General features: G+C 46.6%; 48 protein-coding genes and 1 other RNA gene (2 of these 49 running past the window's edge). 28 read left to right on the top strand and 21 right to left on the bottom strand.

Features of this window, described 5'->3' with window-relative positions:
- The 4 genes from IPG31_04750 to IPG31_04735 all read left to right on the top strand — a co-directional run.
- Positions 1-146: the end of a cytochrome c oxidase subunit 3 gene (locus tag IPG31_04750; GenBank protein ID MBK6617695.1), read on the top strand. Its footprint begins 718 nt before the window's first position; only the last 146 of its 864 coding nucleotides appear in the window; its start codon lies off the left edge, out of view; the stop codon is at positions 144-146.
- Positions 147-329: 183 nt separating this feature from the next.
- Positions 330-983, top strand: a complete 654-nt coding sequence (locus IPG31_04745) for an SURF1 family protein (GenBank protein ID MBK6617694.1) — start codon at positions 330-332, stop codon at positions 981-983.
- Positions 955-1536 carry a hypothetical protein gene (locus tag IPG31_04740; GenBank protein ID MBK6617693.1) on the top strand — a complete coding sequence of 194 codons (582 nt, stop codon included), beginning with the start codon at positions 955-957 and terminating at the stop codon, positions 1534-1536. Before IPG31_04745 ends, IPG31_04740 begins: the two co-directional genes overlap by 29 nt.
- Positions 1537-1615: 79 nt before the next feature.
- Complete coding sequence (locus IPG31_04735) at positions 1616-2512, top strand: protoheme IX farnesyltransferase (GenBank protein MBK6617692.1); 897 nt, start codon at positions 1616-1618, stop codon at positions 2510-2512.
- 86 nt (positions 2513-2598) lie between these two features.
- On the opposite strand, the gene IPG31_04730 is transcribed toward IPG31_04735, so the two are convergent.
- Complete coding sequence (locus tag IPG31_04730) at positions 2599-3972, bottom strand: FAD-binding protein (protein MBK6617691.1); 1374 nt, start codon at positions 3970-3972, stop codon at positions 2599-2601.
- Positions 3973-3984: 12 nt separating this feature from the next.
- On the bottom strand, positions 3985-4500 hold the full coding sequence (locus tag IPG31_04725) for a BON domain-containing protein (protein ID MBK6617690.1): 516 nt from the start codon (positions 4498-4500) through the stop codon (positions 3985-3987).
- A 426-nt stretch (positions 4501-4926) separates the two neighbouring features.
- Between IPG31_04725 and IPG31_04720 the strand changes: the two genes are divergently transcribed.
- From IPG31_04720 to IPG31_04700, 5 genes are read left to right on the top strand one after another with little or no spacing between them, the layout of a single operon-like run.
- Positions 4927-10869, top strand: a complete 5943-nt coding sequence (locus tag IPG31_04720; GenBank protein MBK6617689.1) for a tetratricopeptide repeat protein — start codon at positions 4927-4929, stop codon at positions 10867-10869.
- 4 nt (positions 10870-10873) lie between these two features.
- The gene (locus IPG31_04715; GenBank protein MBK6617688.1) at positions 10874-12088 is read left to right on the top strand and encodes an ankyrin repeat domain-containing protein; all 1215 of its coding nucleotides are present in this window, start codon (positions 10874-10876) and stop codon (positions 12086-12088) included.
- A 26-nt stretch (positions 12089-12114) separates the two neighbouring features.
- Positions 12115-12528, top strand: a complete 414-nt coding sequence (locus IPG31_04710; protein ID MBK6617687.1) for a WxcM-like domain-containing protein — start codon at positions 12115-12117, stop codon at positions 12526-12528.
- A gap of 12 nt (positions 12529-12540) precedes the next feature.
- Positions 12541-13638: a DegT/DnrJ/EryC1/StrS family aminotransferase gene (locus tag IPG31_04705; GenBank protein MBK6617686.1), complete on the top strand. Its 1098-nt coding sequence runs from the start codon at positions 12541-12543 to the stop codon at positions 13636-13638.
- A gap of 19 nt (positions 13639-13657) precedes the next feature.
- On the top strand, positions 13658-15352 hold the full coding sequence (locus tag IPG31_04700) for a glycosyltransferase (protein MBK6617685.1): 1695 nt from the start codon (positions 13658-13660) through the stop codon (positions 15350-15352).
- 31 nt (positions 15353-15383) lie between these two features.
- On the opposite strand, the gene glnE is transcribed toward IPG31_04700, so the two are convergent.
- Positions 15384-18167, bottom strand: a complete 2784-nt coding sequence (gene glnE, locus IPG31_04695; GenBank protein ID MBK6617684.1) for a bifunctional [glutamate--ammonia ligase]-adenylyl-L-tyrosine phosphorylase/[glutamate--ammonia-ligase] adenylyltransferase — start codon at positions 18165-18167, stop codon at positions 15384-15386.
- Between the two features lie 313 nt (positions 18168-18480).
- On the opposite strand from glnE, the gene IPG31_04690 reads away from it, so the two are divergent.
- The 13 genes from IPG31_04690 to IPG31_04630 all read left to right on the top strand — a co-directional run bounded on the left by IPG31_04690 (position 18481) and on the right by IPG31_04630 (position 34207).
- Positions 18481-22419: a DUF3971 domain-containing protein gene (locus tag IPG31_04690; GenBank protein ID MBK6617683.1), complete on the top strand. Its 3939-nt coding sequence runs from the start codon at positions 18481-18483 to the stop codon at positions 22417-22419.
- 112 nt (positions 22420-22531) lie between these two features.
- Positions 22532-23392 carry a carbon-nitrogen hydrolase family protein gene (locus tag IPG31_04685; GenBank protein ID MBK6617682.1) on the top strand — a complete coding sequence of 287 codons (861 nt, stop codon included), beginning with the start codon at positions 22532-22534 and terminating at the stop codon, positions 23390-23392.
- Between the two features lie 84 nt (positions 23393-23476).
- On the top strand, positions 23477-24925 hold the full coding sequence (gene tldD, locus IPG31_04680; GenBank protein MBK6617681.1) for a metalloprotease TldD: 1449 nt from the start codon (positions 23477-23479) through the stop codon (positions 24923-24925).
- A gap of 207 nt (positions 24926-25132) precedes the next feature.
- On the top strand, positions 25133-26836 hold the full coding sequence (locus tag IPG31_04675; GenBank protein ID MBK6617680.1) for an acetolactate synthase 3 catalytic subunit: 1704 nt from the start codon (positions 25133-25135) through the stop codon (positions 26834-26836).
- Between the two features lie 4 nt (positions 26837-26840).
- Positions 26841-27332, top strand: coding sequence for an acetolactate synthase small subunit (gene ilvN, locus IPG31_04670; GenBank protein MBK6617679.1), 492 nt, complete (start codon positions 26841-26843; stop codon positions 27330-27332).
- Positions 27333-27408: 76 nt separating this feature from the next.
- Positions 27409-28425, top strand: coding sequence for a ketol-acid reductoisomerase (gene ilvC / locus IPG31_04665; protein ID MBK6617678.1), 1017 nt, complete (start codon positions 27409-27411; stop codon positions 28423-28425).
- A 200-nt stretch (positions 28426-28625) separates the two neighbouring features.
- Positions 28626-29276, top strand: a complete 651-nt coding sequence (locus IPG31_04660; protein ID MBK6617677.1) for a phosphatidylserine decarboxylase — start codon at positions 28626-28628, stop codon at positions 29274-29276.
- 13 nt (positions 29277-29289) lie between these two features.
- On the top strand, positions 29290-30078 hold the full coding sequence (gene pssA, locus IPG31_04655) for a CDP-diacylglycerol--serine O-phosphatidyltransferase (protein ID MBK6617676.1): 789 nt from the start codon (positions 29290-29292) through the stop codon (positions 30076-30078).
- A 223-nt stretch (positions 30079-30301) separates the two neighbouring features.
- Entirely contained in the window at positions 30302-31834 is a 1533-nt protein-coding gene (locus IPG31_04650; protein MBK6617675.1) for a 2-isopropylmalate synthase, read from the top strand.
- Between the two features lie 2 nt (positions 31835-31836).
- Positions 31837-32292 (top strand): TlpA family protein disulfide reductase, encoded by a 456-nt coding sequence (locus tag IPG31_04645; GenBank protein ID MBK6617674.1) that lies wholly within the window; start codon positions 31837-31839, stop codon positions 32290-32292.
- Positions 32293-32294: 2 nt separating this feature from the next.
- Positions 32295-32966: a tRNA (adenosine(37)-N6)-threonylcarbamoyltransferase complex dimerization subunit type 1 TsaB gene (gene tsaB, locus IPG31_04640; protein ID MBK6617673.1), complete on the top strand. Its 672-nt coding sequence runs from the start codon at positions 32295-32297 to the stop codon at positions 32964-32966.
- The gene (gene rimI / locus IPG31_04635; GenBank protein MBK6617672.1) at positions 32963-33427 is read left to right on the top strand and encodes a ribosomal protein S18-alanine N-acetyltransferase; all 465 of its coding nucleotides are present in this window, start codon (positions 32963-32965) and stop codon (positions 33425-33427) included. The genes tsaB and rimI overlap by 4 nt, the downstream gene beginning before the upstream one ends.
- Before the next feature lie 27 nt (positions 33428-33454).
- On the top strand, positions 33455-34207 hold the full coding sequence (locus tag IPG31_04630; GenBank protein MBK6617671.1) for a uracil-DNA glycosylase: 753 nt from the start codon (positions 33455-33457) through the stop codon (positions 34205-34207).
- Here IPG31_04630 and lplT read toward each other — a convergent pair.
- From lplT to trxA, 3 genes are all read right to left on the bottom strand, one after another.
- On the bottom strand, positions 34169-35434 hold the full coding sequence (lplT, locus tag IPG31_04625) for a lysophospholipid transporter LplT (protein ID MBK6617670.1): 1266 nt from the start codon (positions 35432-35434) through the stop codon (positions 34169-34171). The genes IPG31_04630 and lplT overlap by 39 nt on opposite strands.
- 158 nt (positions 35435-35592) lie before the next feature.
- Positions 35593-36852 carry a transcription termination factor Rho gene (gene rho / locus IPG31_04620; GenBank protein ID MBK6617669.1) on the bottom strand — a complete coding sequence of 420 codons (1260 nt, stop codon included), beginning with the start codon at positions 36850-36852 and terminating at the stop codon, positions 35593-35595.
- Between the two features lie 137 nt (positions 36853-36989).
- Positions 36990-37316 (bottom strand): thioredoxin TrxA, encoded by a 327-nt coding sequence (gene trxA / locus IPG31_04615; protein MBK6617668.1) that lies wholly within the window; start codon positions 37314-37316, stop codon positions 36990-36992.
- 376 nt (positions 37317-37692) lie between these two features.
- Here trxA and mltB point away from each other — a divergent pair, with 376 nt between their 5' ends.
- Entirely contained in the window at positions 37693-38811 is a 1119-nt protein-coding gene (gene mltB / locus IPG31_04610) for a lytic murein transglycosylase B (GenBank protein MBK6617667.1), read from the top strand.
- Here the strand turns inward: mltB and IPG31_04605 are convergent.
- From IPG31_04605 to IPG31_04595, 3 genes are all read right to left on the bottom strand, one after another.
- Positions 38808-39911: an ABC transporter ATP-binding protein gene (locus tag IPG31_04605; protein ID MBK6617666.1), complete on the bottom strand. Its 1104-nt coding sequence runs from the start codon at positions 39909-39911 to the stop codon at positions 38808-38810. The genes mltB and IPG31_04605 overlap by 4 nt on opposite strands.
- Positions 39912-39915: 4 nt before the next feature.
- Positions 39916-41487 (bottom strand): iron ABC transporter permease, encoded by a 1572-nt coding sequence (locus IPG31_04600; GenBank protein MBK6617665.1) that lies wholly within the window; start codon positions 41485-41487, stop codon positions 39916-39918.
- Between the two features lie 101 nt (positions 41488-41588).
- Positions 41589-42611: an extracellular solute-binding protein gene (locus tag IPG31_04595; protein ID MBK6617664.1), complete on the bottom strand. Its 1023-nt coding sequence runs from the start codon at positions 42609-42611 to the stop codon at positions 41589-41591.
- A gap of 197 nt (positions 42612-42808) precedes the next feature.
- Here IPG31_04595 and IPG31_04590 point away from each other — a divergent pair, with 197 nt between their 5' ends.
- Both IPG31_04590 and IPG31_04585 read left to right on the top strand, forming a co-directional pair.
- Positions 42809-44323, top strand: coding sequence for a peroxidase (locus IPG31_04590; GenBank protein ID MBK6617663.1), 1515 nt, complete (start codon positions 42809-42811; stop codon positions 44321-44323).
- 327 nt (positions 44324-44650) lie between these two features.
- Positions 44651-45274, top strand: coding sequence for an aquaporin (locus IPG31_04585; GenBank protein MBK6617662.1), 624 nt, complete (start codon positions 44651-44653; stop codon positions 45272-45274).
- Between the two features lie 96 nt (positions 45275-45370).
- Here IPG31_04585 and efp read toward each other — a convergent pair whose 3' ends face one another.
- The 12 genes from efp to nadB all read right to left on the bottom strand — a co-directional run bounded on the left by efp (position 45371) and on the right by nadB (position 55998).
- Positions 45371-45931 carry an elongation factor P gene (gene efp / locus IPG31_04580; GenBank protein ID MBK6617661.1) on the bottom strand — a complete coding sequence of 187 codons (561 nt, stop codon included), beginning with the start codon at positions 45929-45931 and terminating at the stop codon, positions 45371-45373.
- Between the two features lie 151 nt (positions 45932-46082).
- Positions 46083-47234 carry an elongation factor P maturation arginine rhamnosyltransferase EarP gene (earP, locus tag IPG31_04575; GenBank protein ID MBK6617660.1) on the bottom strand — a complete coding sequence of 384 codons (1152 nt, stop codon included), beginning with the start codon at positions 47232-47234 and terminating at the stop codon, positions 46083-46085.
- A 21-nt stretch (positions 47235-47255) separates the two neighbouring features.
- Positions 47256-47933 carry an orotate phosphoribosyltransferase gene (gene pyrE / locus IPG31_04570; GenBank protein MBK6617659.1) on the bottom strand — a complete coding sequence of 226 codons (678 nt, stop codon included), beginning with the start codon at positions 47931-47933 and terminating at the stop codon, positions 47256-47258.
- 48 nt (positions 47934-47981) lie between these two features.
- Entirely contained in the window at positions 47982-50240 is a 2259-nt protein-coding gene (clpA, locus tag IPG31_04565) for an ATP-dependent Clp protease ATP-binding subunit ClpA (GenBank protein ID MBK6617658.1), read from the bottom strand.
- A gap of 1 nt (position 50241) precedes the next feature.
- Positions 50242-50556 (bottom strand): ATP-dependent Clp protease adapter ClpS, encoded by a 315-nt coding sequence (gene clpS / locus IPG31_04560; GenBank protein MBK6617657.1) that lies wholly within the window; start codon positions 50554-50556, stop codon positions 50242-50244.
- A 407-nt stretch (positions 50557-50963) separates the two neighbouring features.
- A complete protein-coding gene (locus IPG31_04555) occupies positions 50964-52265 on the bottom strand; it encodes a DUF3422 domain-containing protein (protein MBK6617656.1) in 1302 nt (433 codons plus the stop codon).
- A 35-nt stretch (positions 52266-52300) separates the two neighbouring features.
- A complete protein-coding gene (locus IPG31_04550) occupies positions 52301-53101 on the bottom strand; it encodes a sulfite exporter TauE/SafE family protein (protein ID MBK6617655.1) in 801 nt (266 codons plus the stop codon).
- Positions 53102-53155: 54 nt separating this feature from the next.
- Positions 53156-53611, bottom strand: coding sequence for an EVE domain-containing protein (locus IPG31_04545; protein MBK6617654.1), 456 nt, complete (start codon positions 53609-53611; stop codon positions 53156-53158).
- A 32-nt stretch (positions 53612-53643) separates the two neighbouring features.
- Positions 53644-53825, bottom strand: a non-coding RNA gene (gene ssrS / locus IPG31_04540) — 6S RNA.
- 31 nt (positions 53826-53856) lie between these two features.
- Positions 53857-54165, bottom strand: a complete 309-nt coding sequence (locus IPG31_04535; GenBank protein MBK6617653.1) for a cell division protein ZapA — start codon at positions 54163-54165, stop codon at positions 53857-53859.
- A 3-nt stretch (positions 54166-54168) separates the two neighbouring features.
- A complete protein-coding gene (locus IPG31_04530) occupies positions 54169-54345 on the bottom strand; it encodes a hypothetical protein (GenBank protein MBK6617652.1) in 177 nt (58 codons plus the stop codon).
- A gap of 39 nt (positions 54346-54384) precedes the next feature.
- Positions 54385-55998 (bottom strand): L-aspartate oxidase, encoded by a 1614-nt coding sequence (gene nadB, locus IPG31_04525; GenBank protein MBK6617651.1) that lies wholly within the window; start codon positions 55996-55998, stop codon positions 54385-54387.
- Positions 55999-56238: 240 nt separating this feature from the next.
- On the opposite strand from nadB, the gene IPG31_04520 reads away from it, so the two are divergent.
- The 3 genes in view from IPG31_04520 to IPG31_04510 are tightly spaced (at most 39 nt apart) and all read left to right on the top strand, a layout consistent with a single transcriptional unit that may run on beyond the window.
- Positions 56239-57159 (top strand): branched-chain amino acid transaminase, encoded by a 921-nt coding sequence (locus IPG31_04520; protein MBK6617650.1) that lies wholly within the window; start codon positions 56239-56241, stop codon positions 57157-57159.
- Positions 57160-57180: 21 nt separating this feature from the next.
- A complete protein-coding gene (locus IPG31_04515; GenBank protein ID MBK6617649.1) occupies positions 57181-57387 on the top strand; it encodes a zinc-finger domain-containing protein in 207 nt (68 codons plus the stop codon).
- 39 nt (positions 57388-57426) lie between these two features.
- Positions 57427-57671, top strand: the start of a protein-coding gene (locus IPG31_04510) for a phosphomannomutase/phosphoglucomutase (GenBank protein MBK6617648.1). The gene runs 1132 nt beyond the window's last position; the window shows 245 of its 1377 coding nt (coding positions 1-245); the start codon lies at positions 57427-57429; the stop codon falls past the right edge of the window.

Here is a 57671-nt window from a genome sequence, read left to right as displayed (position 1 = left end):
CGATCATGTTGATTGTAATTTACTTCAGAAGTGCGGCTGGACATTTTAAACCCGAACATCATTTTGGTTTTGAAGGTGTGGCATGGTATTGGCACTTTGTGGATGTGGTGTGGTTGGGTTTATTTATATTTGTGTATCTAGTTTGATTTAATTAATAAATCAAAGTAAGCATTACAGAATAACCCGGTATGGCTTGAAAAAGTATATAAGTCGTATCGGGTTAGAAGTCTAACGTTAGGTTTGGCAGGTAACAAGTGAGAATTCGGAATTATCAATTTAAACCTAACTTATGGTTGCTGTTCATCGCGATACTTGCATTTGCTCTGTTTATGCGACTGGGTTATTGGCAGCTATCACGAGCAGAGGAAAAAGAAACCCGATTCTCAAAGCTAGAAGCATTTGCAAAACAGCCTGCGATAACAATCCCGTCAGTATTGATTGATTTTGAGAGCATACAATATCGTCGAGCTGAGGTGCGCGGTTATTTCGTGCCGGAGCTAACGGCATTGCTGGATAATAAAGTCTACAACGGCGTGGCTGGCTATCATGTTTTGACTCCATTACGAATTGAGAACAGTGATATGCATGTGTTAGTTAATCGTGGTTGGATTGCAGCAAATGCAAATCGGGTAGATTTTCCTGAAATAAACACTTCAGTCGAGAACATTGATATTGTTGGTACAGTGGTTTCTCCAAATATTAAGGCCATTGCGCTCTCACAGGATCAGGTGAGTGGCAAGGTTTGGCAGAATTTTGAATTAGCACGCTATCAAGAAATTACCGGCATAGTTCTTCAGCCAGCTTTACTGCTTCAAGAGGAAAATCATGATTGGGTAATGGATCACCTGATTAGAAAATGGGAACGACCTGATTCTGGTGCAGCCAAGAATCTTGGCTATGCTCTTCAGTGGTTTTCTTTGGCGGCAGCAACACTTCTTATCTATATAGTACTCAATGTCAAACGAAAAGACCCGCAGGGGTAGATTACAGTTAATTCTGCTGATGCTGCTGATATTATCACCAGTGATCGCTTCTTACATATTTCATACTTACAATCTTCGTCCGGAAGGTACGGTTAATTATGGTGAATTATTAGAACTGAAACGGATAGAAGGTGATGCGACAAATCTTGAAGACAATACGATTTTTAGAGTAAAGCAGTTAAAAGGAATGTGGACGTTATTAGTAATTGATTCCGGGAATTGTGATCAACCTTGTCAGGATAAACTCTATTTAATGCGTCAGCTTCGTTTAGCAACCCATGTCGATAAGGATCGTGTGGAACGAGTTTGGTTGATTAATGATGATGTTATTCCAGATTCCCTTCTCGTTGATCAATACGAAGGAACTCAACTTGTATTGGCTAAGCAAAAAGATTTGTTATCAGAATTTCCTTATGTGGAAAGTCAGCAGGATCATATTTATGTGATAGATCCGATGGGACATTTGATGATGCGATATTCCAAAAATCCAGATCCAAAGAAGATGATTGATGATTTAAAACGGTTGTTAAAACTGTCTCATATGGAACACTAGGCTAGTAATGTTGCTTTGAGATTTATAAAAAATACAGTAACTCAGTTAAGTTAAACAGCAATTGCTAAAGGAGGGAGATATGACTACAAATTCATTAACATGGGAAGATGCCTCTGCGAGGGTGGTGCAGTTCTATCGGCTAACCAAGCCGAGGGTCGTGTCACTGATTGTCTTTACAGCAGTTATTGGTATGCTTTTGTCCGTTCCCGGAGCTGTCCCACTTGATATCCTGATTTTTGGTACGGTTGGTATTTCTCTCGTGGCTGGTGCGGCAGCAGCTTTGAATTGCTTGGTGGAGCATAAATTTGATGCGATTATGGCACGCACCAAAGGTAGACCATTACCACAAGGTAAAGTCAGTGTACCTGAAACATTATTTTTTCTGACACTGGTTGGTGGTTCTGGATTGCTAATACTTTACCAATGGGTTAATCCATTGACTATGTGGTTAACGTTAGGTACTTTTGTTGGTTATGCGATTATCTACACATTAATACTTAAACCATTAACTCCACAAAATATCGTGATTGGTGGAGCATCAGGTGCAATGCCACCCGTATTGGGATGGACAGCGGTAACGGGTGAAATTTCCGCTGACGCATTATTACTGTTTTTGATTATCTTTGCTTGGACCCCCCCTCATTTCTGGGCACTGGCACTTTATCGTAAGTCTGACTATGCCAAAATTGGTATGCCCATGTTGCCGGTAACGCATGGCGATGCTTTTACGCGCTTACATGTGCTGCTGTATACAATCATATTATGCATCGTAACGCTTCTGCCTTATCTGACTCAAATGAGTGGTTTAATCTATTTGATGAGTGTATTGGTACTGGATGCTGTCTTCCTGTATTACGCAGTTAAGATTTATCTGAATTATACGGATCAGATTGCCAGAGAGGCTTTTCGATTTTCGATACTTTATCTAACAATTTTGTTTGCAGCTTTATTGGTAGATCATTATTTTTACTTCTAGATAAAGTTGGTAGCTTGATGCAATCGTTTCCAATTTTAGCGCTGAGAATAAAGTATTTTCAGCGCTAATTTTTTGTCTGATTGCAATCATAATTGTGGGAATATTTTTCCAGGATTCAGGATGTTATCTGGATCAAAAGCCTGCTTTACCCGCTGCATCAATGTGATTGTTGCGTTACTTAATTCTTTGTTAATGTACGCTCGTTTCTCTGATCCTACGCCATGCTCACCTGATAGTGTGCCTTGTAACTGAATAACGAGATCAAAAATCTTATCTAAACAAGTATGTGCTCTCTCAAGTTCACGAGAATCATCCGGATCTATCAATAGGTTGACATGAATGTTACCGTTTCCAATATGCCCAAAATTGATATTCTTGAGTTCGTAATGACTGCAGAGTTGTGATAGACCTGTCAACAAATCAGGTATTTTGCTGATGGGTACAACAATATCTTCATTAATCTTTTTGGGCGCGATGTCACGCAACAGTGGCGACAATATTTTCCTTGCTTTCCATAACTGATCCGTGCTGGTGCAAGCAGAGGCTATTAATAAACCATCATTTTGACATGCTTGAAGCAGTTGTTCAGTAACGCTCTTAATCTCCCTTGTGGTTCCGTCAATCTCAATCATCAGCATAGCATTTGAAGCAGACGGCGCTATCTCGGGATCTCTTGACCGAATCAGTGAGAGTGAGCCTGCATCGAGAAACTCGAGTGCGCTCGGTCCTTGTGCCTGCCGCATGATGTTTACGACGGCCTGTGCGCAGCTCATATTGTCACGGTAGTGAGCGGTAAGCCCACCTTTTGCGACAGGTAGGGGAGTCAATTTGAGAGTTGCTTCGGTGATAATGGCAAGTGTACCTTCAGAGCCGATCAACAAACGAGTAAGGTCGTAACCCACCACTCCTTTTGTTGTATAACAACCCGTTTGGATAATTTCTCCTGTTCCTGTGACTGCGGTCAGGCCGAGAACATGATCGCGCGTAGTTCCATATTTTACGGCATGAGGTCCGCCGGCACTTGTCGCAAGATTGCCTCCGATAGTGGAATAAGCTGCACTTGAAGGATCTGGTGGCCAGAAAAGTTCGTGTGGTCTGGCAGCTAGCTGTATGCTTTCATTAAGCGCACCAGGTTCAGTAACTAACATACGGTTAGTTGCATCGACCCTAATAATCCGTGTCATCCGCTCCATAGACAAGGTAACACCGCCCCGTTCCGGCAGGCTACCTCCAGCGGTGCCTGTTCCGCGACCACGCGCCGTCACAGGGATTTGATAAAGACGACATAAATTAATTAATTGAGAAACTTCTGCGGTTGTCTGCGGAAAAATAACGCACTCAGGTGGAAAAATCTTTCTGCTGTTATCGTATGCATAGGCATAGCAATCTACCGGATCAAGATAATATCGATCAGAAGGGATGGATTCCTCCAGTGCGATAATAAAGTCAGGCGCTAGCATTGGGGGTCAAATCTAATCGAGATACTCAAAAACTTTTATAACTTTAATCACATCAGGCGTTCCGCTAGCCAATTCGACTGCTTTTTCTCCTTCAGCACGTTTGACAATCCCTGTTAGATAAACCATATTGCGCTCAGTAACCACTTTAACGTGATTGGTTTGAAAGGAATCGTTATTCAAAAATACTGACTTGATTTTTGACGTTATCAGGGCATCGTTACTTCTGGTAGTCAAAGAGCTCTGAGGTGCGATTACGACTTCATTAAAGATATTACGAACATTTTTCACATTTGCTGCTAGTTTGAATATCTCATTTCTGGTTGTTTCGGTTAACGCTTCTCCTGTCAGCAATACATTGCGGTTAAAGCTGGTTACGTTTATGTGCACATCATCACCGAATTTCTCTTGAATCCTGCGGGCTGTTACAAGCCTGATTTGTTCGTCTTCAATGAAAACTCCGCTGCTACGGCGATCTTCCAACATTAGAGTGCCAGTGCTTGCACTGATGCCTATACCGGTAACGGTCATAGGAACGCAACCTGAGACAGGAATCAGGAGTAAGAATGGAAAGTGAAGCATCAATCTATTTTTTTGCATCATATTGAAATTCCACGTAGTAACTAACTTTGACTGATACAAATTTGATCTGTAATGGAGTAATGTGGCGCGGATTCAGTTTTCAAGTGTAACACCTGATGGTATTTTGGCATACGCGCCGTCTTCCTCGTAGCCTGCCAGCGCTTAGTGAAGGCGAAGGACAAACTTTAACAAGGTGGCTTTCTCAAATACACCATAAGCCTGTTCAATAAACGTTTCTGAATGGACGGACCAGACTGGCTAATCAAATTAGACGTGCTTTATCCCTTTTATTAAGCAGTACTTGAGATCCAATTTTTTTAATAATGGCAAGGCGCGATACGGCCTGCATTGATTGAATAACAAATAGGGATTGGCATGATTACCACAGAACAGGAACACTTGGTTCGGCAAGAAAAAAACTGTCCGACAAAATTGCATGCCAAAAAAATAGTACAAGCGAACAAAAAAAATAACAACCCTACTGCTGTAGAGATCAGCCGACTTATTAATGACTTCAATCAGGGGTTATTGGTAGAGGCAAAAATGCGGGCAATCAAGCTCACGCAAATTTTTCCCAATCATGGTATGGCCTGGAAAGTGCTGGGTGTTATTCACCATCACGAGCAGAGCATGGAAAAAGCAGGTGAGGCGCTTAAAACAGCGGCAGCACTCATGCCCAAAGATGCTGAAGTGCACTACAACCTGGCTAATTTTTATTGTGATTCCAATCAGCTGGAAGCAGCGAAAGCTGGCTACCAAAAAGCAATTAAATTAGCCCCGGGTTTAGCCAAGGCGCATTTCAATCTGGCACATGTGTTGAAAGATCTTAAGCAGTTTACGTCAGCAGAAACGAGCTACAGAAAAGGGCTAAAACTGGAACCACAGCAAGCAAAGATGCATTTTTATTTAGGACTCTGTCTTTATGCGCAAGAACGATTTAAAGATGCGCTGAAGTCGTTCCAAAAATCTCTGAAATTGAGCGAAAACGATGTAGATGTGTACTTACATTTGGGCATATGCCATAGAGCACTGGGAAATCTGACACAGGCTGAGGAATATTGCCGTAAGGCATTGAGGATTGATTCGCAAGATGCTGATATCTATAACCAGTTGGCAATCATATTAAATGAGCAAGGTCGCCAACAGGAAGCAGAAACTGCCTATCTGAAAGCCATAGAACTCGATACAAACCACGTGGTGGCTCATCAGAACCTGGGACTGTTTTATAGAGATCGGGATAAGCCAAAAGAAGCAGAAGCCTGCCTCAGGAAGGCGCTGAGTATTCGGGAACCCACTGCGGAAGCCTTGAACAACATGGTAGCGATTTTAACTGGTCAGAATCGTTATGTAGAAGCAGAAATCTATTGCAGACAGGCATTGGCGTTAACCTCCACAATCAGTGACATCTGGAACAATTTCGGGGTTATTTTACTTGCCAGAATGAAAATTGGAGAGGCGCAGGAAGCCTTTGAGCAGGCTTTGGCAATACAACCAAATAATGTCAGAACTTTATCAAACTACAGTGAGACATTAAGATTGGCCGGAAAGCCAAGTCAGACCGAGGTGTATTCAAAAAAAGCGATTGAACTGGATAACAGTCATGTCGATGCTTACCTGAGTTTAGGCAATGCGTATCATGATCAAGGACTGATTGAGAATGCCATTGAAATACTGAAACAGTCTCTGGTTTTGGCACCAGAACAGCTTTCCATATATAGCAATTTCTTATATTCGACCACGTGCTCTGAAAAATTCGCTCCAGAATCCCACCTGGCACTTGCGCGTGAGTACGGGCGCATTGTCTCGAAAAAAGCGGAGCAAAAATTTGATACCTGGCTCGTTAATCCGCAAGATCAATATTTGCGTGTTGGCGTGGTTTCTGGTGATTTACGCCAGCATCCAGTTGCCTATTTCCTCAAAAATGTGATTCAACATATCGATTCCTCAAAGATTGCTCTCGTTGCTTACTTGACGGATGGGCGTGTAGATAGCGTCAGTGCGGAATTGAAACCATATTTTACGCAATGGAAATCACTGGTCGGACATGATCATCGTTCTGCTGCGGAGATGATCCATGCTGACGGCATTCATGTTCTGCTGGATCTGTCTGGCCATACCGCTGGCAACAAACTGCCCATTTTTGCATGGCGGCCGGCACCCGTACAGGCCACCTGGCTCGGATACTGGTCGACCACTGGCGTGGCGGAAATCGATTATTGCCTGACGGATGAAGTCAGTCTCCCATCGTCATGCCAGATTCAGTTTTCTGAAAAGATTAAGTATCTGCCAGATACGCGCTTATGCTTCAGCGAGCCTGAGATCGCAATGGAAATCGCGCAATTGCCCGTAATCAAAAATGGATATGTAACGTTAGGTTGCTATCAACAGCTTGCCAAGGTGGGGAATGCAGTAATGGAGTTGTGGGGTAAAGTGATGCAGGCGATCCCCAGTGCACGATTACGCTGGCAATGTAAATCATTCACCGATGAAGCCATTATTGCCGAAGTAAAACAGCGCTTGCAAAGGAGTGGCGTTGATATCGAGCGTATCAGCCTGCTGGGGCAAGTATCGAGAGAGGCATACTTTGCTTCCTATGCAGAAGTCGACATGAACCTGGATACTTTTCCGTTTACCGGTGGCACGACGACGTGCGATGCATTGTGGATGGGCGTGCCAACGCTGACTTTGATTGGTAACACCATGATTGCAAGACAGGGAGCAAGCCTGATGACGGCGGCTGGTCTGTCAGACTGGGTTGCCGTGAATCAGACGGAATATATTGAAAAAGTAATTGCATTCAGTGCCAATTTGACTGGACTTGCCACATTGAGGTCAGGTTTGAGAGCACGCCTGAAAACATCACCTTTATTCGATGGCGCAAGATTTGCTGGTCATTTTGAGACTGCTTTACAAGAATTATGGCAAGAAAAATGCGCCATTCTGGCAAAAAAATTTATCAACACTGCTCAATCCAGCCCAGATGAGCAAAATCCAACTCAAAACCGGAGCCAGCAAGATGTCGCAGTGATCATTGAAATCGTAAGCGCTACCCGCATGAATGAACAGGATTTTTGGCAACATTCAGCCTTGGGGCAATCCCTGGTAACACAGCTTATACAAAACCCAAACTTAAGTGTCAACGTGACGTTCGAAAATACGCGTGGCTTGTCCGAAGTGTTCAATGCCGCCATAGCACAGGCCGATGACGAGGCTATTTTGGTTTTTATCCACGACGATGTGTGGATAGATGATGCACAGTTTACGCAGGCCGTGCTGGCTGGGCTGAATCAATTTGACATCATCGGCGTGGCTGGTAATAAGCGTCGATTACCTAAACAGCCGGCATGGGCATTTATAGACACCCAGTTTACCTGGGATACGCAAGAGAACTTAAGTGGCAAGGTTGCGCATGGAGAAACCGCTCAAGGAAAAATTTCTGATTATGGTGATGTGCCGACTGAGTGCGAATTATTGGATGGTGTGTTTTTGGCGGTCAGGAAGCGAACCCTGACGACCAGGCAAGTTGCCTTTGATCCACGGTTCAATTTCCATTTTTATGATTTAGATTTCTGTAGAAGCGCAAGAACAGCCGACTTAACGCTGGGAACGTGGCCGATTCAACTCACGCATCAAAGCGGTGGCGCATTTGGCACACCTGCTTGGCAACGTAATTATCAGCAATACCTTAACAAGTGGGAGAATGAAGTATTAATTTTTGAGTTGGCTACTGTCGACGAGGTAGTGAACACGTTTCAAGCAAAATCCTTACTACCAGCCATCGAATGCAACTCGCCAGCCGTGCCGATTTTTGGAAATGCCTCGCCCAATCCATTGGTCACGCAGGAGCATAGCCTCAAGCATCCACCGGTGTACATGGCGGAGGTCATAGACTTTAAAGTCATTGGCACGGCTGCGTTTCCGATTATTCAAAACAAAAGTATCGTGCACCAACATTTTTCACCTGACTACTGGGAGACGCAAGAGCAGGGCTTGGGCTTTTGCAGTATGCAGCGAGAGAAAGGTTTGATTGGTTATGGCAATGTACGTGGCCAGTTTGAACACGCGCACAAGGTCATCAATTTAATCGGCAATGGCTCTAACAACTATGCGCATTGGCTGACCGAGTATCTGCCACAATTGGTATTGTTAAAAAACGCTGGCGTCGATTTGGCGGAATATCGCATTTTATTGGATGCGCTGTCTTACCCTAGCATGCTAGAGGCGCTATATTTGTTGGGAATAGACCCAGCACAAATCATCAAGATAGATGCGCTGACCGTCAACCGTTTTCCATCGGCATTATGGGTGAGTCCGGTGGCCAATGTGGCGTTTCAGCGGCCCAAAGCATTGCATGGCGAAGGTAAAGACTTATTGTCGGAACCAACACACGTGATTTTTCATCCACTGGCATTGCAAGCAGTACGCGAGGCATTTTTAGCCCATGTAGATCCCGCACTTAACGACGAATTACCCTCAAAAATCTTTATTAAACGCACGCCGGGCCGCAATACCAATGTGCGCGTGATGGTCAACGAGCAAGAAATCGAAGCCTTGTTAGTCGCCAATGGCTTTACCAGCATCGACCCCAGTAAGCTCACCTTTATACAACAAGTGACGTTATTTAGTCGCGCACACTACATTGTGTCAGCCTCTGGCGCGGCTTTGGTGAATATGCTGTGGGCACCCAAAGGCGCACAGGTGTTGGTGTTGATGAACGACACTAAGTACGCCAACTATTGGTACTTTAGCCATATCGCCACGGCTAATGGCCAACGTTTAGCGTATGTGCTGGGTAAAACACTGCCGTCAGCGGCGTGTTCGGACTTGCATCATGCCAACTTTGAAATTGCCGTGCCAGCCTTGTTGCAAGCCTTGGAGCAAGCTGGCTTAAGCGACTTAATCAACACCCAGCAGGCATTGTTAGACGCGATGAACGATGTGATGCAATTGGCGCAAGAAAGCCTGCAAGCGGGCGATTGGACGATGGCCGAAGCGTTGTTGCGCGAAGTACTGAAAGTGCAACCCAATCACGCCGAAGCCAACCACCAGTTGGGGGTATTGTTGGCGCAACAGTCTAAGCTAGACGACGCCTTGATGCAGTTAGAGTGGGCGGTGCAACAAGCACCCCAGCAAGAACAATATTGGGTCAGCTACATTGATGCCTTGATGCTGCTTGGCGAATATGCGCAAGCAGATAGCGCGATTGGTTTGGGCGAGGAGTTTGGCTTGACGGCAGAAACCGCGCAAATGCTTAGAGTGGAGCTTGCTCCTCAGCTAGAGGCACAGCCACAAGCTAGCATCAAAACAAAAGCGCACTCCGACAAGCCAGTGGCGACGATTTGCACCTTAATCCCAGCTTACAAACCCAACTATATCGAGCAACTGCTGTTAAGTTTGGCCACGCAAACCTATCCGCACTTTAAAGTGGTGATTTCGGACGACAACCCGAACGATGAAGTCACGGCATTAGTGCAGCGCCTAGCCCAATTGGATATTTACAAAAAACTCGATATTTCCGTCGTGCCTGGTCCAAAAAAGGGCGGCTTTGTAAATATTTATCATGTGGCAAGAAGCTATGCGCAAGAGGCCGAGTTTTTCCACATCCTGATGGATGACGACTTAATTTACCCAACCTTTTATGAAACGCACATGCGTGAGCATGCCAAACAAGAGGCACTGATATCCGTCAGTGCACGCTGGAACGCGCTTGAAACCGGTCAGCCTTTCGGCATGTTGATTGATCACGCCACCAGCCAGGTATTTAGTCAACACTTTGATGCGGCCACCATGGCAAACGCGCTGATTCCTGGTTGCAGCAATAAGTTAGGTGAGTTTAGCCATGCGGTGTTTCGTCGCGAGGCCGCCGAGGTGATTCTTAACCCGTCCATGCAGGGCATCAGTTATTTTGGTTTGGACGACATTGGTAGTTTTATTCAAGCCGCACAGCATAAGCCCGCGATTTGGATACCAACGCCATTAGGCATTTTTAGAAACAATCCAGAACAAAATACGGGCAAACTGAATAACAACACCATCAAGTGCGGCCATTACGCGTGGATTGCATTAGCCATAATTGCGGTAGAAAACCGTTGGATATCGGCAGATGAAGCGTGGGCCAGTATCAGTATGATGCGTAATGCGGTACGTGTTCGCTACCAACAAGACGCGCTAGGGCAACAAATGCTAGCGGTGTTGGATGCGCACGAAGTGTATTCCGAAGCCTTAAAACAAAGCTTTTTAGCAGTGTGGAACACCTACTTAACGCAATTGAACATCGAAAAAATAGTCGCAGGAGATTTGTCGATACAAATCCTTTAACACCATGGACAAAGAGTTTAAAACAGCCTTACCCACCATCTGCATCGCAGGGCAAAATGCCATTGCGGTGCATGGATTGGCGTATGCGGTCAATGCGTTTCCCAACCACCCGATTTGTTATTTACCCGTCAAGGCCGATACGGGTGTGGATGGCTGGCAACCCTCGTTAATTAAACAAGCGAAAGTACTGGGTGTACCCCGTGTGACCTTGGAGTCATTGTACGCGATGGACGATTTGGTGTTTATCTCATTGCAGTTTGATGAAATCATCAACACCAAGCGTTTTAAGACCACGCAACTGTATAACATCCATTTTTCTAAACTGCCCAAATACAAAGGCGTATGCCCAGCCATTCACGCGATTTTAAATGGCGAAACTGAAACCGGCGTGACCTTGCATTGCATCGAAGATGGCATCGACACTGGTGATATCATTGGCCAAGCCACCGTGGCCATCACGCGCGATGACACGGCGAGAAGCCTCTATTTAAAGCAAATGCAGCATGCGCAAGACTTGTTTGAAGCATACTTAACGGCGTTAGTGACCCAAAAATTTGAAGCCTATCCACAACCTGCCATTGGCGCCTCGTATTACAGCAAAAAAGCCATCGACTTTGCCAACGTGACCATCGATTGGCGTAAAACGGCCTACGAAGTGCACAACCAATTGCGCGCCTTTCATTTTAGAGAATACCAAATGCCATGCTACCAAAATTGGCAAATAGTAAGTACTCACATTCAGCTGGTTAAAAGCACAGCCAAGCCGGGTACGCTGATAACTGAAACGGAATCGTACTTTGAACTGGCTACCATTGATTACAACATATACCTCATCAAAGATTATTTGCCTGTGCTGTGGATGGCGTGTGAGGTCGGCGATTTAGCAGCCGTGCATCAGGCTTGCAAGTGGATTCAACATTTAGACACACGCAATAAACACGGCTGGAATGCTTTAATCATCGCCGCCTATCACGGGCATTTACCTATTGTGAAAGCGTTACTGGCGCTTGGCTTGGATGTGAACAGCACCAACTACAAAGGCACTACCGCGTTGATGTATGCCTTAAGTCACTATGAGGCGCATCAAAATGACGATGTGTTTCAGTATTTGTTAAACGTGGGTGCAGATATCCACATGCGTGATACGTATGGCAAAACGGTCATGGATTATCTCCATAAAAAAGGCCTTCACCATTTATTGAATGCAGAAATTGCTTAAATATAAGCAAATGTAAGGAGTCAACTATGCCATTAGAAGATTGCAGAATTATCGAGCTACCCAAAATTCATAACCCGCAAGGCAATTTGACATTTATCGAGAGCAGCTCGCAAATCCCGTTTGATATCCAGCGGGTTTACCATGTGTACGATGTGCCCGGTGGGGCAGAACGTGGTGGGCATGCACACAAAGGCTTGCATCAGTTTATCGTGGCGATGTCTGGTAGTTTTGACATTACCCTGGATGATGGCAAGAACAAGCACAAGTTTCATTTGGCGCGTTCGTATTACGGACTATATGTTTGTCCGATGATCTGGCGCGAAATAGATAATTTTTCTTCAGGCTCCGTATTGATGTGTCTGGCCTCCAATAAATATAGTGAAGAAGATTATTATCGCAAGTATGAAGATTTCATGCGCGCACGTTGGGCGGCGGCCTAGGCAGATCAGCTCTTGATTCCATTTCTAGATCTGAAGGCAGCCTATCATGCACTGGCCAGTGAGCTGGACGAAGCGGTGTTGCGCGCCAGTCGATCCGGTCAATATATTGGCGGTACAGAGGTTAAGGATTTTGAAGCGCTCTTTGCAAGCTATGTCGGGGCAGGAAATTGTATTGGTGGGGGCAATGGCCTTGATGCGTTAACCTTAATCCTGCGGGCTTTAAACATTGGACCAGGCGATGAAGTAATTGTACCTTCACATACCTTTATTGCTACCTGGTTAGCAGTCAGTGCGGTTGGTGCGGAGCCGTTGCCAGTCGAGCCCGCTTCAGGGCAATATGTGCTCAATGCCTCTGATATTGCGCCATATATTACAAACCATACCAGGGCTATTATCCCCGTCCACTTATACGGAATACCTGCCGATATCGAAGCGATCTGTTTACTTGCCAAGCAACATAATTTATATGTGATTGAAGATGCGGCGCAGGCACATGGCGCAACGGTCAATGGCCGAAAGATCGGTTCACACGGTGACGCCGTTGCATGGAGTTTTTACCCCGGAAAAAACCTGGGCGCTTTGGGTGATGGTGGTGCCGTCACTACGAATGATGATGGTTTGGCACAACGCATACGTATGCTGGCCAATTATGGCTCCAAGGTGAAATACCATAATCAGGAGAGAGGCATCAACAGCCGTCTCGATCCTATGCAGGCCGCTGTGTTGTCGATAAAGTTGAAGTATCTGGATCGATGGAACAAACGACGTCAGGAAATCGCGCAGCGGTATCACACTGCTTTTGCAGAGTTGCCCCTGAGTTTGATCGATATGCCTCGGCATCAGTCTTCCGTCTGGCATCTGTACGTTGTAAGAACTCCGGAACGCGATGCCTTACAGGCTGCATTGAAACAAGCAGGTATTGAAACACTGATCCATTACCCGGTTCCTCCCCATTTGCAGCAGGCCTACGCCGATTTAAATATTCGTACTGCTTTACCGATAGCAACACGTTATGCAAAAGAAGTTCTCAGCTTGCCCATGGGTCCGCAACTGGCGGCGGAAGATGTTGAAAAGATCATAACCGCAGTACGTCGATATTTTGGTGGCTAAGGTTTTGCAGAACGTCATGATGATTGACTTGCCTGCGGATCAGCAAGTGGAAACCCTCATCCAGTTATTTATGTCGGGGCAATACCACGAACTTGAAGTGCGATTACACACCCTGCTGAACCATTTTCCGGATTGGCTCATTGGCTGGAAGATATTAAGCGATACCTACCTGGTGCAGAAAAAGGACGCCCGGGAAGTGGCGTATCGGGCTTTGGCGCTAAATATGCAGGATCCAGAGGAGCATTGTTACTATGGCCTTGTGCTCAAAGCACAGAATGATTTGCATGGTGCTGCACAGGCATTCGAACAGGCTATCCGGTTAAAGCCAGATTACGTTGCTGCCATCAATAATCTGGGGATCATCAGAAAAGATCTTGGTGATGTACAGCAAGGCGTCGCCTGTTTTGCGCGCGCACTCCAGCTCGACCCCTCCTATGCGAGCTGCTTCAGTAATTTGTTGTTTTGTTTAAGCCAGGATGACACGGCCAACGATGAAACCTTGTGGGATATGCACCGCAGGTTCGCCGGGTTTTATGAGACTCCAGGCAAAATATGCTGGAAGAACCACACCAATTTACGAGAACCAGAGCGAATATTGAATATAGGTTTTGTTTCCGCAGCTTTCAGAGAGCATTCACTGAGTAACTTCTTTGAGCCGGTACTTTCCTTCCTCGCGCAATCAGCAGAGCTCAGGTTACATGCCTATGCCGCATCAGCAATAGAGGATGGCACCACGGTAAGATTGAAAACCCATTTTAGGAGCTGGCGGACAGTCGATCGGTTGAACGATCTGGATCTGGCAGATATCATTCGGCAGGATCAAATTGATATTCTGGTGGATCTGGATGGGCATACCTCTGGCAATCGACTCACCATGTTCTCGCTAAAGCCTGCTCCCATCCAGGCAAGCTGGCTGGGGTATCTGGCCACTACCGGTTTGACTGCCATGGATTATTACATTGGCGATACCCATCTGAATCCGCCTGGTTCTTTGGATAAACAGTTTAGCGAAAAACTGATACGACTTCCGGTGAATGCCCCATTTCTGCCGGAAGTTACGGCACCAGATGTGAATGCGCTGCCTGCACTCAGCAATGGATACATAACCTTTGCCTGCTTTAATCGCATCAATAAAATAACACAAAGCACGGTGCGCCTGTGGAGTGTCATACTGAGGCAGATATCTACGGCAAAGCTGTTGCTGATTGGTGACTTGCAAAGCAACAATCACCGCATAATATTTGACTGGTTCAAAGAGCAGGACATCGGTACAGATCGCTTCATTATGATGCCTAAAAGTTCCTTGCAAGACTACATGGCATTGCATCATCGAGTGGATATCTGTCTGGATACCATGCCGGCCAGCGGTGTGACGACCACTTGTCATGCAGCATGGATGGGAGTGCCGACATTGTGTATTGCAGGCGATCGCATGATTAGCCGGGGAGCAGCAGCAATCATGCGACATCTGGAGTTGGAAGATTTCGTGGTGGACAATACCGAGTCCTGTATCAGGCAAGCATGTTACTTTGCAAACGCTTTGAATTTGCTGAATGATACAAGGCAGCAACTCAGGCCACGTTTCAAAGCTTCATTACTGGCGCAGCCGGCACAAAGTGCCAGTGCTCTGGAATCTGCATTCAGAATGATATGGAGGCGCTGGTGTACGGGTAAACAGACCCAGTCCATCATGATCAGTCATTACCTGCGTTGATGACCAGTTACAGGATGACACCCGGTTACGATCAAGTTCCGAATACCTCCGCGCACAAATCCAAAACTGCTTGGCGCGCATCAGCCAAATTATTGGCGGGTACGCGGGCGTATTCCTGGGAAATGCTTTTTGCAGGTGCACCACCGGCTGACTGGGGTGCGCCATTTAATCTCAGCTGGTGTTGCAGGCGGCGAAATTCTCGGTAGGTGGTAAGCACGGTGTTAGCCATGTCAATCGGAATCAGGCCAAGCTCTCCCGCCAGTTTCAGTAACGCGATATTGCCGATGTTGCCGGTTAATTGTGGATGCTGATGGGCGTAGCCCAATACCAGAAATTGTACGATGAATTCCACATCGATGATGCCACCACGGTCGTGCTTGATATCGAACAGGTTAGTGGTGTTTGGATGGGCATCCAGCATCTTGCGGCGCATCATGGTGATATCCTGTTTGAGTTGCGTCAGTTCGCGCGGTTGGCAGAGAATTTTCCTGCGTAACTGTTCAAATTTCTCACCCACCAACTGATCACCGACAACAAATCGTGCGCGGGTCAGGGCCTGATGTTCCCATACCCAGGCGAGTTCATGCTGATAGTTGGCAAATGCTTCCATAGAGTTGGCAAGTGCCCCGGTGACGCCGCTGGGACGCAGGCGCAGATCGGTCTCATACAGTACACCTGCGGAGGTGTGTGTGGTCAGCCAGTGGTTAATACTCTGCGCCAGTTTGGTGTAAACAGCCAGCGCATCCGGGTGGCTGTCTTCATATAGAAACACGATATCCAAGTCTGAAGCATATCCCAACTCTTTACCGCCAAGTTTGCCGTATCCAATGATGGCAAAGACGGGATTGGAGCGATGTTTTTTCTTGAGATCCTGCCAGGCAAGCTGGAGCAGGTTATTGAGAATGAGATCCGCCAGTTCGGTGAGATGATCACTGAGTTCTTCCAGTAGCAGATTACCCTCCAGATCAACCGCCAGCAGGCGGAAGGTCTGGGCATGCTGAAAGTGACGCAATACATCCATTTGCCATTCGGTTAGTTGCGCCTTTGGTATGTTGGCGTGATAAAGCTGGTGGACGAGCTCAGCTTTGAGTGCAGGCCAGTCTGGCAGAGTATGTACTCCGAGCGGTGTGAGTAGTTCATCGAGTAGAATGGGGTGTCGGCCAAGATAATCGCTGACCCACTGGCTGGCGCTGACAAGTTTGGTAACGCGTGGCAGGGTTTGTGGTTGTTCCTGCAATAATGCAAGATAACCTGGGTGGGGACTGATTTTCTCAAGTAGCTGCAGCATCCGCTCAAGAGTAATGTCAATCGGTGGAAAATGTACGATGACTTCAATCAGACTGGACATCAGACTCAGTATTTTTTCCTGGCTGGCAGAAGGCAGTTTCCGGAACAATTCACTGTCATAAAATCGTTGTACCCGTTCGGAAATTTTGTCGGGATCTGTGTAACCCAAAGTTTTAAGTTGCTGATTTAAAGCTTGGAGGGCCTGGAGTGCGGCATTTCCACCGGATTCTTCAGGTTGCAGGCTGGTTAGCGAATGGTATATATCTGATCTGCGCCGTTCCGCAAAAACAAGTTCGAAATGTCGTGAAACCATCTTGCGGAGACGGTTCAGCTGTTGCAGGAATGCTGTGTAATCCCTGAAATTCATTGTCTTGGCGATCAATATCTGGTCATCAGCATTCTGTGGTAAATCTTGAGTTTGTTGATCATCCAGATATTGCAGGCGATGTTCCAGTTTGCGTAAAAACTGATACGCTTCGATTAATTCCTCAAAAGTCTGTGCAGGTAAGGGTTGCTTTTGCCTAAGGCGCTTTAGTGTCGCGAGAGTAGGGCGGATGCACAGGTCGGCATCAAATCCGCCACGAATCAACTGGAAAAGCTGAGCAATAAACTCAATTTCGCGAATACCGCCAGGTCCGAGCTTAATGTTGTCGTGTAGTTCACGTCGATAAACCTCCTTACGCAATTGGGCATGCAAGCGCCGCATGGCCTCGTAGGCTTCAAAATCAAGATATTTACGGAATACAAATGGACGCACGACCCGCTCCATCAGGGTGGTCTCTGCAACAGAAGAACCAGCGATAACCCGGCTTTTTATCCAGGCATGCCGTTCCCATTCACGGCCATGCGTGACAAGATAGTCTTCAAGAGTAGCGAGACTGACTGCCAGAGGGCTATTTTCCCCATGCGGGCGTAATCGCATATCAACCCGGAATACATAGCCGTCCACGGTATAATCATTGAGGCTCGCAATCAATTTGCGCCCCAGCTTGGTAAAAAATTCGTGATTGGCGATGGAATGGGCGCCGGTAGTTTCGCCTTCTTCAGGGTAGATAAAAATCAGGTCTATATCGGAGGAAACATTCAGTTCCTTGCCGCCCAATTTACCCATTGCGACAACCAATAGTTGCTGATCAGCACCCGTTTTTTCGCCTATTGGCGCACCATAACGGACCGGATCGGTCAGCCAGGCATGGTGAAGTTCAAGTGAAAAATGAATCGTGGTTTCTGCCAGGGCGGTCATGGTCAACATGACTTCATTCAAATCCGCCAGCCCGGTAAGATCGCGTGAGAGAAGGCGCAGCATGACCCGCTTGCGAAGTTGTCTGAGCAATCGATGCAGCTCTGCTTCATTGGTTACCATCGGGGTTCTCAGGAATTCAAGCATTTCCTGTTCGCTGAAGGCTTGCTGCATATGTTGCACGAGGACATCTTCCAGCGCGGGTTCGCTTGCCAGAGTCCTTTGCATATACCGGCTATAAGGCAGAATGCTGTCTAGCAGTAAAGTGTTGTCAGGTGATAAGGTCATATCTGGTCTGGAAACGGTCTGAATTGAAAGCTATTGATGAAATTGAATAGAGGGCATCTCTAAAAATCCATATTTCGTTACAATACATCGTTATTCACAAAAAATACCTCCCTATATATCAATTATATGCTGCGTCAATATTTTTTGTTCTTGCCTCGTCTTATTTAGAACTCTGAATTTTTAGAGACGCTCTGGAATGATTTCCGGTTTGTTTCCAAGGCTCGTGTTTTGCTGCCATACATAAAAATAATGCTGCGGCTTGTCAATTATAGATTGCTCCGGTATTTATCATTCTGACCTAAGCGCTGGGTTGATGCTGCTACTGAATAAAGAAGTCGTTTACACGAGAAAAGTTTTTATGCTGAATCGTTTTATGTCGCACTATCTGGTAAACCTGGCTGGCTGGGTCGGGTTATGCCTGATATTGCTCGCAAGTACGGTGTTATTAAGTTTGCGTTACTGGATACTGCCTAATATTGATGATTACCGTGAGGAAATTGCGACATTAATTTCACGCACTGCGCAGCAGATCATCAGGATAGACGGCATCGAGGCGAATTGGGATGGATTGCGCCCGCATTTGCTGATGCACGGCGTGAGGGTATTTGATGCGGAGCACAATCCGGTCTTGATGCTCTCCGAGATCGAGGGGACGGTTTCCTGGCGCTCGGTTCTGCGTGGAGAGATCAATTTTCATGAAATTATTATTGATCGTCCAGCATTAATGGTGCGCCGTGATGCGCAGGGTAGTCTGCACGTTGCTGGGATCGCCCTGCAAACCAATAAAGATCAGGGAGGGTTTGGTGACTGGTTGCTGCACCAGCGGCGGGTAATTATCAGGCAAGCAGGTATTTTTTGGCAGGATGAACTCCGTTCAGCACCCGTACTTTACTTTGATAGTGTAAATTTTCGTTTACAAAATGATCGTGGAGGAAAACATCACCGTTTTGGACTGCAGGCCTATACTTCCGCTGATTTGATCTCCAGAATCGATATTCGCGGCGATTTCATGGGCGTATCGATCAAGGATTGGTCAGCCTGGCATGGTCGTTTGTATGTCAATCTACAGGATTTTGTGCTTGAAAACTGGCTGCAATGGTTGTCTCTGCCGGATGGATACGAACTGGCGGGGGGGGCGGGAACAATTCGTGCCTGGCTTGATGTTGGTGGAGGCGAATTAAATAAGTGGACAGCAGATGTTGTATTGCAGGATACCGCCATACGATTGGCAGAACAGCTACCCCGGTTATGGCTGGACAGATTACAGGGACGGCTGGGACAAGCGAGGATGTCTGGTTTATCTGAGATCGGAACATACTGGTTTGCGGATCATCTAGGTATCGGCCTGAAAGGTGTGGCACCGTTACAAATAGAATCGCTTGCCTGGCAGCAATTCCGAAATAATCGACAAGTAGCGTTGCAGCATCGGCTGCTGATTGATCAACTCGATCTGGTTCTGCTGACGAATCTGATACCGAGTCTGCCTTTTTCCGAAAACTGGCGCACTCTTATCTTGAAGCTTTTCCCTGTGGGCGTGGTATCCAGGGTAAAACTGGGGTGGTTGGAGGATCAATCTGAAAAGTGGGGGTTCAATCTGCAGGCTGATTTCAATAACCTTTCTACTCGAACTTACGATAGCTATCCGGCGGTTTCCGGTCTGAGCGGGACTATTCAGGCAACCGAATCAGTTGGAATATTGGCACTGGTTTCACAGAATTTACAAATTTCCGGTAAAAAATCAGCTGCTCAAAAATGGTTGTTTGACTCGCTGACGGGGCAAATTGGCTGGCGCCTGTCACCCGAAAAGAGGCTGGCACTGTTGGCAATAGGCGACCTTGATTTTTCCAGTAAGGAAGTCGCAGGTAGAGTGCGGGGTTATTACCGTCCTGCGGGGGTGACTGCGAATGATAAGGTTGTGGTGGACGGCAAGCTTTCCCGGGGGGATCTGGCGTTGTTGCAAAAGCAGCTTACCTGGCTGCCACAAGAGGAAATACACCAATCAGTCAGGGATCTAAATATAGCGGGTAAGCTAAGTGATACTGTCTTTCAGATAAACGGAAATCTGAAAGAGGTGGATACATGGGTGCCAGTAAAGGGTGTCGCGATTCATGCTCAGACAGAGGTCAGACAGGTGCGGGTGAAGTTATCCAATAGCTGGCCTGAGATTTCCAGTTTATCTGGCCGGTTGTCTCTTCAGGAAAATAATCTGAGCGTATTTTTTACCAAGGGGAAAATTGGCAATATTGATTTGCAAAAACTGAAAGTTGCGCTTCAGGGCCTTTCAACGGGTGTTTCGGCAGTTCAGTTTAACGGGGAAGCTAGCGGTGATTCCGGAGAAATGATTGATTTAGTAAGAGAAGGCCGCTTTGTTCGACCAGAAGAAGAGTGGCTGCACCAGATTAGAATGACTGGCAAATCCAAGTTGTCTCTGGAGCTCGATGCGGTGAGGAATAACAAAAATTTTTTGGTAACCAGTTTGAAAGGCCGTTATCAACTGATTGATAATCAAATCGATCTGGGGCGGCATATTCCAGATTTGAATGAAATCAGTGGCGCACTGGTTTTTACGCAATCGGACATCGCTTTGGAAAAATTGCATGGCAAAATACTTGGTGGCCCGGTCAATATTACTTCAGTTGCCCTGCCTGAGGGTGGGCTGCGTATTCAGGCCGATGGCGACGTAGATTTTGATGCCTTGGCGCTCGACTTTGCAACCACACCTGAGAGCATGCTCCAGCTTTGGGGGCGTTTTTTCAATGGCTCAACCGTATGGTCGAGCACCATCGATATGGTGCCGGATGGTGTGAGTGTTGTCGTCATGTCTGATCTGAAAGGGTTGGGTCTAAGCTTGCCGGCACCCTTGGCTAAAAACCCCACAGAAAGCATGCCTTTCTACTTCCAGAAACATTTAACCAAAGCGCGTCATGAGTTGATGACATTACGTTTTGGTGAAGTGATGGCTGCACAATTTGAACGTATTCGTGAACAGCCCTATCACTATCATCCGATTCGCACCACGATCCACTTCGGTACAGATAATCAGTTGCCGACAATGGCTGCTGGAACAACGATAAAAGGCGTGATCCCCAGACTGGAATGGGATCAGTGGCAAGAGCTGATTAAGCTTCAGGGTCATCTGGATGCAGTATCAGGAAAACCTTTGCAGGGACTGGATGGAATTTTTACCCGGTCTGCCTATCTGGATCTGCGTATCGATCAGCTTGAATATCTGGGTAGTTTTTTCAATAAAAGTCATTTGATGATAGACCGGCAGGGTAACGCCTGGACAGCACGTGTTACCAGTCAGGAATTGGATGGCAGTCTTAGCTGGTCAGCGCCTGCGCCTCATCGGGTGCAGGCGCGGTTGAGCAAACTGGTTATTCCGGCTCGGGCGCAACAGGCTGCCTGGCTGCCCGCGAATCACCATCAAATCTCAGTTGATTGGCCAAGCATCAACCTTACTGCTGACAGGCTGGTAATTGATAAAGAAGTGCTGGGCAGGCTAACACTAAGTGCAGATCAAAGAGAAAATGGTTGGCATCTGGAGAAATTACAGATTGTGTATCCGGATGGCGAACTACGTGCCAAAGGGGTGTGGCGTAATCACACGCCACCATTTGTAGTCAACGGCAATTTGCGTCTTCAAACCACCAATATGGGTAGCTTGCTTAGTCGTCATGGACAGAAGAACTGGGTTGCGCGTGGAGAAGGCAAGGCAGAAGGTGATCTTCAGTGGAACGGCAAGCCTACTTCCGTTGATTTTCCTTCATTATCAGGTAATTTGAATATTACGGCTGAGCGTGGTCAGTTGATTAAACTGAAACCTGGTATTGGCAAATTGCTGGGGATTTTTGACCTGAAGTCCCTGCCACGCAGATTGATGCTGGATTTCAATGATCTGTTGGGTAAGGGGTTTGGCTTTGATTATTTGTCTGGCAACATCACCTTTAACCAAGGGGTTGCCACATTACAGAATATGATGGCGGTGGGCAGCTCGGCGAATCTGGCTTTAACTGGAGAGTTGGATCTGGTCAATAAGACGCAATCACTCAATTTAAAATCTTTTCCATCATTTGGTCTTGCCACGCCTGTGGCCGGTATTGCGTCTATGATTACAACATTGACACTGCAAAATCCTTTTGATCGTGTACTGTTAAGTGAGTATGCTATTACGGGTAGCTGGGACGTACCTGAAGTGATCAAGCTTGATGATAGAAAGGGAAATGGTGAGGTTCCGGTAGAAAAAAATTAACAGGGAGGGTGTGTAAAAATGAGCAATTCAATAGATTCCCGGCAATTAATTTGTCTGTTTGTGAACAAGTATTTCAACAGTAAATTGCCTGCTTTCTTTAATGGACATTATCATGCAAGCTGAGGTCGGATTATTCTCGGGACGTTCGCCAGGGGGTGCCGATACAAAGATTCGCGTTGCTGCTGTGCAAATGGCCTCTGGACCAAGTGTCAGCGCTAATCTGGAAGAGGCGCTTCGCCTGATTGAGGAAGCAACATCATGTGGTGCAAAATTGGTGGTTCTACCCGAATATTTCTGCGTGATGGGAATGAAAGATACCGATAAACTTGTGGTGCGGGAACCTCTTGGGGAAGGAATGATTCAGCAGTTCTTGAGTGATACTGCCAAGCGATTGGGTATCTGGCTGGTAGGTGGATCGGTTCCGCTGGTGTCTCCTGTTCTGGACAAGATTTACAATAGCTGCCTGGTTTACGACCAGCAAGGTAAGTTGGCGGCGCGTTATGACAAGATTCATTTGTTTGGTCTCGCTCTGGGTAATGAAAATTTTGCTGAAAAAAGAACCATTGAAGCTGGTAATCAGGTAGTGGCGCTTGATACTCCATTTGGCCGGATGGGGTTGTCAATCTGTTATGATCTGCGTTTCCCGGAGCTTTACCGCATGATGGGGAAAGTAGATGTCATCCTGGCGCCGTCGGCTTTTACTGCGATCACTGGCAAGGCACACTGGGAAACATTGATTCGTGCGCGTGCGATCGAGAATCAGGCTTACCTGATTGCTTCTGCGCAAGGTGGATTTCATGTCAACGGACGTGAAACCAATGGTGATAGCATGATTGTTGATCCGTGGGGGGTTATTCTGGAGCGTCTGCCACGTGGTGCTGGAGTAGTAGTGGCCGATATTGACCGTACCTATCAAACTAGTGTTCGTAACAGTCTGCCTGCGCTTGAGCATCGCTGTCTGTTGCCCTGCTAGTACATCATGAGCATTATGGCTATTTTATGTTAGCTGTTTGGAATTATCTGATTTGCCGACTTAATATTTCGAGAATTTTTCAGGATGAATGATTTAATTGCAATAGCCGATCAGTATCTGCTCGCGCCTTATCAGCTGGATACCGGCAAGCTGGAGACGGTGTTTGGTCAGATTTGCACCCATCGTGTTGACTATGCAGATATTTATTTTCAGTATAGTCGCTCGGAAGGTTGGGCGCTGGAGGAGGGCATCGTCAAATCAGGCAGTTTCAATATCGATCAAGGTTTGGGAGTGCGAGCCATCAGTGGAGAAAAGACGGCATTTGCTTATTCTGATGAAATTAATCATCTGGCATTAATGTCTGCCGCACAGGCAACGCGGGCTATTGCTCAACAGGGAGAGGGCAGTTCTGCTGCCGTTACCAGCCAGAAACGGGATTCTCGTCCGGTTTCTCTCTATCTGCCGTATGATCCAATCGCCAGATGTGAGAATGCTGACAAAATTACTCTATTGAAAAAACTGGAGAGTTTTGCACGTGCTCTGGATAAACGAGTAATTCAGGTCATGGCATCACTGGCCGGTGAATATGAAGTTGTGATGGTGATGCGTAGTGACGGTTTGTTGGCTGCGGATGTTCGACCGTTGGTGCGGGTGTCATTACAGGTGATTGCAGAGGAAAATGGCCGTCGTGAACAGGGAATGGCTGGGGGCGGCGGAAGATTTGATTATGCCTACTTCAGCGATACAATTCTGCAGGAGTACGCGCACAAGGCAGTTCATCAGGCAGTGACAAACTTGGCGGCAAAACCAGCGCCGGCGGGCAGCATGACCGTTGTGCTCGGTAGCGGTTGGCCGGGAATTTTGCTGCATGAGGCCATTGGTCATGGATTAGAAGCAGATTTCAACCGTAAAGGGAGCTCCGCATTTTCTGGACGAGTGGGCGAGCAGGTGGCCGCACGTGGTGTAACTGTAGTGGATGACGGAACGCTAAAGGATCGTCGTGGCTCCCTGAATATGGATGATGAAGGTAATCCAACACAATGCACCACCTTGATTGAGGATGGTATTCTCAAAGGCTATCTTCAGGACAATCTGAGCGCGCGTTTGATGAATCAGCCTGTAACCGGTAATGGCCGTCGCGAATCTTTTGCGCATATTCCGATGCCGCGCATGACCAATACTTATATGCTTAATGGCGATAAAGAACCGGAGGAAATTATTGCCTCTGTCAAAAAAGGGTTGTATGCGGCTAATTTTGGTGGCGGGCAAGTGGATATTACCAGTGGAAAATTCGTATTCTCAGCTGCGGAAGCATATATGATCGAGGATGGTAAAATTACTTATCCGGTGAAGGGGGCAACCCTGATTGGTAACGGGCCGGATGTGCTGACCCGCGTTTCCATGATCGGTAATGATCTGCTGCTGGATCCCGGAGTGGGAACCTGCGGCAAGGAAGGGCAAAGCGTACCGGTTGGCGTCGGGCAGCCTACGTTGCGGGTGGATGGGATTACAGTGGGCGGTACGAATGGCTAGGGCGGCAATTATGAAAGCTTGTAGTCATATGCTATTGATATTCACGGAAACGTAAAGTGGTTTTTTAGTAAGATAACGATAGTTATTCTGGAATCGCTCGATTTAAAGCAATTCTGAAAGAACGTTCAGTTAGCGCTTGATTGTCAATCGCTAACTTTTTTATTGCAATCATGAAAAATAATATATTGAATTCGGTGGGGTATTTCCATGAATGCTGAGCTGACTGGTGCGGAAATTGCCATACGTTGCCTGCAGGAAGAAGGAGTAACCCATATCTTTGGTTACCCTGGTGGGGCAGTACTGTTCATTTATGACGAACTGTTCAAGCAGGATAAGGTAAAACATATTCTGGTCCGTCATGAGCAGGCTGCATTACACGCAGCTGATGGTTATGCCCGTTCAAGCAATAAGGTTGGCGTGGCGCTGGTGACTTCCGGTCCGGGGGTCACCAATGCGGTCACAGGAATCGCTACTGCTTATATGGATTCCATTCCCCTGGTCATTATTAGCGGACAGGTGCCGACTGCAGCAATCGGACAGGATGCATTCCAGGAGGTAGATACGGTCGGGATTACACGACCCTGCGTTAAACATAATTTCCTTGTCAAGGATGTTGCTGAGCTGGCCACAACAATGAAAAAAGCATTCTATATTGCTTCCAGTGGGCGACCGGGACCGGTACTGGTAGATATCCCGAAGGATGTTAGTCAGCATAAAGCGATATTTCATTATCCTGCTTCTGTTTCACTGCGTTCCTATATGCCAGTTGTCAATGGCAATATCAGGCAGATCAAAAAAGCAGTACAAATGATTCTGGATGCTAAGCGGCCCATGATTTACGCCGGTGGTGGGGTCATTCTGGATGATGCCGCCACGGAATTGGCGACCCTCACCCAAATGTTGGATTTTCCATGTACGAATACTTTAATGGGTCTGGGAGCTTATCCGGCAACAGACCGTCAATTTGTCGGCATGCTCGGTATGCATGGTACGTACGAGGCCAATATGGCTATGCAGTATTGCGATGTTCTGATTGCTGTTGGTGCCCGTTTTGATGATCGCGTGATTGGAAATCCAAAGCATTTTTATAGTGAAGATCGCAAGATTATTCATATCGACATCGATCCATCGTCCATTTCCAAGCGTGTCAAGGTCGATGTACCGATTGTTGGCAGTGTGTCTCAGGTGTTGACTGAATTGATCAATCTGCTGAAAGCCAGCAAGGAGAAGGGTGATACGCACGCGCTACAGGAATGGTGGAAACAGATCGAGCAATGGCGTGCGCGCGATTGTTTGAAATACGATCACACCAGCAAGATTATCAAACCACAAATGGTGGTTGAGAAACTCTATAACGTCACACACGGTGATGCATTTATAACATCTGATGTTGGTCAGCACCAGATGTGGGCGGCGCAATTTTATAAATTTGATAAACCAAGGCGCTGGATCAACTCGGGAGGTCTGGGTACGATGGGTTTTGGTCTGCCGGCAGCAATGGGGGTGCAGATGGCCAATCAGGGCGCAACGGTTGCCTGTGTGACAGGAGAGGCAAGTATTCAGATGTGTATCCAGGAGCTCTCCACATGCAAACAATACCAGCTACCGATAAAAATTATTAGTCTGAACAACCGCTATATGGGCATGGTGAGGCAGTGGCAGGAATTTTTCCATGGCAATCGTTACGCAGAATCATATATGGATGCCTTGCCGGATTTCGTAAAACTCGCTGAAAGCTATGGCCATGTTGGTATGCGTATCGAAAAGCCGGAGGATGTCGATGGCGCCTTGCAGGATGCTTTCAATCTGAAGGACCGATTAGTTTTCATGGATTTTGTGACGGATCAGACCGAAAATGTTTTCCCGATGGTGCCTGGTGGTAAAGGGCTATCCGAGATGATTCTGGTATAACAACATGCGACATATTATTTCAATTTTGCTGGAAAACGAGGCAGGTGCGTTGTCTCGCGTAGCGGGGCTTTTCTCGGCACGTGGCTATAACATTGAATCCTTGTCGGTTGCGCCTACCGAGGATCCTACCTTGTCGCGTATGACGATGGTGACGACTGGCTCCGAGGATGTTGTTGAACAGATCACCAAGCAGCTGAATAAACTGATTGAAGTGGTCAAATTGGTTGATCTGAGTAATGGTGATCATATCGAACGTGAACTGATGCTGGTAAAAGTCAGGGCGACGGGTTCGGCGCGTGAAGAATTTAAACGGCTGGCTGACATATTTCGTGGCAGCATTGTCGATGTGACCGAAAAAACTTATACGATCGAACTCACCGGTCCGAGTACAAAACTCGATGCACTGCTGGAGGCGATTGATCGCAGTCTGATCATGGAAATTGCACGCACAGGCGCTTCTGGTCTGGGGCGTGGTGAACGCTCACTAAAAGCTTAGCGTACTTCAATCCAGAAAAATTTTTAATTTATTACTTGTGAGTATTGATTGTTCATATTAATTTAAAAGGGAAACGATGAAAGTTTATTACGATAAAGATGCAGATCTGTCACTGATCAAGAAAAAGAAAGTGGCCATTATTGGTTATGGTTCTCAGGGGCATGCGCATGCCAATAACCTCAGTAACTCCGGTGTCAAGGTTGTCGTGGGATTGCGTAAAGATAGCGCATCCTGGGATAAAGCCAAAAAGGCAGGTATTACGGTAAAGGAAGTCAGTGCGGCAGTTAAGGATGCGGATGTGGTTATGCTGCTTTTGCCAGATGAGCACATGGCATCCATTTATCATCAAGAAATTGAGCCGGTACTGAAAAAAGGGGCGACACTTGCCTTTGCGCATGGATTTAATATTCACTACGGACAAATAGCTATTCGCGAGGATCTCGATGTGATCATGATCGCCCCGAAAGGCCCGGGACATCTGGTACGTTCTACCTATGTGCAGGGTGGTGGTGTGCCATCATTGATCGCAGTTCATCAGGATAAATCCGGCAAGGCGCGGGATCTTGCCTTGTCTTATGCTGCGGCAAATGGTGGCACACGCGGTGGTGTTATCGAAACCACCTTCAAGGAAGAAACCGAAACGGATTTGTTTGGTGAACAGGTCGTACTGTGCGGTGGCTTGACTGCATTGATCCAGATGGGTTTTGAAACATTGGTAGAAGCAGGGTACGCACCAGAGATGGCTTATTTTGAATGTCTGCATGAAGTCAAGCTGATTGTGGATTTGATTTATGAAGGCGGGATTGCCAACATGCGTTATTCGGTGTCAAATAATGCCGAATTTGGCGATATCTCAAGAGGACCTCGCATTATTACTGAGGCGACTCGTAATGAGATGCGCAAGATTCTACGTGAAATTCAAACAGGCGAATATGCTCGTGAATTTATTCTTGAAAATCGTGCCGGCGCGCCCATGCTCAAATCAAGTCGTCGTCTTGCCTCAGAACATCTGATCGAGCAAACAGGGGCAAAACTGCGAGATATGATGCCGTGGATCAAAAATAACAAACTGGTTGATCAAACAAAAAATTAAAAGACGATTAAACTTTTTCCAGATGTCTGTCGAGCTTAAGCAAGCACCATCTCACTGGTGCAGCAGATTAGCTTTAGTTTTGGCAGGCTTCTGGTGTTAAATCAAGTAAATAGACTGGATTAAGACATTAAGTACGGATTTTAAACCTGACTTTACCTTGTTTCTGCATACCCGTAGAAAACAGAGATAAAAATTAACTAATGACAAATACTTACCCACACCCGATCATAGCCCGTGAAGGCTGGCCATTCATCGCTATTGCATTTGCCGCTGCAATGACCGTTCATTTTTTTGCTGGCTGGGCATGGGCCATTTTTTTCTGGATAATCGCTTTTTTTGTTTTGCAGTTTTTTCGTGATCCACCCAGACTGGTTCCGGTACTAGCCAATGCAGTACTGGCTCCTGCGGATGGCCGTATTGTTGCGATTGAAAAAGTCTGGGATCCTTACCTGAATCGCGAAGCGCTCAAGGTAGGCGTATTCATGAATGTTTTCAATGTTCATTCTAATCGTAGTCCAATAGATGGAGCGGTTCAGAACCAGTGGTATTTCCCTGGAAAATTTTTTAATGCCAGCCTGCCGAAAGCTTCGCTGGAGAACGAGCGCAATGCTTTATGGATTAAAAGTGATGCCGGCCAGGATATAACCTGCGTACAGATTGCTGGGTTAATTGCTAAACGTATTGTCTGCCATGTTAATCCAGGAGAGCATTTGTCGCGTGGCCAACGCTTTGGTTTTATTCGTTTTGGTTCGAGAGTAGATGTCTATTTACCGCTAGGCAGCAAAGTCAGAGTAATCATTGGAGATAAAGTACGCGCAACTACCACGATTCTGGCTGAGCTTATAAACTAATGAAAACCTGAATATGGAGGAATTCGACCCGCTTGAGCAACCGTCAGATAGTAACCGACTCAGGCGAAGGGGTATCTATTTACTTCCTAATCTGTTTACAACAGCGGCACTTTTTGCGGGTTTTTATGCAATTGTGCAAGCCATGAATGGTAATTTTTCTTATTCCGTAATTGCTATTTTTGTGGCTATGGTATTTGATGGGCTCGATGGTCGGGTTGCGCGCATGACGCACACACAGACTGAATTTGGTGCGCAGTACGATAGTCTATCCGACATGGTTTCTTTTGGAGTGGCACCTGCATTGATTGTTTATGAATGGGCATTACGTGATTTGGGTAAAATTGGATGGATTGCAGCTTTTGTTTTTTGTGCCTGTGCTGCATTACGCTTGGCACGTTTTAATGTGATGATAGCGGTGGTAGATAAGCGCTTTTTTCAAGGATTACCTTCACCGGCAGCAGCGGCACTGGTTGCCGGCATGATTTGGGTAATTGAGGATTTTCAGCTTAATGGTAAGGATATAGTCTGGTTAGCCTGGGGATTGACATTGTTTGCCGGATTAACGATGGTGACTAATATCCCGTATTACAGCGGCAAGGAATTTAATCTGCACAAAAAAGTTTCTTTTTTCGCGGTATCGCTGTTGCTGCTCTTTGTTTTTGTACTGGTTCCAAGCCACCCACCAGTAGTATTGTTTGGATTGTTTTTGCTCTACGCATTTTCCGGCTATGGTATCAAAATCTGGCGTTTAGTAAAAAACAGAAAGCGTAGCAATCCACAAAGAGAGAATGGATTGCATTAGTTGTATGCGTAATTACAAACAATTTATACTTCTACAATGAATACTGGTTTCAAATTGTTAATCTCCTCATATCAGAATTGCCTGGAGCGTATGTGCTGCCGGGTAAATCGACTGTCGCGCTCTGCGCGCTAATCATTTAAACTTTCCCCCGTTTCTTCCAATATTCCAGACTGGCGTTAATGGCCATGTCGTCGATTCAAGCTAATGTAGTGTGGAGTAAGCAATGAAAGAGCATTTATATATTTTTGATACAACGTTGCGTGATGGAGAGCAAAGTCCGGGTGCATCCATGACTCGGGAAGAGAAAGTGCGTATTGCCAGACAGTTGGAGCGCATGGGCGTTGATGTGATCGAAGCAGGTTTTCCGGCGGCTTCTAATGGCGATTTCGAAGCGGTCAAGGCGGTCGCTGATGTGATCAAGGAGAGTACCGTCTGTGGATTGGCGCGTGCAATTGAAACAGATATCAACCGTGCTGGTGAAGCGCTCAGAGGTGCAGCTGATATCCGTATTCATACCTTTATTGCTACATCACCCATTCACATGAAAAACAAACTGCGCATGGAACCGGAAAGAGTGATGGAACAAGCAGTTAAGGCGGTGAAATGGGCAAGGAAATATACCGATAACGTTGAATTCTCACCGGAAGATGCTGGTCGTTCAGAAATTGATTTTTTGTGCCGGATTCTGGAAGCTGTCATTGATGCAGGTGCTAGCACGCTGAATATCCCGGATACGGTGGGTTATACAATGCCGGAGCAATTTGGTCAGTTGATCCGGACGCTGCGTGAGCGTATTCCCAATGCTGACAAGGCAGTATTTTCCGTGCACTGTCATAATGATCTTGGACTTGCTGTTGCCAATTCACTAGCGGCAGTCATGAGTGGTGCCCGTCAGGTCGAGTGTACTATTAATGGTCTTGGGGAGCGTGCTGGCAACGCAGCGCTGGAAGAGATCGTGATGGCGGTTCGTACTCGTCAGGATTATTTTCCATGTGATACCCGCATCGATGCAACCCATATCGTGCCCGCGAGCAAGCTGATCTCGGGGATTACCGGTTTTCCTGTCCAGCCGAATAAAGCAATCGTGGGTGCAAATGCCTTTGCACACGAATCGGGTATTCATCAGGATGGCGTACTCAAACATCGAGAAACTTATGAAATTATGCGCGCAGAGGATGTGGGCTGGGGCGCTAACAAATTGTTGCTGGGTAAACATTCCGGACGCAACGCCTTCCGAAATCGCTTGCAGGAACTGAGCATTGATGTCGCCTCCGAAGATCAATTGAATGCCTTATTTATACGATTCAAGGAACTGGCAGATAAAAAACATGAAATTTTCGATGAGGATCTGCAAGCACTGGTTTCAGAAGAAACCAAGCATCCTGAAGAGTATTACCGTCTGATTTCACTGATTGCGCACAGCGAGACGGGTGAAATGCCATTTGCCAGGCTGGTAATTGCGGAAGGAGACAATGAAAGGCAAGCGGAATCGGATGGAAGTGGTCCGGTGGATGCGACTTTTCGTGCTATCGAAAAAATTCTGAATAGTGGATCAGAATTACAATTGTTTTCGGTGAATAACATTACTAGCGGAACGGATGCGCAGGGAGAGGTAACGGTTAGATTGCAGAAAGCAGGCCGGATCGTCAATGGTCACGGTGCGGATACCGATATTGTTGCCGCATCGGCCAAAGCTTACTTAAGTGCCTGCAATAAATTACACACTAAACTGGAGCGGGCTCACCCCCAAGTATAAATATGCGTTATTTTTTAACTATTCTTTTATTATTTTTGATCACGGCGACTACTTTGGGTGCGCAAACACCTGATTTTACTCTGAGAGACAGCGCAGGCAAGACGCATCGGTTATCGGATTACCAGGGTAAATGGGTGCTGGTTAATTTTTGGGCAACCTGGTGTGAACCTTGTCTGAAGGAAATTCCCGACTTGTCTTCATTGCATGGAGCTCGCAAGGATATCGTCATTATCGGCGTAGCGATGGAATTTGATGATCCCGAAACCGTCATGAAATTTGTCGAAGATCTAAGCATTCCCTATCCAATCGTGCTTGGAAATCAAAAAATAGCGGGGCAGATAGATGAGCTTTCAATGTTGCCAAGTACTTATCTCTATAATCCGACAGGTAATCCCGCCGCGCGAAAAGTTGGCCTCATTACACGCGCCGAAATAGAAGCATTTATTAGCGCACACTGAACTTGAACATCATTGCGATTGAAGCCTCTACTGCTTACTGTTCGTTGGCCTTGTGGCAGAATGGTACAGTAAGCGATCAGGATACGTATGTGGGTCAGCAGCATTCAGAGCTGTTGCTGCCAATGTTGCAGGTTTTGCTGGATGAAGCAGCACTCAGCCTCAGTCAGATAGATGGTATTGCATATGGTGCAGGGCCGGGCGCATTTACCAGTCTGCGTATCGCCTGTGGCGTGGCGCAAGGGTTAGCGTTTTCTCATGATATTCCTGTCGTGGGCGTGATCACCCTGGAAGCGCTGGCGCAACGGGCAAATGTGCCCCATGCGCTGGTTGCTCTGGATGCCCGCATGGGCGAACTCTATTTTGCGGCCTACAGTAGAACCGATCAGGGCTGGCTGGCTATTCACGCGCCTGTATTGACTAGTCCAGCATTCACTCCTGCTGTGCAAGGAGAGGGATGGGTGGGGTGTGGGAGTGGTTTTGATGCTTATGAGACAGTGCTTGCGGATCGGTATGCTGGTCAACTGACCAGGGTTGTGCCTGGCCTTTATCCGCGCGCACGTGAAGTTGTGCAGCTGGCAGTTGATAAATTCATGCGAGGCGAAGGAATGGCAGCAGAGAACGCGCTGCCGATTTACCTTCGTGACAAGGTGGCGCTCAAGGAAAGTGAGCGATGAATGCTATCCAGGATCAGACGATAATTCGTGAAATGTGTTTGGAAGACCTTGAAGAAGTTATTCGTATCGAACATGAGATTTTTATTTTCCCCTGGACGCTGGGTAATTTTCGGGACTCGGTTAAGGCAGGCTATCACTGCCGGGTACTAGTACGAAAAGAAAATAATCTATTGATGGGGTATGGAGTATTGATGATGGGTGTCGATGAAGCGCATCTTCTTACCTTGGGTATCGGTTCTACCTGGCAGAAACTAGGATGCGGTGCTCATATGTTGCATTATTTTATTGAGTTAGCCGAAAATCAGGGAGCAGTATCCGTATTACTGGATGTGCGCGTATCTAATACTCATGCAGTCAAACTTTATCGGCGCCTTGGGTTCGAACAAATTGCAGTACGCAAGGGATATTATCCAGCAATGTGTGGTAAAGAAGATGCTTTGGTGATGCGGCGAGCGTTATGAAGCTGCGCATTTATACAAAAATACACCATGTGGAATAACAATCGCCTCAAAGAGCTGGGGCTGCTGCCACAATGGCGTCTCAGACCGGATTCCGGCAACCATCTGACGAAACCGGATCAGCAAATCAAGCTGAAAAATGACGCCGAAAAAACTGAACCAGTAAGCCTCATTGCCAGCATGGATTGGACACAGCTAAATCAGGCGGTTGGGGAGTGCATGGCTTGCCCATTGGCACAAACACGCAAAAATACCGTATTTGGTGTGGGTGATCAGGCTGCTAGCTGGTTATTTATTGGAGAAGGTCCTGGCGCTAGAGAGGATGAAATGGGTGAGCCTTTCGTCGGTCAGGCCGGCAAGCTGCTGGATAGCTTGCTGCAAGCCATACATCTTGATCGTCACCATGATGTTTATATTGCTAACATCGTCAAATGTCGTCCGCCCAGCAATCGCAATCCGCAAACAATAGAAGCAGCAACATGCCGCCCCTATCTGCTGCGTCAGATTGCCCTGATTGAACCTAAATTAATCATTACGCTCGGTAAGGTTGCTGCCGAGAATCTGCTGAATACTCACGACAGCCTCGTGAGTTTACGTGGCAGAGTTCATGATTTTTTGGGAATTCCGCTCATCGTCACCTATCACCCGGCCTATCTGTTACGGTCACTGACTGACAAAGCGAAGGCGTGGGAAGATTTATGCTTTGCACGAGCGACTATGTATAAAATCAGACAAAACCTCGAACTAAATCTGCCTGTCCCGCGTTCCGATGAGATGCAGTGAGTCTTGTTTACCTTGGTTTTTAATGTGCCATTGACGTACCAGGATCATGGTAACTGAAACAAACAGACCAAATAGAGCGATGACAGTGTAAATGTTGACATCCATCCAAATCAGGAATGCATAGACAGACAACATAATCAGTATTCCCAGATTTTCGTTGAAATTCTGTACTGCAATGGAATGACCCGCACCCATCAGGATATAGCCGCGATGCTGCAGCAGAGCATTCATCGGTACGACAAAAAAACCTGCCAGTGCACCAATGATAATCAAAAGGATGATCGCAATCCATAAGTCCTTGACTAGAATCATCAGGATGACGACCATACCCATGGCAATGCCTAACGGCAAAACAGTAACTGAACGGCGCAAGGAAATAATTTTTGCCGCTAATACCGCACCCGAGGCAATGCCGATAGCAACGACTCCTTGCAACAGTGCTGCTTGATTGAGTGCATAACCAAGAGCTATTTCAGCCCATTCAAGCACAATAAATTGTAATGTGGCTCCTGCTCCCCAGAAAAGGGTAGTAACCGCCAATGAGATTTGCCCGAGTTTGTCACTCCACAGTAATCTAACGCAATGGGTAAAATCATGAAAAAGAAAAAGCGGATTCTTTTTAAGCAATCGATGATCAATTCCAGTATCAGGAATAAACAGATTAATGATCGCTGCCGCTGCATAGAACAGGGCGACTACCATGATGCCGGCTGCTGTGGGAGTATTGATTAGTGCAGGAGAGAGATCAACCAGAAAGCTCGTGATAGCAGGAGTGACCAGCAGTCCACCAGTGACAGCACCGAGTACGATAGATGCAACTGTCAGACTCTCCATCCAGCCGTTGGCAATCACTAATTTTTCCGGGGGGAGCAGTTCCGTCAAAATACCATATTTGGCCGGAGAATAGGCTGCTGCACCCAGACCGACAATACCATAAGCCGCCAGTGCAGCATACTGGTGTGTCGCCAGAAACAACAACAGACAACCAATAATCTTGATTGAATTACTGATAAACATGACCTTTCCCTTGGGCATGGAATCAGCAAATGCACCAACCACCGGCGCTAGAACAACATAAAACAGGACAAAGACAAATTTGAGCATGGGCGTGAGATAAGTTGGCGCATGCAAATCAATCAGGAAAGCAATGGCAACCACCAGGAGCGCGTTGTCGGCTAATGACGAAAAAAACTGTGCCGCCATGATGGTATAGAAACCGCGCTCCAAACCCTATCTCCTCAATAATATCAACCAAGCACGCTTTATATCATGAAAGTCAGACCCGGTCATTTAAGGATTGAGGGTATTTCTAATCATCCCTATCTGGTCAATATACTTCGCTGTCTACAACAACTCCGTCAAGTTACGAGTTATTTGTGAGGGCGCTATACTCGGCGCATGGAGTCAAAGAACTCAGCGTTATTCTTGGTTGCCTTGACTTTATCAAGCAGGAAAGACATCGCATCCAGCTCGTCCATTGGGTAGAGTAATTTGCGTAGCACCCATGTTTTTTGCAAGACGTCTTGTGGAATGAGCAATTCTTCACGGCGTGTTCCGGAACGATTGACATTGATTGCGGGATAGATGCGTTTTTCTGCCATACGTCGATCAAGATGGATCTCCATGTTGCCGGTTCCTTTAAATTCTTCGTAGATGACATCATCCATGCGCGAACCAGTATCCACCAGTGCGGTTGCAATAATCGTCAGTGATCCGCCTTCCTCGATGTTGCGGGCAGCGCCAAAAAAACGTTTGGGACGTTGCAGGGCGTTAGCATCGACACCACCAGTCAGTACTTTGCCTGAGGCGGGTACGACTGTATTGTAGGCACGAGCAAGCCTTGTGATCGAATCGAGCAAAATAACGACATCCTTTTTGTGCTCTACCAGCCGTTTGGCTCTTTCCGCGACCATATCCGCCACTTGTACGTGGCGGATGGCTGACTCGTCAAAAGTGGAGGAGATGACCTCACCTTTGACTGAACGGGTCATTTCCGTTACTTCTTCCGGGCGTTCATCAATCAGCAGCACCATTAGAATGACTTCGGGGTGATTGGCTGCGATGGCGTGTGCGATATGCTGCAGCATGACAGTTTTCCCTGATTTCGGACTGGCAACCAGCAGTCCACGCTGCCCCTTGCCAATTGGCGCGATTAAGTCAATGATCCGACCTGTAATATTTTCTTCGGCATGAATATCACGCTCCAGAAAAAGCCGTTCTGTCGGAAAAAGTGGAGTTAAATTTTCAAACAGAATTTTGTGTTTGGAATTTTCCGGTGGTTCACCATTGACATTTTCGATTTTGACCAATGCAAAATAGCGTTCACCTTCTTTTGGAGGTCGAATTTCACCATGGATGGAATCGCCGGTATGCAGATTGAACCGTCTGATCTGACTTGGTGAAATATAAATGTCATCGGGCCCGGCCAAATAGGATGTATCTGGTGATCGCAAAAACCCAAAACCATCCTGCAGGACTTCCAGTGTGCCATGGCCAAAAATACTTTCGCCCTTGCGTGCCTGATTCTTGAGTAATGCAAAAACCAGATCCTGTTTCCGCATGCGACTGGCACCTTCAATTTCATTGGTAACAGCCATTTTGACCAATTCGGATACATGAATACTTTTTAAATCAGCTAGACGCATAGGAAGTGCTCTCGGAAAACAGGAAAAGGGTACAAATACGAGAAAATAGAGGAGGTACTACTGTAACTTGATCAATTAAGACAGTACGATGGTAAGTTAACGACGATGAATGGAGTTATCTTGAGCCAGAATGTCTGTTACAGGTGACTATCGATAAACGCTGTTAATTGAGATTTTGATAATGCACCTACTTTGGTGGCCTCAATATTTCCATTTTTGAATAACATTAAAGTTGGGATACCACGAATACCATATTTTGGAGGAGTAGCCTGATTTTCATCAATGTTGATTTTAGCTACCTTGAGCTGGCCGTTATATTCACTGGCTATTTCATCAAGAATAGGTGCAATCATTTTGCAAGGGCCACACCATTCTGCCCAGTAATCAACCAGAACGGGAATTGTCGATTCCAGTACTTCTTTATCAAAGGTTGCATCTGTAATGTGATGAACATGCTGACTCATAAATTCCTCTTGTAAATTAATTGGTTATTGTTAAAAACCGCGTTATATGGTACAAAAAATGGTGAACCACAGTTCAGTTAATTAAACTGATGAACAAAAAACTGCTTTGATATGCATTAAACCGACAACCAACGCCTGCGGATCAAAAGTTGACTGCAAGAAGATAACGATCGTGTAGGTTATATAAACGCTGCATTGTGGGAAAGCAGATCAAGATTTAGTGGGCCAAAAATCAGGAACTATTGCAGCCGATACTCAATTGAATTTTACAGCAGTCCTAAATCTGAAAACTTTTGGCAAGATAAGGCCAATTAATTTGTCTGTCAATGTTATTCTTCAATTTGTTAACAGAAAAACTACATTTGGCTACGTTACCATGAAACAGCACAATTTCTGCACCATATATGATAAGAAGAATGATTGTTCTGGAAATATCGGTTTATCTGTAAGTTACGTATACGCCAGGACATTAAGTTTTACTGGTGTCTGTTTTTCTTTCTTTTATTATCTAATCAATAGATCAATCTGCTTGGCTGCTATTCTGATTTTAGCTTTATTGTCAGCAAATCCGGTATGGGCTGTTTCTGATGTGGAGCTGCAGATTGAAAATTTTATAGAGGATATGGTCGATCAACACGCATTTGACCGGCGCGAGCTGGAGGCTGCCTTTGGTCAGGTCAAAATTCTTCCAGATGCGCTAAAGCTGATATCCGCACCTTCCTCGTCGATTGCCTGGCATAAATATCGTGACCGTTTTGTAAATCGGCAGCGTATCTCAGGTGGAGTGAGTTTTTGGCGCAGGCATGCCCCGGCACTGGTAAAAGCTAGCCAGGTTTATGGTGTTCCTGAGGAGATTATCGTTGCGATTATTGGAATTGAAACCAACTATGGTACTTCTACCGGTGGTTATCGGGTGATTGACGCGCTGACGACTCTGGCTTTTCAGTTTCCACGCCGGGCAGATTATTTTCGTGAAGAGCTGGCACAATATTTTTTACTGTCAAGAGAGCAGAATTTCGATGTGCTGAGCATTAAAGGTTCCTATGCCGGCGCAATCGGGATTCCACAATTTATGCCGGGCAGCTACCGGCGTTATGCGGTTGATTTTGATGGGGACGGAAAAATAAATTTGTCCGGTAACGTGAATGATGCGATTGGCAGTGTGGGTAATTATCTTAAAATGTTTGGCTGGCAGGAGAAGAGGCCGATTGCATTGCGCGCCCAGAAGACAAACGAAGACTTTCTGAAATCGATAGAACCCGGAATAGAGCCGTTGCATTCCATCAATAAATTACGACAAGCGGGGATCGTCTCTGTTGACCCTGTAGAGGGTGAAAGCCTTGCTGCGCTCATTATGCTGGATGATGAGGGACGGGAGGAACTCTGGTTGGGATTGAACAACTTTTATGTCATTACGCGCTATAATCGCAGTACCTTCTATGCCATGTCCGTTTATGCGTTGGCAGAGGCTATCCGAATAGCCAAAAACAGTTAAAGTAGTTCACTGGTGCAGGAATTGTTTTGCACAGAAGATTGCTCGAATACCACAACGTGATCTGCTTCCAGCCTGATGCCGATACTGTCACCAATAGCATGATTGTGATGACTGGGAATCAGCGATAACACCGTGGTTCCTTCTGCGAGCTGCAAGGTATACAGTATGTTCGCACCACGAAAAGCTTTGTTTAGAACGACAGCGCGCAGTTTGCTGTGATCATCGTGCACGATATCATCCGGACGTATCAAAACGTCGACTATCGCATTCATTTGACGAATATTGCAACCTGGCTGACAGGAAAGCCAAATATTTTCCGTAAGCGTGCCAGCAGTGATTTCAACCTTTCCGGATGAATGAATTACGCCGGGCAACAACACACCTTGTCCGATAAAACCGGCAACAATGCGATTGGCGGGTCGGTGATACAGATCGTAAGCACTGCTCCACTGCATCATCTTGCCCTTATGCATCACGCCAATTTTATCCGCAACGGCAAAGGCCTCAGCTTGATCATGCGTGACCAGAATGGCGGTAATACCAAGTTGCTTGAGTAGCGAACGTACTTCCTGACCCAAATGCTCGCGTAAAGCAACATCCAGGTTGGAGAACGGTTCGTCCAGTAGTAAAAGATCAGGGCGGGGAGCCATTGCACGTGCCAGCGCGACCCGTTGCTGTTGCCCACCAGAAAGTTCATGCGGATATTGGGTGGCGACATCCATTAATCCGGTAATCTGCAGCAGTTCGTCGATCCGCTGTTTCTTCTCGGATTGAATGCTGCGATGCAGGCCAAAGCCAATGTTGTCTGTCACATTCAGGTGTGGGAACAATGCATAATCCTGAAATACCATACCAATCCGTCTTCTCTCGGGCGATAAACTGTAATTGCTGCGGCTCACACATGTGCCTTTAATCAGTATCTCTCCACTAATAATGGATTCAAATCCCGCAATGCAACGTAGCACAGAAGTTTTGCCACAACCGCTTGGTCCCAGCAGGCAGCCGATTTCACCCCGTTGCAGAGTAAACGATAATTCGTTGACGATGACCTGTTTGGTATAGGCAAAACTGATTTTATCCAGTTGCAGCACCTTATCCATAGTGTTATTTTTCTGTCTGGTGGATGAGCAGAATGATAGGTATCAGCCCGACAAGAATCAGGGTTAAGGCGGGCAGGGCGGCCTGCTGCCATTCACCTTCAGACGTGAGCGAAAAGATGCGCACGGCGAGTGTGTCCCAGTTAAAAGGACGGGTCATCAGAGTAATGGGCATTTCTTTCATTACATCTACAAAAACCAGTACCAAAGCAGTAAACAGGCCGCTTCTGAGCATGGGAAGGTGCACAGTACCTAACATTTTCCAGCCACTGATACCAAAGCCAATGGCCGCCTCATCTATGCTTCTTGTTATCCGTGTCAGTGAACTTTCCAGAGGAAAATAACTAACCGCCATGAAACGGGTCATATAAGCGATCAGCATTACGATTAATGTTCCCTGAATCAGCAGTCCGCTCTCGAAATTAAACAAAACCAGGAGCCAGTCACTGAGCAGACTATCCAGCCACGCCAGCGGAATAAATATACCGACTGCCAGAACTGCACCGGGTAGTGCGTAGCCGATGGTTGCCAGGCGTACCGCAAAGCGAGTCAAAAAACCCGTATGTAAGCGTGCCGCATAAGCCAGCAAAATCGCGGCAAAAGTGGTAAGAATGGTAGCAATGATTGCCAGCGACAAGGAGTGCCAGACAAATTCCAGGTAGCGCTGATTCAGGCTGTCAGAAAAAGAGTCTACTGCCCAGAGGGTCAGTTGTGCTACCGGCAGGATAAAGGCAAAAAATAATACTGTACTGGCAAAAGTTGTCACGGCCACAGCCTGCCATCCTGTCAGTCGAATACGTTCGATACGTGCGCTTTGCTTGCTTTCGGCAAACCGCATGCGTGAGCGAAAATACTGTTCCGTCATGATGATCACGAATACGATCAAAATCAGTAGTGAGGCAAGCTGGGATGCAGCAGTCAGCGAAAACAGGCTGAACCAGGCTTTGTAAATGGCCGTGGTAAATGTGTCATAGTTAAAGATTGTCACGGTTCCAAAATCGGCAAGTGTTTCCATTAATGCCAGCATAACACCAGCGGCGATCCAGGGGCGCGCCATGGGCAGGGCAACTTTAAAAAACCCCTGACGATGATTCAATCCAAGCGATTGGGCGACCTCCAGCAAGCGTTTACCTTGCGTTAAGAAAGCATTACGCGCCAGCAAAAAAACATAGGGATAAAAAGCCAGCGTCATGACGACTGCCACGCCCGGTCCGCCGCGTATATCAGGAATCCAGAACAGATCAGCATCAAACAGCTTACGCAGGGTAGTTTGCAATGGTCCTGTAAAGTCAAATATCCCCAGCGCAACGAAAGCGGTGACATAAGCGGGAATGGCTAATGGCAAGAATAATGCCCAGGAAAAAAAACGGCTTCCGGGAAAGGTGTAGACAGCTGTAAACCAGGCCAGGCTGACACCGAGTAAGGATGTGCCAATCATGACACCTAATGCGAGCCACAATGTATTAGTTAACAGACGAGGCAGCAACGTGGCGGTCAGATGTTGCCAGATTTCATCTTCTGTTGAGAAAATGGAAGTAACTACCACGCAGACTGGAACCATGACCAGTGCAGCAACCATAAATGGAATGGTTTTCCAGAATAGCCGCTTGCTGAGTATATCTGGCTGGAATATCCCGGTGACGGGTTGTGTGGTACGAGTAGAAATATTTTTTCCCAATCCTAACGATAACCGGCGCGATCAATCAGCTTAACTGCCTGGGCTTGGAGCAGGCCTGCCTGAGCAACATTCATTGGGTTGGCTTTGAACGTTCCCCAGCTACGGATAAATTCCCCTACTTGTGCTTGCGGATTCGCGGGAAATTCCATGTTGAGTTCGGCAAACAATTGTTGTGCGGGTGTAGAAGAAAGGTATTCGAGCAGTTTCAATGCGCTAGATTTATTTTTACTATAACGGGTAATGCCCGCGCCCGAGACGTTAACATGTACACCAGAGCTATCCTGATCTGGCCAGAATATGGCTAATGGCAGATCAGGTTTTTCCTTCATTAAACGTCCAAAATAATAGGTATTGACCAGCGTGACATCACATCGTCCTGCAGCGACAAACTCCATCGCACGCGTATCATCCGGTAGCGGATCAGTTGCCAGATTGGCAACCCAGCTCTTGACGATACGTTCGGTTTTCGCTTCACCATGTTCGGCAATCATCATGGCTACCAATGACTGGTTATAAACTTTGTTGGAAGTGCGCAGACACAGACGTCCGCGCCATTGTGGATCGGCAAGTGCGGCATAGGATGTTAAGTCTTCCGGTTTGACTTTCAGGGTGTTATACACAATCGTTCGCGCACGCACGGTCAGGCCAAACCAGTGGTTATCCGGATCTTTAAGGTGCGCCGGAATATTGGCGGCGAGTACAGGAGAATCTACCGGTTGCAGCAATCCCTTGCGGGATGCCTCCCACAGATTGCCCGCATCGGTTGTAATAAGGATATCCGCTGGTGTTCTTTTGTCTTCCGCCATGAGGCGCGCCAGCAGGGCTCCTTCCTTGTCGGTCGTGAATTTAACGGTTATTCCGGTTTTGCTGGTGAAATCATCAAATAATGGTTTGATGAGCTGTTCAATTCTCGCGGAGTAAACCACGACTTCGGCAGCATGCAAGTGCCCGGAAAACAAGGTGGTACACAATAATGCACAGATGGTCTGGAAAGGTGAATATCTGCGAGAGTGTGAATTGAACATGTCGATATTATTCCTATGAAATACGCAGCAAAGTAATTGAGAAGAAGTATACGCTAAATGGTAATAATTATCAGTCAGTGATTATTGCTGGTTGATATGTGCCAAAACTCACATGCTAGCCGGCATACTTTAGCGACAATGATACAGGGCGGATAAACCTGCTGCCCACCCCGGTAATTTCTATAGGAGAGCATGATATGGCTGGCCACGGACGTACAATATTGGGAGGTGAGAATCCCCCCAGATCGATTTATTATGAGCAGGGCAAATTCGGACGGATGTTTCCGACTTTGCCCCCTTTTGCGACAGATAATCCCAGTATAAGGAGTGCACTCAAGGAATTGGGCAAGCCGGGTGGTATTATGGATGCGCAGGAGAGCATGGATGTGGCAGCGAATCCCAATCTGGCGCGGGATCTGATCATCGATCCTCTTTTAAATGTCAATAATCCCAATAATCCGACCCAGACGGCGGGTATGACTTTTCTCGGTCAATTTATCGATCATGACATCACATTTGATCCGACATCCAGCCTGGAAAGGCAGGCGGATCCGGAATCGATTCAGAATTTCCGCACACCCCGGCTGGAGCTCGATAGTGTCTATGGATCAGGACCTGGCGCGTCACCTCATTTATACGACCAGCATTCGGGCGAAGGTATCAAATTCCTGGTAGAAGACATTCCCGGTTCTGCCGTATTCTCAGCGGGTGGGCTTCCGCGTTTTGATTTGCCTAGAAATAGCCAGAACACCGCATTAGTCGGAGATCCACGCAATGATGAGAACCTGATCGTTTCACAGCTGCATCTTGCAATGCTCAAGTTTCACAACGCTGTCATAGATCATGTTAAAGGTGAAATTGGCCTCACTGATCCAGGTGAGGTGTTTCTCGAAGCGCAACGATTGGTGCGCTGGCATTATCAATGGATTGTTGTACATGAGTTTCTGGAAAAAACCGTTGGTAAGCCGATGGTTGATGACATTCTGACAAATGGCCGCAAATTCTATAACTGGCGGCATGAGCCTTTCATTCCGGTAGAATTTTCTACGGCAGCCTACCGCTTTGGTCATTCTCAGGTGAGGCCGTCCTATCGTTCGAACTTTGGTCCGGTACCCTCGGACATCAATTCACAAGTATTCAAACTGATTTTTAATGCCAATTTAGCAGATAGTTCCGATCCCGATGATCTACGTGGCGGTAAACGTGCGCCGGGGCGCTTCATCGATTGGCAGACTTTTTTTGATTTTGGTGATGGTCAAGCGCGCCCAAACAAAAAGATTGATACTAAACTCTCGACGGTGCTGTTTATGCTGCCAGGATTTCCGCCTGGAGATATTCAGTCTCTTGCACAGCGTAATCTGCTGCGCGGTCTGACTTTCAGCCTGCCTTCCGGCCAAGATGTTGCCAGAGCGATGGGAGTACCCTTGCTCGATGTTACCGACCTGCTGGATCTTAAAGATCTGAAATTGCATCTTCGCACACCACTGTGGTTTTATGTCCTGCGAGAGGCGGAGGCTAAGGAGAATGGCGAGCGTCTCGGGCCGGTAGGAGGACGTATCGTCGCAGAAGTATTGATCGGTCTGCTCGAAGGCGATGGCATGTCCTACTTAAAACAGGATCGTCACTGGACGCCTACGCTGCCCGGTATAACTATCGATACGTTTAACATGGCGGATTTACTTAATTTTTCTGGAGTTACCGCTACCCTGTGACGGATAGCAATCAATAACATGGGCAGGGATAAACCCAGCATGACCTGCCCATGTTGAGTAATCTCAGCTGATTTATCGGTCTATCGGCCATCATCTGTAAAGGATGGGGATCGGACTGAGCGAATGACGGGTGAGCGACCTCTTCAGAACATAATCAGATCCGTTTCTGTCAGAGATGACTGATTTATATTCAGGCCAGAAAATTCTAGTTTCATATATGTTATTGTATTAGAATGCTTTGGCAGTAATCTTCTATACTGAGAACTGCTGCGGTTTTATTCTTCCTGCAATAAGATGCCTTAAAAAAATCCTGAGGAGAAATTCATCATGCGTAAATTTTTATCGGAGTTTATTGGTACCTTTTTTTTGGTGTTGACTGTTGGGTTGACTGTTATACCAGGTAACGCAGGGGTAATTGCGCCGCTTGCCATTGGCTCCGTGCTGATGGTGCTGGTTTATGCGGGTGGACATATTTCCGGTGCACACTATAATCCGGCAGTAACAATCGGTGTGTTGATTCGGGGTAAATGCTCAGTCGTTGATGTCATTGTATATATCCTCGCGCAAATGGCTGGAGCGGCTGCCGCTGCATATCTCTCCATTTTGATGGTGGGCTCGGGAAATGCCGGTACGCTTCATGTAACGAATGCGTTGATTGCCGAATTTTTGTTTACGTTTGCGTTGGTGTATGTCGTACTTAATGTGGCCACGGTAAAAAGCACGAGTGGAAATTCGTATTATGGCCTGGCAATTGGCTTTATTGTTATGGTTGGAGCGTTTTCAGTCGGGGGGATTTCAGGTGGTGCATTCAATCCAGCGGTTGCGGTAGGAGCGGCGTTGATGGGTTTGCTGAATTGGGCAGATATCTGGATTCATCTGAGCGCTGATTTCGCTGGTGGGATTGCGGCTGCGCTGGTATTCCGATTACTATATTCGGAGGAAGAAGACTAAACGGGTCTCGTTCGCTTGGTAGTACTTGGGATACGTAGCCAGACCAGCAGCACTTCCGCCTGCAATATGAGTGAAAGTGCTGCTGAAATGAGGTGATTATTTGGCGCGACTGCGATATTCGAGTGTGCGAGTATCAATTTCGATTTTATCACCGATTTCGCAGAATAATGGTACCGGTAATTCAAAACCACTGGCAATCTTGGCAGGTTTCATTACCTTGCCGGAGGTATCACCTTTAACAGCAGGCTCCGTATAGGTTATTTCGCGTATAACCATGCCAGGTAACTCCACCGAAATGGGTTTGTCATTGTAGAACACCACCTCACAGATCATGCCATTTTCCAGAAAATTAAGTGCTTCCTCACCCATCGTTTCCGCTTCAATCTCATACTGGTTATATTCATTATCCATGAATACATACATGGGATCAGCGAAATAGGAATAGCTGACTTCTTTCTTTTCCAGTACGACTACATCAAATTTGTCATCTGCCTTATATACCGCTTCACTAGGGGAGTCGGTCAACAGGTTTTTGAATTTCATTTTTACGACGGAAGCGTTACGTCCGGATTTACTGAATTCTGTTTTTAAGACAACCATCGGGTCTTTGCCAAGCATAAATACGTTACCTGTACGGAGTTCCTGTGCTGTTTTCATTTGATATCCCTGATTTTTTGGTGTGGGCGTAAATAGATCGCATTTTACTTGGAAAGCCCCTGTAAATCCAGAAATTACGTTGTAGAACTGCGGTTTGATGCTGGCTTGGAGACTTTAAACCTGGAGGTTTCAAGAAGCCAGTTAACATTTATTAAAGTGCAGGTTTCTTGCTAAAGTTCACCAGATTGGATGCAAGATCACCGATTAGTGTTAGCTGTTGCACCCAGGTTGTGGCATGGATTTGTAATGTGGTTTGATTTTGCCAAAATGTCTCCCAGTCAAGATGTCCACCTTGGTTCCAGCCAAGATGAAAAGTACGCAGGCTAGCCGCAGCAGTTTTCGTTAATTTCTGACAATAGCGGTCAAGGAAAGCATCCAGCTTAACCTGATGAGCATTATCCTGTTGCGGATAGATTTGCCAAATGAGAGGTTTGGCTGCCCATTGCGCACGTACAAAAGAGTCCTCACCACGAACAAAATTGCAGTCACACGCCCAAAGCAAATGGTCGTAATCCTCCTGTGGCAGGAAGGGGAGAATGTGAAGTAATAAACTGCCGCGTTGTACGAAATCACCCGGAACGAGTTTTTCTCGTGTTGCCCACTGTGCGATATTTGGCAAGACTTTGCTTTCAGGCAACAAACAGCGCACGGTGCTGGAAGAAGCCGCCCATGCGTCGAGCAGATTATTTATTTGAGGGTTGTCATAACAAAATAATGAAATCGTGGTTTCTGCTGGATCGGGAACGGGCAATTTAATTTTTTGCCAGAAATCTGTAAAATTTTGCTGTTGCGTAACTCGCTGTCTGAGCAGATCATGTTCGCGTATCAAGCCACCAGTGACTTCCGTGAATCCAGGGAAGAAAAAATATTTGATTAATGGCAAATTTGGATGAGGTGAAGGTAAGCCGTGATAGCTTTCGATCCATGATTCAGCGGATAGATATTCCAGGTTGATCCAGACAAGTGAGTTTCGCACTTTTGCTAAAGATAGCTGTTGTGCTATTGCTGCAACATAATTTGCTGGTAACGTGCACCCAAATGCTTCAATTACAACTTCTGCTGGCGTGATGGCGGGAAAGGGTTCAATCCAGCGCCGTACTTCCACCCCTTGCCAATGCTGAATAGAGAAATCAGGATTAATATCCGGGCAGATACGATGCAGACTGCTGATCTCATCTACCCAAAGACGTATTGAAATACCATGTTCTGCAGCTAACTGGCGGGATAAGCGCCAGCACACACCAATATCACCATAGTTATCGATAACTCTACAGAAAATATCCCAACGTGGCGCTCCTGTCATTTGGCAGTGGACGCAGCTCGGCTATTTATCAGAGTCAGCAGTGAATACTTGATCGGTTTGATTAATACCGTAGCGTTCTCGGTAGGTTTTAATATCAGCTAGATATTGTGCAAGATCCGGCTGGGTGCTTAAATAAGCAGTAACGTTATCCAGATTACTTAAACTGATAACAGGGATACCAAAATCATGCTCGATTTCCTGAATTGCGGATAATGAACTTTCACCACGTTCCATGCGATCAAGCGCGATTACAATACCGCAGGGAGTTGCACCGGCGGCGTTGATAATGTCGATTGACTGCTTAACCGAGATTCCAGCGGAGATTACATCATCCACGATCAGGATACGGCCAGCCAGGGGTGCACCTACGATACTGCCGCCTTCTCCATGATCTTTGGCTTCTTTACGATTGAAACTGAATGAATGATTATGCCCTGATTGGGCCAGTGCAATCGCAATAGTGCTGACTAGAGGAATTCCTTTGTAGGCCGGTCCGAATAAGGCATCAAATGGAATGTTACTTTCAAGAATCGCGCTCGTATAGTACTGGCCAAGTAGTTGCAGCGAGTAGCCATTGTTAAATAATCCGGCATTAAAGAAATAGGGCGATAGCCGACCAGCTTTGGTTCTGAACTGTCCAAAACAAAGTGCATGTTCGCGAACGGCAAATTCGATGAATTCTTGTCGGAAAGTAGGCATGTGAAAGGCTAATCAGTCTGAATATTGCAAGTACTTAATGCAACTTGGTCAAGCTATTTTTTCTATTTCTGCGAAATTAAGTACTGCCTTACCTTGTATTTCATCGATATCAACCATCACTTTCCCGCCATTGGATAGCTGGCCAAACAATAATTCATCCGCGAGTGCGCGACGGATAATATCCTGGATGAGTCGAGCCATAGGGCGGGCGCCCATAAGGGGGTCAAACCCATGAATTGCCAAGTAATTACGTAAATTCTCGGTAAAAGTTGCGTCCACTTTCTTTTCCTGTAACTGGGTTTCCAGCTCAATCAGGAATTTATCGACTACCCGTAGAATAATGGTCTCATCCAACGGCGCAAAGGAAATAATATCATCAAGCCGGTTACGAAATTCGGGGGTAAACAAACGTTTGATCTCGGCAAGTTCATTGCCAGCTTTAGTGCCCTTGGCGAACCCAATAGAGGTTTTGGTTAATACATCCGCGCCAGCATTGGTAGTCATGATAATGATGACATTACGAAAATCTGCTTTGTGCCCACTATTGTCGGTAAGTGTGCCGTAATCCATTATCTGGAGCAGTATATTGAATATATCAGGATGAGCTTTCTCAATTTCGTCTAGTAGCAGCACAGCATAAGGTTGTTTAATAATCTTGTCAGTGAGCAACCCGCCTTGATCGAAACCGACATATCCAGGCGGAGCGCCAATCAATCGCGAAACGGCATGGCGCTCCATATACTCAGACATATCAAAACGGTGCAAGGGAATACCAAGAATATAAGCCAGTTGTCGAGCCACCTCAGTTTTTCCAACACCGGTTGGTCCAGAAAAAAGAAAAGAACCAATTGGTTTGTGGATATTTCCCAGACCGCTACGCGCCATTTTGATGGCGGCAGCAAGCGCATCAATGGCCTTGTCCTGGCCGAAAACGATGGATTTCAGGTCGCGATCAAGTGTTTTTAGTTTGTTGCAATCATCATTGGAAACACTTTGAGGAGGAATTCTCGCCAGTTTCGCAATAACAAGCTCTATTTCGTGTTTGCCGATTACTTTACGTTGTTTGGATTTTGGCAAAACTCGTTGTGCTGCGCCAGCCTCATCAATAACATCAATTGCTTTATCAGGCAGGTGCCGATCATTCATAAAGCGTGAAGACAGCTCGACGGCCGCGACCAAGGCAGCTTCGGTGTATTTAACGTTATGGTGTTTTTCGTAGCGGGATTTTAATCCGCGTAGAATCGCGACAGTTTCATGAATTTCGGGTTCGGAAATATCAATTTTTTGAAAACGTCTGGACAAAGCATGATCTTTTTCAAAGATACCTCGGTACTCATTATAGGTTGTGGCGCCAATACACTTTAAAGCACCGGAGCTTAATGCCGGTTTAAGTAGATTGGAGGCGTCAAGCGTACCACCCGATGCTGAGCCGGCACCGATGAGGGTATGGATCTCGTCAACGAATAATATAGCTTTGGGATTGTCAGTGAGCTGTTTAAGTACGGCCTTCAACCGTTGCTCAAAATCTCCACGGTATTTTGTTCCTGCCAGTAATGCACCTATATCGAGCGCGTATACCTGATGATGCTGCAATACTGCAGGCACCTGACCTTCTGTAATTCTTCTGGCCAACCCTTCCGCGATAGCGGTTTTTCCAACGCCTGCTTCTCCCACGAGCAGGGGATTATTTTTGCGTCTACGGCACAATGTTTGAATAACTCTTTCAACTTCTTTTTCTCGTCCAATCAATGGGTCAATTCGATTGGTAATAGCCAGGTTATTTAGATTAACTGTATAATTTTCAAGCAGGTTGTTAGAATTATGCGGTTCATTATCGGCACCATCATCATTTTTTTCGTGGGTGCTGTTTGCTGCAGCTTCATGAACACCGTGAGAAAGAAAGTTGACGATATCCAACCGCGTTACGCCTTTCTGTTGTAAAAAATAGGCTGCGTGTGAATCCTTTTCTCCAAAAATTGCGACTAATACATTTGCACCGGTAACTTCTTTTTTTCCGGATGACTGAACATGCAGGATAGCCCGCTGAATGACTCGCTGAAATCCTAAGGTGGGTTGTGTGTCAACTTCTCCAGAACCGTCGACTACAGGAGTGTGACGGGAAATGTGCTCTTGGAGCAATGTACGTAATGCTTCAATATCCACTGTACAGCCTGTTAAAACTTCTGCAGCACTGGGGTTATCAAGTAAAGCCAGTAATAAGTGTTCAACAGTGATGAATTCGTGACGCTTTTGCCTGGACTCAACAAAAGCCATATGCAAACTAACTTCCAGTTCTTGCGCAATCATATCATTCCTTATCCATCACACACATTAGCGGATGCTGATGCTGCCGCGAAAATTCATTTATTTGCTGCACCTTAGTTGCCGCAATATCATTGGGATAGACACCGCATACACTTGAACCCTCATGGTGAATTTTAAGCATCACCTGTGTTGCCCTTTCTTCACTCATCGAAAAAAAATTCTTAAGTATGGCAACCACAAAATCCATGGGGGTGAAATCGTCATTTATTAATATCACCTTATACAGGGGAGGGGAAATTAACTTTATTTTACCTTTCTCAAGCACCCCGCCATCAGGTTTCCCGTTACGTATCGCCATAACCCTCTCATTTTCCATTCTATAAGAAATATTCTGTGTATGTTAATCCAATTAAATCGATCTTCAAGATACCCGGACTTTATACTGGCTACGCTTGCGCAGCCTGTTGACAGTAAGTGCTAAGAATACTTCCCAAAAATTACACGTTCAACCAACGACTAAACTTTTTATTGCCAATCTCAAGCTTGGATTACTGGATTCGATCAATAATTCCGCAACAAATGCTTCCTGCGCTCCCTGTATATTATGAAATCATTTTGATAATTACGACAAGAGTCTCGTGTTGCTTGAGCAAGTATTTTTATCCTGATCAAACAAATCCGGGCACATCAGTTAAGTAATTCTCATCATTCTCGCAGCTTCCGCTTGATATCGATTAGGGCTTTTATAGTCGGGCGGACGGTCTTCTAGACCACCATCTTGCGGAATTTATGGATAACAAAAAATACCAAGGAAATAATTACGGGGATCGCTAAACCTGTTGCTAATTCAACATTGACTGCAATACCGGTAGCTTTGAGCGCTTTGAGACCATAGCCGGTAATGCCGAGCAGATAATAGCTTAGTACAACGACGGACAATCCTTCCACAGTCTGCTGTAGACGCAGTTGTAAATGCGCTCGATTATCCATCGATTTGAGGAGATCTCGAATCTGGGATTCCATCGAGATATCCACCCGTGTGCGAAGCATGGAGGTGGCTCGTTCGACGCGAAGAGACAGTATTTCGAGTTTAGATCGCACCAGATCAAATGTTCCCATGGCAGAGGTAACGCGCTGCTTGCGGTATTCATAAAGCATCTGCAGCCCTTCAATTCGCTCTTCGCGCAACTCAGTGATACGTTGCTGCATGATCGCATGATAGGTTTGTGAGGCACTGAAGCGGTGACTGGATTGAGCGGATATTTTTTCTATTTCTGACGCAAGATTGGTTAATTCGACCAATAATTTCTGCTCATCCTCCATATTAATGAGTGCGTTATTGGACGCAATCAAATTGGCGAGCTGATCTCCGTATTGTTCCAAATGGGAGATAAGATTACGCGTCATAGTCAGCGGCAGGATAGCCAGCATCCGGTAAGTCTCGATCTCTAGCAGACGCTGTACCAGTCTACCAACCTGGCGACTACGCAGATTATCATCATGAATCAGAATACGAGTGAAGCCGTCTGGGTGAATTTGGTTATCACTCCAAACGCTCGCACTGCCAGCAGAAACCTTCGAGCCGATTACCATATTGGATGAAAACAGCGCAGCCAATTCGCTCAGGCTACGGCTTGGGCGCCTGCGGTCATCCAGTGCGATATGAGTAGCAACCAGTATTTCTCCCGGCAAGCGTGTCAGCCAGTCTTGAGGGATAGATGAAATGGCGGGTGTAGTAAAAGGGACATCAAACAGGCCAGCATAGTAAAAAGTGTAGGTTGAATACTCGGTGTGGCGCTCCCAGCGCATGCGTAAATCTCCCAGATCGATACTGATCTGATCAAAGTTGTCGTTAGAAACGCTGACGTTAAATTGCTCACAGAGCTCAATAATGAGATCGCGTTCGCGATTGACCCATTGCCGGTCGGATAGCAACACCAAATGTGAAAGCTGTAGCGGGATGTTAACCAGTTCATAAATATCAGCGTTGAGCTCCATATGCAGCAACCGCCGTTCTGCATATTCTGCGATACCCAGCAAATTTCTATCGGCTGACTCGTTTGACATGATTTTCTAAATCTCTCAGTAAATAATGGGTGGGGTTAGCGCCAGAATTCCAGCAGTAATTTTGTTCCCAGCAAATAAAGTAATCCTACAAAAATATTTTTCAGTCTGTTTGTTGGCATGGCATGTGCCGCTCTGGCGCCAAGCGGTGCAGTCAACATCCCGGTCAGGGCAACCATCACAAACGCAGGTAAATAAATATAGCCTACTGCATACTCTGGTAGAGGTTGTGATTGCAATAATCCATTTGCAGCATAACCAACGGCACTTGCCAACGCGATTGGAAAACCAACAGCAGCGGCTGTTCCTATCGCCTGATGTAATCTGATCTGGCAGGCGGTAAGAAAGGGCACGGTCAATACCCCCCCGCCGATTGCTACCAGACTCGATATTGCCCCAATCATACTGCCTGCTATCAGCATACCCAAACTGCCGGGAAGTGAAAAATCAGCTCTGGTATGTAGATTAAGCCACATTTGTGTTGCTGCACAATAAATAAATATGACAAAAATAATTCCGAGTGTCTGGCTGGAAAGTTGGCCAGCGAGTGTTGTGCCGACCAGTGCACCAAGAAAAATACCCGGTGTAAGATGACGGACAATAGACCAGTTTACGGCGCCACGTACGTGATGAGCGCGCAGACTCGATAGAGATGTCAAAGTAATGATAGCGGTGGTGGTACCCAGTGCCAGATGCATTACCTGGTCTGCAGCAAATTCTTTACTGACAAATACGGTCATTAATAGGGGCACCATCAGTAAACCACCACCGACTCCGAGTAGTCCGGCAAGAAAGCCGACAACTGCACCGGTCAGCAAAAAAATCCACCAGGCCTCCATGATTTCTTGCTTTATTTTGCGGCGTTATAAAAAATCATTTGATGCGGATAGTACTTACAATTTTGTTGCAATAAATTTCCACTCACTGGGGTCAACCGGGGTAATGGATAATCGATTACCTTTTTGCAGGGCACGCATACGATCCAGTTCAGGATAGATTCGCAATTCCTGGAGGGGAAGTAGACGGGTTTTTTCTAAAAGTGTTACTTCAACATTGAACCAGCGAGGGTTTTCCTTCGATGATTTGGGATCAAAATACTTGCTTTTGGGGTCGAACTGTGTTGTATCGGGATAAGCTAACCTCGATATCTGCACAATGCCCGCTATTCCAGGCTGCGGACAGCTGGAATGGTAAAAAAATGCCAAATCGCCAATTTGCATCTGATTGCGCATGAAGTTGCGCGCCTGGTAGTTGCGCACGCCATCCCAGGCGACGGTTTGTCCCGGTAAGGAAGCCAGACTGTCAATACTCATCTCCGATGGTTCGGATTTCATTAGCCAGTATCGCATTACCAACATGAATTGACGTACTTAAAAGAAGTAGGGTCCCCGCGAATGCCGTCAGGCTGATATCTTGAACCTGATGGTTCAAGATGGTCGCCAACCGGTCGCATCAGGTGCATCTTACTAATGCAAGATGCTCACAACAGCAGCCATCTGGTCAGCAACCCGGTACAAGAATTGGTTCAAAGAATACAGACCTTAACCAACACCGCAGGGATAATCGATTGATGGCCGATCGCTAACAGAAAACCTCAAAGCCGATGGCCTTCCTCTAGTAACGCATCGTCCAGCTTGGATTCGATGAGACCGATTCTACGCCTAAATTCCTTGATGTCAAAACCTTTGCCGGCATGCATATTCAGGAGCTCATGTGTAATATTCAGCGCTGCTGCGATCGCAATTCGTTCCGTGCCGACAATTTTGCCGTTACTTTTGATTTCCTGCATTTTTTTATTGAGAAAATCAACTGCCAGCAGCAATCCATCACGTTCGTCTTCAGCACAGTGAATCCGGAATTGCTGTCCCATCACATTAATATCTATTGTAGTTTCATCACTCATTTTTTAATTCCCGGGAAGGTTATCCAATAATTTTTGTAGTCGTTCGGCGGCTAGATCAATGTGGTTCTTCAAACGGAGATTGGTCGCCTGTTCGCTTGCCAGTAGATCGCGCAATCTGGTGTTTTCCTCACGAAGGGCTTGTTGTAACTTCAGTAGTTGATCAAGTTTATCCTCAAGCACTTTTAATCCTAAATCGGTTGGCGCCACTTTTGATTCAGCCTAGCTGCTTTTGGGTTTAGTTTGAGTGCGAGCCAGTATCGTATCTCTTTCCTGCGGCAGGGTATCAGGAAAATCCCGGCTATAGTGTAGCCCACGGCTTTCGTGGCGCAACATCGCGCTTCGAACAATCAAATCAGCAGTACAAACCAGATTGCGCAGTTCCAGCAGATCACTGCTTACCCGAAAATTGGCATAGTATTCGCTGATCTCTTCGCGCAACAGGTCGATACGATGCTGTGCACGCTGCAGGCGTTTATTGGTACGCACAATTCCGACGTAACTCCACATGAAGCGGCGTAGTTCATCCCAGTTATGCGATATCACGATTTCCTCATCGGCATCGGTTACGCGACTTTCGTCCCAGTTCGGCAATACCGGGTTTGCAGATGGCGGCTGTTCCATGATGTCGCTGGCAGCTGACATGCCGATAACCAGGCATTCCAGCAGGGAGTTGCTTGCCAGGCGATTGGCGCCATGAAGACCGGTATAGGCCGTTTCACCGACAGCATAGAGATGGTCAATATCAGTGCGGCCACGCTGATCTGTCATCACGCCACCGCAGGTATAATGCGCTGCCGGCACCACAGGAATAGGTTCACGGGTTATATCGATACCCAGATTCAGACAGAATTTATAAATAGTTGGAAAGTGTTGCTTCAAGAAATCAGCCGGTTTGTGGGATATATCCAGAAAAACACAGTCCAGACCACGTTTTTTCATTTCAAAATCGATGGCGCGTGCGACGATATCGCGTGGCGCAAGCTCGGCACGTGCATCATGCTGTGGCATGAAACGCTCTCCATTGGGTAGTTTCAGCAAACCACCTTCTCCTCTGACCGCCTCACTGATCAGAAAAGATTTGGCATGAGGATGGAACAGGCAAGTAGGGTGGAATTGAATAAATTCCATATTGACTACCCGGCAGCCGGCTCGCCAGCCCATGGCAATCCCATCTCCAGTCGCCACGTCAGGATTGGTTGTATATAGGTATACCTTGCCTGTTCCACCGGTTGCGAGAATTGTGTTTTGTGCCCCGATCGTGCGAACCTTATTCGATTCCTTGTCCAGTATATATGCACCAAGGCAGCGATTTCCTTCTGCAGGCTGGCGTTGAGATAATTTTTGATTGGTAATCAGATCAACCGCGATGTGCTGTTCCAGCACATCGATATTGGGATGCTGTAATACCTGTTCACCAAGGGTCAGTTGAATTACCTTGCCGGTTGCATCATCGGAGTGAATAATGCGACGCACGCTATGCCCGCCTTCACGGGTCAGATGAAAGCCCGTTTCGTGTTGATCGTCACGGGTAAAATTTACACCATGATCTATCAGCCAATTGACCGCAGCCGGGCCATTCTCGACGATATAACGTGTCATGGCTTCATCGCATAAACCGGCGCCAGCTATCAGGGTATCGCGAATATGTGTATCGGGTGAGTCCTCGATGGACAGCACAGCTGCAATGCCACCCTGCGCCCAGGCACTGGCACTGTCATTCAGTTTCTTTTTGGTTACCAAAGCAACCCTGAGAAATTTTGCCAGACTGAGAGCAATTGTCAGGCCAGCTAACCCGCTACCGATAATCAATACGTCATAATGTTTTGCTTGCATCGGAACAGGTCGCAATAAGGTTTAGTGAACATAACTTTTAGGGAAAACCGAAATTATCACATTTTCAGGCAGACTTCAGTGATAGCTGAGTGTGCTTGCGCCGACACCAGCGTAAAAAAACGCTAGAATACAATCAAAGCTGCCAATGCTACCAATACAGGCGCCTGGTTTTACAAGCCTGGGGAATGACTGGAATGCTGGTATTTACTTAACTTATTGATTCTCAAAAGGAGTGTTGGAATGTCAATGGCGGATCGTGATGGGGTTATCTGGTACGACGGTGAACTCGTTCCGTGGCGTAATGCGACTACACATGTACTGACCCATACGCTGCACTATGGAATGGGAGTTTTCGAGGGATTACGTGCTTACGAAACTGCCAGGGGTCCCACTATTTTTCGTTTGACTGAGCATACGCAGCGCCTGTTTAATTCTGCTCATATTTTCAGAATGCACATTCCCTTCGACCAGGCAACGCTCAACGATGCCCAGCGAGCTGTCGTTCGCGAAAACAAGTTTACTTCGGGTTATATCCGCCCAATCGTTTTTTATGGTTCGGAGGCGATGGGGTTGTCCGCCAAAAATCTATCTGTACATGTAGCGGTAGCGGCCTGGCCATGGGGCACCTATCTCGGTGCAGATGCGCTGGAAAAGGGTATTCGCGTCAAAACTTCCTCATTTACGCGGCATCACGTCAACATCAACATGTGTCGCGCCAAATCGGTTGCCACTTATACCAACTCGATTCTGGCGCACCAGGAAGTTGCGCAGGACGGTTATCAAGAAGCGTTGCTGCTGGATGTCGACGGCTATGTCGCGGAAGGTTCCGGAGAAAATATTTTTATTGTTAAGCAGGGCAAGCTTTATACGCCTGATTTAACAGCTTGTCTGGAAGGCATCACCCGTGCATCGGTTATGCAGCTGGCGCAGGAAATAGGAATTCAGGTTGTTGAAAAACGGCTGACCCGTGATGAGATTTACTGTGCGGATGAAGCTTTCTTTACCGGCACGGCGGCCGAAATTACTCCCATCCGCGAACTCGATTGCCGCTCGATTGGTAGCGGTACGCGTGGGCCGATTACCGAGCGGCTGCAAACTCTATTTTTTGATTGTGTCAATGGCAGGTCAAATGATCATACTGACTGGCTGCACTATGTTTAACTAAATCAATTGGAATTACCCATGACTACCACTAATCCCAAAGTTTACTCACAGGATGTTGATATCACGGCGGACGATTTGCCGCTACATTGCCCCAATCCACACATGGATCCAGCCAGCTGGCACCCGCGCGTGTTTCTGACACTCGATACAAATGGCCAAGCCATGTGTCCGTATTGCGGAACGCGGTATACGTTCAAAGGTGACATGCCTCATGGTCATCATTGAGGCTTTATCCTGACTTCAATTTAATTAAAGGTACGCCTCATGAACCGCATCCCGCATGAAATATTCAAGGCTTATGATATACGCGGCATCGTTGCAACCGCATTGACACCGGCAGTAGTCGAGCTGATTGGCCATGCAATCGGCTCTGAGGCTCGTGCCCGCAAACTTAGCAGCATAGCGATTGGCCGTGATGGGCGTTTGTCTGGAGCAGTCCTGACGCAAGCGTTAACTGATGGCATACGTAAAAGCGGCATTGATGTCATTGATGTGGGTATCGTCGCCAC

Source organism: Nitrosomonas sp. (genome assembly GCA_016703745.1).
In the GTDB taxonomy this organism is placed as follows: Bacteria; Pseudomonadota; Gammaproteobacteria; order Burkholderiales; family Nitrosomonadaceae; genus Nitrosomonas.
Note: the sequence above shows the minus strand (reverse complement) of the source record. Positions and strands in the feature narration are given on the sequence as shown.

Coding starts and splice junctions, on each gene's coding strand:
- IPG31_04745 (MBK6617694.1), top strand. CDS start 330: ATGCGACTGGGTTATTGGCAGCTATCACGAGCAGAGGAAAAAGAAACC.
- IPG31_04740 (MBK6617693.1), top strand. CDS start 955: ATGTCAAACGAAAAGACCCGCAGGGGTAGATTACAGTTAATTCTGCTG.
- IPG31_04735 (MBK6617692.1), top strand. CDS start 1,616: ATGACTACAAATTCATTAACATGGGAAGATGCCTCTGCGAGGGTGGTG.
- IPG31_04730 (MBK6617691.1), bottom strand. CDS start 3,972: ATGCTAGCGCCTGACTTTATTATCGCACTGGAGGAATCCATCCCTTCT.
- IPG31_04725 (MBK6617690.1), bottom strand. CDS start 4,500: ATGACCGTTACCGGTATAGGCATCAGTGCAAGCACTGGCACTCTAATG.
- IPG31_04720 (MBK6617689.1), top strand. CDS start 4,927: ATGATTACCACAGAACAGGAACACTTGGTTCGGCAAGAAAAAAACTGT.
- IPG31_04715 (MBK6617688.1), top strand. CDS start 10,874: ATGGACAAAGAGTTTAAAACAGCCTTACCCACCATCTGCATCGCAGGG.
- IPG31_04710 (MBK6617687.1), top strand. CDS start 12,115: ATGCCATTAGAAGATTGCAGAATTATCGAGCTACCCAAAATTCATAAC.
- IPG31_04700 (MBK6617685.1), top strand. CDS start 13,658: ATGATTGACTTGCCTGCGGATCAGCAAGTGGAAACCCTCATCCAGTTA.
- glnE (MBK6617684.1), bottom strand. CDS start 18,167: ATGACCTTATCACCTGACAACACTTTACTGCTAGACAGCATTCTGCCT.
- IPG31_04690 (MBK6617683.1), top strand. CDS start 18,481: ATGCTGCTACTGAATAAAGAAGTCGTTTACACGAGAAAAGTTTTTATG.
- IPG31_04685 (MBK6617682.1), top strand. CDS start 22,532: ATGCAAGCTGAGGTCGGATTATTCTCGGGACGTTCGCCAGGGGGTGCC.
- tldD (MBK6617681.1), top strand. CDS start 23,477: ATGAATGATTTAATTGCAATAGCCGATCAGTATCTGCTCGCGCCTTAT.
- IPG31_04675 (MBK6617680.1), top strand. CDS start 25,133: ATGAATGCTGAGCTGACTGGTGCGGAAATTGCCATACGTTGCCTGCAG.
- ilvN (MBK6617679.1), top strand. CDS start 26,841: ATGCGACATATTATTTCAATTTTGCTGGAAAACGAGGCAGGTGCGTTG.
- ilvC (MBK6617678.1), top strand. CDS start 27,409: ATGAAAGTTTATTACGATAAAGATGCAGATCTGTCACTGATCAAGAAA.
- IPG31_04660 (MBK6617677.1), top strand. CDS start 28,626: ATGACAAATACTTACCCACACCCGATCATAGCCCGTGAAGGCTGGCCA.
- pssA (MBK6617676.1), top strand. CDS start 29,290: ATGGAGGAATTCGACCCGCTTGAGCAACCGTCAGATAGTAACCGACTC.
- IPG31_04650 (MBK6617675.1), top strand. CDS start 30,302: ATGAAAGAGCATTTATATATTTTTGATACAACGTTGCGTGATGGAGAG.
- IPG31_04645 (MBK6617674.1), top strand. CDS start 31,837: ATGCGTTATTTTTTAACTATTCTTTTATTATTTTTGATCACGGCGACT.
- rimI (MBK6617672.1), top strand. CDS start 32,963: ATGAATGCTATCCAGGATCAGACGATAATTCGTGAAATGTGTTTGGAA.
- IPG31_04630 (MBK6617671.1), top strand. CDS start 33,455: ATGTGGAATAACAATCGCCTCAAAGAGCTGGGGCTGCTGCCACAATGG.
- rho (MBK6617669.1), bottom strand. CDS start 36,852: ATGCGTCTAGCTGATTTAAAAAGTATTCATGTATCCGAATTGGTCAAA.
- trxA (MBK6617668.1), bottom strand. CDS start 37,316: ATGAGTCAGCATGTTCATCACATTACAGATGCAACCTTTGATAAAGAA.
- mltB (MBK6617667.1), top strand. CDS start 37,693: ATGAAACAGCACAATTTCTGCACCATATATGATAAGAAGAATGATTGT.
- IPG31_04605 (MBK6617666.1), bottom strand. CDS start 39,911: ATGGATAAGGTGCTGCAACTGGATAAAATCAGTTTTGCCTATACCAAA.
- IPG31_04600 (MBK6617665.1), bottom strand. CDS start 41,487: ATGGTTGCTGCACTGGTCATGGTTCCAGTCTGCGTGGTAGTTACTTCC.
- IPG31_04595 (MBK6617664.1), bottom strand. CDS start 42,611: ATGTTCAATTCACACTCTCGCAGATATTCACCTTTCCAGACCATCTGT.
- IPG31_04590 (MBK6617663.1), top strand. CDS start 42,809: ATGGCTGGCCACGGACGTACAATATTGGGAGGTGAGAATCCCCCCAGA.
- IPG31_04585 (MBK6617662.1), top strand. CDS start 44,651: ATGCGTAAATTTTTATCGGAGTTTATTGGTACCTTTTTTTTGGTGTTG.
- efp (MBK6617661.1), bottom strand. CDS start 45,931: ATGAAAACAGCACAGGAACTCCGTACAGGTAACGTATTTATGCTTGGC.
- earP (MBK6617660.1), bottom strand. CDS start 47,234: ATGACAGGAGCGCCACGTTGGGATATTTTCTGTAGAGTTATCGATAAC.
- pyrE (MBK6617659.1), bottom strand. CDS start 47,933: ATGCCTACTTTCCGACAAGAATTCATCGAATTTGCCGTTCGCGAACAT.
- clpA (MBK6617658.1), bottom strand. CDS start 50,240: ATGATTGCGCAAGAACTGGAAGTTAGTTTGCATATGGCTTTTGTTGAG.
- clpS (MBK6617657.1), bottom strand. CDS start 50,556: ATGGCGATACGTAACGGGAAACCTGATGGCGGGGTGCTTGAGAAAGGT.
- IPG31_04555 (MBK6617656.1), bottom strand. CDS start 52,265: ATGTCAAACGAGTCAGCCGATAGAAATTTGCTGGGTATCGCAGAATAT.
- IPG31_04550 (MBK6617655.1), bottom strand. CDS start 53,101: ATGGAGGCCTGGTGGATTTTTTTGCTGACCGGTGCAGTTGTCGGCTTT.
- IPG31_04545 (MBK6617654.1), bottom strand. CDS start 53,611: ATGCGATACTGGCTAATGAAATCCGAACCATCGGAGATGAGTATTGAC.
- IPG31_04535 (MBK6617653.1), bottom strand. CDS start 54,165: ATGAGTGATGAAACTACAATAGATATTAATGTGATGGGACAGCAATTC.
- nadB (MBK6617651.1), bottom strand. CDS start 55,998: ATGCAAGCAAAACATTATGACGTATTGATTATCGGTAGCGGGTTAGCT.
- IPG31_04520 (MBK6617650.1), top strand. CDS start 56,239: ATGTCAATGGCGGATCGTGATGGGGTTATCTGGTACGACGGTGAACTC.
- IPG31_04515 (MBK6617649.1), top strand. CDS start 57,181: ATGACTACCACTAATCCCAAAGTTTACTCACAGGATGTTGATATCACG.